The sequence below is a fragment of the Streptomyces mutabilis genome, assembly GCF_014649815.1.
Classification (GTDB): domain Bacteria; phylum Actinomycetota; class Actinomycetes; order Streptomycetales; family Streptomycetaceae; genus Streptomyces; species Streptomyces mutabilis.
Window position 1 is genome coordinate 1 of the sequence record NZ_BMTT01000028.1, and the last position, 56,948, is coordinate 56,948.

Annotated in this window: 39 protein-coding genes and 4 pseudogenes; 24 read left to right on the forward strand and 19 right to left on the reverse strand. The window is 69.8% G+C overall.

What is annotated here, in order from left to right; translation table 11 throughout:
- Positions 1-669: 669 nt before the first annotated feature.
- Positions 670-1,008 carry a DUF6233 domain-containing protein gene (locus IE142_RS31880; RefSeq protein ID WP_191888950.1) on the reverse strand — a complete coding sequence of 113 codons (339 nt, stop codon included), beginning with the start codon at positions 1,006-1,008 and terminating at the stop codon, positions 670-672.
- Positions 1,009-1,139: 131 nt separating this feature from the next.
- Between IE142_RS31880 and IE142_RS31885 the strand changes: the two genes are divergently transcribed.
- Both IE142_RS31885 and IE142_RS31890 read left to right on the forward strand, forming a co-directional pair.
- On the forward strand, positions 1,140-2,108 hold the full coding sequence (locus IE142_RS31885) for a DNA polymerase Y family protein (protein ID WP_191888982.1): 969 nt from the start codon (positions 1,140-1,142) through the stop codon (positions 2,106-2,108).
- 731 nt (positions 2,109-2,839) lie between these two features.
- Positions 2,840-3,823: an ATP-dependent DNA ligase gene (locus IE142_RS31890; RefSeq protein ID WP_191888951.1), complete on the forward strand. Its 984-nt coding sequence runs from the start codon at positions 2,840-2,842 to the stop codon at positions 3,821-3,823.
- A 395-nt stretch (positions 3,824-4,218) separates the two neighbouring features.
- Here the strand turns inward: IE142_RS31890 and IE142_RS31895 are convergent, their stop codons facing one another.
- The 4 genes from IE142_RS31895 to IE142_RS31910 form a co-directional block, all read right to left on the reverse strand.
- Positions 4,219-4,944: a DUF4241 domain-containing protein gene (locus tag IE142_RS31895; protein ID WP_191888952.1), complete on the reverse strand. Its 726-nt coding sequence runs from the start codon at positions 4,942-4,944 to the stop codon at positions 4,219-4,221.
- Between the two features lie 259 nt (positions 4,945-5,203).
- Positions 5,204-5,392 (reverse strand): hypothetical protein, encoded by a 189-nt coding sequence (locus IE142_RS31900; protein ID WP_191888953.1) that lies wholly within the window; start codon positions 5,390-5,392, stop codon positions 5,204-5,206.
- A gap of 270 nt (positions 5,393-5,662) precedes the next feature.
- Positions 5,663-5,854 carry a hypothetical protein gene (locus IE142_RS37105; RefSeq protein WP_229831064.1) on the reverse strand — a complete coding sequence of 64 codons (192 nt, stop codon included), beginning with the start codon at positions 5,852-5,854 and terminating at the stop codon, positions 5,663-5,665.
- Between the two features lie 707 nt (positions 5,855-6,561).
- Positions 6,562-7,335 carry a class I SAM-dependent methyltransferase gene (locus tag IE142_RS31910; protein WP_191888954.1) on the reverse strand — a complete coding sequence of 258 codons (774 nt, stop codon included), beginning with the start codon at positions 7,333-7,335 and terminating at the stop codon, positions 6,562-6,564.
- A 668-nt stretch (positions 7,336-8,003) separates the two neighbouring features.
- Between IE142_RS31910 and IE142_RS31915 the strand changes: the two genes are divergently transcribed.
- Positions 8,004-8,444: an OsmC family protein gene (locus tag IE142_RS31915; protein ID WP_191888955.1), complete on the forward strand. Its 441-nt coding sequence runs from the start codon at positions 8,004-8,006 to the stop codon at positions 8,442-8,444.
- Positions 8,445-9,270: 826 nt separating this feature from the next.
- On the opposite strand, the gene IE142_RS31925 is transcribed toward IE142_RS31915, so the two are convergent.
- On the reverse strand, positions 9,271-10,437 hold the full coding sequence (locus IE142_RS31925; protein WP_191888956.1) for an alanine--tRNA ligase-related protein: 1,167 nt from the start codon (positions 10,435-10,437) through the stop codon (positions 9,271-9,273).
- Positions 10,438-10,939: 502 nt separating this feature from the next.
- Here IE142_RS31925 and IE142_RS31930 point away from each other — a divergent pair.
- The 3 genes from IE142_RS31930 (at position 10,940) to IE142_RS38815 (ending at position 14,101) form a co-directional block, all read left to right on the forward strand.
- Positions 10,940-11,686, forward strand: coding sequence for a DUF1838 family protein (locus tag IE142_RS31930; protein WP_191888957.1), 747 nt, complete (start codon positions 10,940-10,942; stop codon positions 11,684-11,686).
- 177 nt (positions 11,687-11,863) lie between these two features.
- The gene (locus tag IE142_RS31935) at positions 11,864-12,763 is read left to right on the forward strand and encodes a choice-of-anchor I domain-containing protein (protein ID WP_229831066.1); all 900 of its coding nucleotides are present in this window, start codon (positions 11,864-11,866) and stop codon (positions 12,761-12,763) included.
- Positions 12,764-12,937: 174 nt separating this feature from the next.
- The gene (locus IE142_RS38815) at positions 12,938-14,101 is read left to right on the forward strand and encodes an ISL3 family transposase (RefSeq protein ID WP_229831079.1); all 1,164 of its coding nucleotides are present in this window, start codon (positions 12,938-12,940) and stop codon (positions 14,099-14,101) included.
- Here IE142_RS38815 and IE142_RS31945 read toward each other — a convergent pair.
- Positions 13,995-14,348: pseudogene (locus IE142_RS31945) on the reverse strand (SUKH-3 domain-containing protein); the annotation flags it as partial. The gene IE142_RS38815 and the pseudogene IE142_RS31945 overlap by 107 nt on opposite strands.
- 157 nt (positions 14,349-14,505) lie before the next feature.
- Positions 14,506-15,075 (reverse strand): DM13 domain-containing protein, encoded by a 570-nt coding sequence (locus IE142_RS31950; protein ID WP_191888959.1) that lies wholly within the window; start codon positions 15,073-15,075, stop codon positions 14,506-14,508.
- A gap of 294 nt (positions 15,076-15,369) precedes the next feature.
- On the opposite strand from IE142_RS31950, the gene IE142_RS31955 reads away from it, so the two are divergent.
- Complete coding sequence (locus tag IE142_RS31955; RefSeq protein ID WP_191888960.1) at positions 15,370-16,134, forward strand: response regulator transcription factor; 765 nt, start codon at positions 15,370-15,372, stop codon at positions 16,132-16,134.
- Position 16,135: 1 nt separating this feature from the next.
- A complete protein-coding gene (locus IE142_RS31960; protein ID WP_191888961.1) occupies positions 16,136-17,248 on the forward strand; it encodes a sensor histidine kinase in 1,113 nt (370 codons plus the stop codon).
- A 432-nt stretch (positions 17,249-17,680) separates the two neighbouring features.
- Here the strand turns inward: IE142_RS31960 and IE142_RS38820 are convergent, their stop codons facing one another.
- On the reverse strand, positions 17,681-17,938 hold the full coding sequence (locus tag IE142_RS38820) for an aromatic-ring hydroxylase C-terminal domain-containing protein (protein ID WP_229831069.1): 258 nt from the start codon (positions 17,936-17,938) through the stop codon (positions 17,681-17,683).
- Positions 17,939-18,716: 778 nt separating this feature from the next.
- Here IE142_RS38820 and IE142_RS31970 point away from each other — a divergent pair.
- The 9 genes from IE142_RS31970 to IE142_RS32010 all read left to right on the forward strand — a co-directional run bounded on the left by IE142_RS31970 (position 18,717) and on the right by IE142_RS32010 (position 31,533).
- Positions 18,717-19,322: a dihydrofolate reductase family protein gene (locus IE142_RS31970; protein ID WP_191888962.1), complete on the forward strand. Its 606-nt coding sequence runs from the start codon at positions 18,717-18,719 to the stop codon at positions 19,320-19,322.
- 136 nt (positions 19,323-19,458) lie between these two features.
- Positions 19,459-19,794, forward strand: coding sequence for an ArsR/SmtB family transcription factor (locus IE142_RS31975; RefSeq protein WP_191888963.1), 336 nt, complete (start codon positions 19,459-19,461; stop codon positions 19,792-19,794).
- The gene (locus IE142_RS31980; RefSeq protein ID WP_191888984.1) at positions 19,794-20,513 is read left to right on the forward strand and encodes a cation efflux transmembrane domain-containing protein; all 720 of its coding nucleotides are present in this window, start codon (positions 19,794-19,796) and stop codon (positions 20,511-20,513) included. Before IE142_RS31975 ends, IE142_RS31980 begins: the two co-directional genes overlap by 1 nt.
- A 199-nt stretch (positions 20,514-20,712) precedes the next feature.
- Entirely contained in the window at positions 20,713-22,167 is a 1,455-nt protein-coding gene (locus IE142_RS31985) for an amidase (protein ID WP_191888964.1), read from the forward strand.
- 758 nt (positions 22,168-22,925) lie between these two features.
- Positions 22,926-23,744 (forward strand): ABC transporter ATP-binding protein, encoded by an 819-nt coding sequence (locus IE142_RS31990; RefSeq protein ID WP_191888965.1) that lies wholly within the window; start codon positions 22,926-22,928, stop codon positions 23,742-23,744.
- Entirely contained in the window at positions 23,741-26,275 is a 2,535-nt protein-coding gene (locus tag IE142_RS31995; RefSeq protein WP_191888966.1) for an ABC transporter permease, read from the forward strand. The genes IE142_RS31990 and IE142_RS31995 overlap by 4 nt, the downstream gene beginning before the upstream one ends.
- Positions 26,276-26,629: 354 nt before the next feature.
- Positions 26,630-28,027, forward strand: coding sequence for an MFS transporter (locus tag IE142_RS32000; protein ID WP_191888967.1), 1,398 nt, complete (start codon positions 26,630-26,632; stop codon positions 28,025-28,027).
- Positions 28,024-29,241, forward strand: coding sequence for an FAD-dependent monooxygenase (locus IE142_RS32005; protein ID WP_191888968.1), 1,218 nt, complete (start codon positions 28,024-28,026; stop codon positions 29,239-29,241). Before IE142_RS32000 ends, IE142_RS32005 begins: the two co-directional genes overlap by 4 nt.
- Positions 29,242-29,472: 231 nt before the next feature.
- Entirely contained in the window at positions 29,473-31,533 is a 2,061-nt protein-coding gene (locus IE142_RS32010) for a flavin monoamine oxidase family protein (RefSeq protein ID WP_191888969.1), read from the forward strand.
- Positions 31,534-32,322: 789 nt separating this feature from the next.
- Here the strand turns inward: IE142_RS32010 and IE142_RS37120 are convergent.
- Positions 32,323-32,427 (reverse strand): annotated as a pseudogene (locus tag IE142_RS37120) (transposase); the annotation flags it as partial.
- A gap of 316 nt (positions 32,428-32,743) precedes the next feature.
- The gene (locus IE142_RS32020) at positions 32,744-33,337 is read right to left on the reverse strand and encodes a TetR/AcrR family transcriptional regulator (protein WP_191888970.1); all 594 of its coding nucleotides are present in this window, start codon (positions 33,335-33,337) and stop codon (positions 32,744-32,746) included.
- A gap of 112 nt (positions 33,338-33,449) precedes the next feature.
- Here IE142_RS32020 and IE142_RS32025 point away from each other — a divergent pair, with 112 nt between their 5' ends.
- Complete coding sequence (locus IE142_RS32025; protein WP_191888971.1) at positions 33,450-33,923, forward strand: nuclear transport factor 2 family protein; 474 nt, start codon at positions 33,450-33,452, stop codon at positions 33,921-33,923.
- A 659-nt stretch (positions 33,924-34,582) separates the two neighbouring features.
- Here IE142_RS32025 and IE142_RS32030 read toward each other — a convergent pair.
- The 3 genes from IE142_RS32030 to IE142_RS37125 form a co-directional block, all read right to left on the reverse strand.
- Positions 34,583-35,956 (reverse strand): DUF3500 domain-containing protein, encoded by a 1,374-nt coding sequence (locus IE142_RS32030; RefSeq protein WP_191888972.1) that lies wholly within the window; start codon positions 35,954-35,956, stop codon positions 34,583-34,585.
- Between the two features lie 15 nt (positions 35,957-35,971).
- The gene (locus tag IE142_RS32035) at positions 35,972-36,184 is read right to left on the reverse strand and encodes a hypothetical protein (RefSeq protein WP_191888973.1); all 213 of its coding nucleotides are present in this window, start codon (positions 36,182-36,184) and stop codon (positions 35,972-35,974) included.
- A gap of 298 nt (positions 36,185-36,482) precedes the next feature.
- Positions 36,483-37,334, reverse strand: coding sequence for a transposase (locus IE142_RS37125; protein ID WP_306432632.1), 852 nt, complete (start codon positions 37,332-37,334; stop codon positions 36,483-36,485).
- A gap of 434 nt (positions 37,335-37,768) precedes the next feature.
- Here IE142_RS37125 and IE142_RS32050 point away from each other — a divergent pair.
- A pseudogene (locus IE142_RS32050) lies at positions 37,769-37,915 on the forward strand (IS5/IS1182 family transposase); the annotation flags it as partial.
- A gap of 584 nt (positions 37,916-38,499) precedes the next feature.
- Here IE142_RS32050 and IE142_RS32055 read toward each other — a convergent pair.
- Complete coding sequence (locus IE142_RS32055) at positions 38,500-39,327, reverse strand: SDR family NAD(P)-dependent oxidoreductase (protein WP_191888974.1); 828 nt, start codon at positions 39,325-39,327, stop codon at positions 38,500-38,502.
- Positions 39,328-39,731: 404 nt separating this feature from the next.
- Here IE142_RS32055 and IE142_RS32060 point away from each other — a divergent pair, with 404 nt between their 5' ends.
- From IE142_RS32060 to IE142_RS32075, 4 genes are all read left to right on the forward strand, one after another.
- Positions 39,732-41,879, forward strand: a complete 2,148-nt coding sequence (locus tag IE142_RS32060; RefSeq protein WP_229831080.1) for an MMPL family transporter — start codon at positions 39,732-39,734, stop codon at positions 41,877-41,879.
- Positions 41,880-41,963: 84 nt separating this feature from the next.
- The gene (locus IE142_RS32065) at positions 41,964-49,328 is read left to right on the forward strand and encodes a type I polyketide synthase (RefSeq protein ID WP_191888976.1); all 7,365 of its coding nucleotides are present in this window, start codon (positions 41,964-41,966) and stop codon (positions 49,326-49,328) included.
- Positions 49,325-50,698 carry a hypothetical protein gene (locus tag IE142_RS32070; RefSeq protein ID WP_191888977.1) on the forward strand — a complete coding sequence of 458 codons (1,374 nt, stop codon included), beginning with the start codon at positions 49,325-49,327 and terminating at the stop codon, positions 50,696-50,698. Before IE142_RS32065 ends, IE142_RS32070 begins: the two co-directional genes overlap by 4 nt.
- A 14-nt stretch (positions 50,699-50,712) precedes the next feature.
- A complete protein-coding gene (locus IE142_RS32075) occupies positions 50,713-51,846 on the forward strand; it encodes a ferritin-like domain-containing protein (RefSeq protein ID WP_191888978.1) in 1,134 nt (377 codons plus the stop codon).
- A 17-nt stretch (positions 51,847-51,863) separates the two neighbouring features.
- Here IE142_RS32075 and IE142_RS39395 read toward each other — a convergent pair.
- Positions 51,864-52,317: pseudogene (locus IE142_RS39395) on the reverse strand (transposase); the annotation flags it as partial.
- 572 nt (positions 52,318-52,889) lie between these two features.
- Between IE142_RS39395 and IE142_RS32085 the strand changes: the two are divergent.
- A complete protein-coding gene (locus IE142_RS32085; RefSeq protein ID WP_229831076.1) occupies positions 52,890-53,975 on the forward strand; it encodes a cytochrome P450 in 1,086 nt (361 codons plus the stop codon).
- A gap of 401 nt (positions 53,976-54,376) precedes the next feature.
- Here IE142_RS32085 and IE142_RS32090 read toward each other — a convergent pair whose 3' ends face one another.
- The 3 genes from IE142_RS32090 to IE142_RS32100 all read right to left on the reverse strand — a co-directional run bounded on the left by IE142_RS32090 (position 54,377) and on the right by IE142_RS32100 (position 56,579).
- Positions 54,377-55,210, reverse strand: a complete 834-nt coding sequence (locus IE142_RS32090) for a hypothetical protein (RefSeq protein ID WP_191888980.1) — start codon at positions 55,208-55,210, stop codon at positions 54,377-54,379.
- A gap of 56 nt (positions 55,211-55,266) precedes the next feature.
- Positions 55,267-55,800: a SigE family RNA polymerase sigma factor gene (locus tag IE142_RS32095; protein ID WP_229831077.1), complete on the reverse strand. Its 534-nt coding sequence runs from the start codon at positions 55,798-55,800 to the stop codon at positions 55,267-55,269.
- Positions 55,801-55,889: 89 nt separating this feature from the next.
- A complete protein-coding gene (locus IE142_RS32100; protein ID WP_191888981.1) occupies positions 55,890-56,579 on the reverse strand; it encodes a hypothetical protein in 690 nt (229 codons plus the stop codon).
- Positions 56,580-56,948: the final 369 nt, after the last annotated feature.

Below are 56,948 nucleotides of genomic sequence, written 5' to 3' on the forward strand. Positions count from 1 at the left end.
GCCCGCCACTGCCACTACCGAAGAAGAACCAGCTCAGGCAACGATTTCTAACTGGAGTACTAGTTCGGCCGGATGCTGCATGGCGCGCTCCAGGAGTCGCCGGTGCTGGTGTGTGCCCTGGTAGGGGGTGGGCGCCTGGTGGACGGTCGGGCCGGTAGGTAGGCGACGGGCTGTCGGCCTGCGGCTCCTCACCGCCCGGCGCCTGGACGTGGTTCACGACCAGTATGTCGACCAGGAAGCGCAACGCCGTCCTCGTGTCGTCGTAGTGCAGGACCGGCCAGGCGGAGCAGGGAGGGCGTCGGGCGACATGCCGTTCTTCGTAGGCCTGAAGGCCTCTTCGCTCCGGGCCCCCGGCCCTGGCGGGGATGTGGCCCCTGGTGCCCCGCAGCTCTGATCATGGCACGTACAGGGGACCGAATAGCGCTGCGTGGAAACACTGCCTCTTCACCCTTGGAACGGGACTGACTGCCGCTGACGCGACCTGCCGCGCCCAAGGGCCGGCTTCGGACAGGCTGAGGGTGCATGTCGCACGTGAGAACGGCTGCTCGCCGGGGCCCTGGTGCATCACCGAAGCTGGGACGCACTGCCGGGGGAGGAGGGTCAGATCGCCCAGTTCTTCCGACGGGACGACGAGGGAGCAAGCACGCCTACTATCGGGCGGCTGTTGGATCAGTCGATGATGTGCAGCGCGACATCGGGCTGGCAGTGCCCGCAGGCCCTCAGGCCACCCGCGAGAAGGCGTCGCGCTTCGTCGCGGTCGACGGGACGTCGCCGGCTGCCTGCAAGGTAGCAGTCACCGGCGTGCACCTGTAGTGGTGGGCGGCGCGCGCCGATGCCGAGTTCGACGACCCACTCGGCAGGTGCCGGACGGTTGCGGCGCCCGTACTCCGCCTCGGCCTGCCGCTGCCGGACAGCGGCGATCTTGGTGTCGATGCGCTGCACCCACATGGCGTGCCAGACCCGAAGGGTCTGTAGACGCTCCAGGTCAGAGGGCAGATCATCGAACATAGTTTTGATTCTAGGCCCGGTGCTCCAGTTGTAACCGCTCTGGCGTGTTCGATTATATGTTCGATACGGTGGTGGGAGAGGTGAGGGTTGTGACGGACACGGACACGCGGGCTGGCAGGGTGCCGACGGTGATGCATGTGCGTTGCCCCGATCGTGTGCGGGAGGAGGTCTACCGGCAGTTTCTGGAGCTGCTGGCCGATCTCTCACCGGTGGTGCAGGCGCTGCCCCCCATCGCGGCCCTGGTGGAGCTGAAGGGCGCGCTGCGCTATCACGGGGCCGACACGCACCGGTTGGGCGAGATCGTGCGGGTGCGCACCCTGTCCCGCCTCGGGGTCGACGTGCGGGTCGGTATCGGTCCGTCGATCACCGTTGCGGCCACCGCGTCCGCGCAGGTCGCCGAGCCCGGGGGAGTCCTGACCGTCACCCCCGACCGGGTGACCGACTGGCTGGCCCCGCTGCCGGTCGAAGCTCTCCACGGCATCGGGCCCCGCCAGGCCGACGCGCTGCACGACTACGGCGTCCACACCGTGGGCCTGCTCGCCGCCGTCTCGCCTGAGACTACGCAACGCCTGCTCGGCGGGAGAGCCGGCCGCCTCGCCGCCGACCGGGCCCGCGGACTCGACCCCCGCCCCGTCGTGCCCCGCACCCTGCCCGCAGCCGCCACCGTCCGCCTGCGCTTCGACCGTCACGTCCTGGACGGCGCCGACGTCCGCGCGGCCCTGCTGCACCTGGTCGTGAAGCTGGCACGGCTGCTGCGCCGCCGCGGTCAGGCCGCCCGCGCACTGTCCTTGACGCTCCATTTCGCCGGCGGCGGCAGCTGGAACAAGACCCGCCGTCTGCCGGAAGCGTCCGCTCACGACGAGGACCTGCGGACCATGGCCTACCGGCTGATCGACTCCGCCGGTCTGCAGCGCGGCCGGATCACGGCCCTGGTCCTCAAGGGCGCCGACCTCGTCGACGCCGACCAGGTGGCCCAGCAGATCAGTCTGGACCGCACCCGTGAGGCCAGACTCGTCGCGGAGGCCGCCGTCGACCGTGTATGCGACAAGTACGGCCAGAGCATCATCGGCCCCGCCGCGGTCATCCGCCGCGCCTCCTGAAGCCCACCGTGCAGACCGCCGGCGGGAGACCCGAGTGCGGATACGGACGCGAAGCACCATGAAGCTCCCGGCGCTGCTTGCCGAGCACGGCGTTTCCCCCGGCCCGGGTCCAACACGCGTCTCCGATCTTGGGCCGGAGAGAAACCCTCGCCCGTGTACTGGCCACGCCGCCGCACCCCTGCTCTGTCTGCGCCGTGGACGCGGCCACCGTCCGGATCATGGGTCCCGGACGTTGCGCTGCGCTGGGTGGATCTGTGCTGGACCACGGGATGGCAGTCCGCCGGCGCCCGTCTCCCGCAGACGCTGGACGGTGTCGCCGACACCTGCAGGCGGCGGACCGGGAGGCCGACCTCCCGTTCTGTCCTTCGTTCGAAGCGGCCGCGGGGCCGCCGGGACGACGAGGAACCTCGATGACCGGCCCTGTACCGCCGCCAGTGAGCCGGACACATCAGCGCGCACGTGCCGAGGCGACCAGATCGGCCCCTGCTCCTCATGCCGGCGGCCGACCCACACGTACGGCGCCAGGGCTCGTTCGACACTCGGCAGCTTCGCCACGACGTGACTGTGATCCACTGGCTGCCGAGCCGGCTGCCCAAGCTGGGCCTCAGGCCCCGCGGATGGCTGCCGAGGGCAACGGAGCGGAGGGCGGGACGCGTCCGGAACGTCGGAGAGCACAGGGTCTGACCCGCTGCCGGGGTGGCGAATGCTGGTCACGGTGGAAGGCATCTGCCATGACGTGGACCCTGCCGGAACCGATGCTCACCACGCAGGTGGCGAGCCCTGACCTGCCACTCGGCGTCGCCGCAGAACCCAAGTGGGACGGCTACCGCGCCCAGCTGGCCCGCTACGCCGACGGGCGGGTGCTGCTGCGCTCACGGCAGGGCACTGACATGACCGCCGCGTTCCCGGAGATTCTCGACGCCGCGCTCGCGCAGCTGCCCGGCGACACCGGACTCGATGCGGAGTTAGTGGTGTGGGAGGGCGAACGGCTGGCGTTCGAGCGGTTGCAGCAGCGTCTTGCCCGCCGCCGCGGTGCCGGCGCCCTGGCGGCCGCGCGCGGCTGGCCCGCGCACCTCGTCGTGTTCGACGTTGTACGCCTGGAGGGCGCCGACCTCACCGCCTGGCCCTACGCCCGGCGCCGGTCCGCCCTGGAGAACCTGTTCGCGGACACGCCCCTGACCGCGCCGTTCACGCTGTGCCCGTCGACCACCGACCCCGCCACCGCGCGGGACTGGCTCACCTGGACATCCGCCGGTCTGGAAGGGCTGTGCTTCAAGAAGCTGACCCAGCCGTACCGCGCAGGGACCAGGGCGTGGGGCAAGTACAAGGTTCGCGCCACCACCGAGGCCGTCGTCGGCGCCGTCACCGGGCCGCCCGCCGTGCCCCGCACACTGCTGCTCGGCCGCTACGACGACACGGGCCGCCTGCGGTATACAGGCCGCACCGTCCCACTCGCCCGCACCGCGACGGCCGCTCTTGCGGCAGCACTGACCCCGGCCGTCGGCGGGCATCCGTGGTCGGGGCGCACGTTCACCGCCGGGTGGGGCAGCCGCGAGGTCCTGGACGTCACGCTCGTCGACCCGCGGCTGGTGGTGGAAGTCGACGTGGACGTCGCCCGCGACGCCGCCGGCCGCTGGCGCCACCCCGTACGTCTCCACCGGGTTCGAGCGGAGATGCATCCGATGCAAATTCCCGAGTTCGGTGGAGGGGACTGACCGTCGAGTGCTGCCGCTGTCACAAATCGACGCCCCCTCAGGTTTCTGCCTGCCGCTACGGCGGACCGTTGTGAGCGGTGATGGTGCTGGTCATGCAAGCTGACGCTACGCTCTGGGACCCGCTGGTACTCGAGGGGGTCGCCCCGGCCTCCGACGGTGCGCCAAGTGACCGGCTGGCTTACCGAGGCCCCACCGCGCTGAGCGAGGACGACCGCGCCGCCCTGAAGGATGTCCTGGCACGCTGCCCCGGACTGGACACGGCCCCGGGCATGTCCGCGACTTCGGCGAGGCCTCAGCGGCCGCCTGGGTGCCAGGCTCCCTGCCTATATCGACGCGGTCCATGCCAGCCAGCTGCCCGAACTCAACTTGTAGGACAGGGAGAGGCGGCAGCGACGTCATGCTTTGGCGCCGGCCATGCCACTGGTGACTACGATCGCGGCCACGTCGCCGGCCGCGGTACGGCCCAACCAGACGACGCCACCCGATTCGGCCCCGAACGTGACCAGATCGGCTTGTTGTGACTCGTCGCGTACCCGCTTGCAACCGTCGGCCAGCTGTTCGGTGTCACGTGGTACCGGAATGCCGTCTACGAACGTGCGAAACGGCGCGGACAAGGTGGTCCACGCGCCTGCGTCGGCGAAGCAGCCAACATTCGCGTCGGAGAAGAAGCGGGGCTCATCGCCCGGCTGAAGCTGGTCGGCGTCCTCGTTGACGCCCAGGCCGATTTCCCACCCGACCACAGGGTCGTCGCTGATGCACAGGCGAGTCGCGGCACACTCAACGCCATCGAATCGCTCGCCAAAAAACTCGTACGGGCCCGCCGCCCACGCGATCTCCACTCGGTACACGCCCGGGGGGATGCTCACCGCCAGCTCGCGCGGGGGCCTCGTCGGTAGTCCATTTTCGTATCTCCAGACGTCGTCGTCGTCCCACGGCGCATCGACGACGAGCCGACCGCTGGGAACGCGGACGGTGGTCAGCTCCTCGACGCCTGTCACGACTATCGGCGTTGTCGGATCGTCGTACACCGCCCCCAGACGCGCACCGGGCGTGAAAGCCGCCTCCAGGTACCAGGTGGCCTCAGGCCCGGCTGCCAGTCGAGCGTCCCCGATCCATTCCATGTCTCACCCCTCCTCACCGCCCGGCCGGGCGGTCAACCGAAAGCTACGTGGGCCCGCTGACATCGGCACTTCTGCAACGTCACGATCCGTGATCGCTCCCCGAAATCCGTGCCAGAACCCAGTAGTGAAATCGGTTGTCGATGGGTTGGGGAGGCACCCCGTTCTGCGGGAAGGCGGTGTCGACGAGCTCTGGAGGCACCGAGCCTTGGCCAGGACGCCGTGGGACGCTCCCGGCGAAGAACGCTGGGCACAGCAGATGTCACAGGTCGAGCTGTCCGCGGCAATCCGGCGTGACCATCGCGACGGGCCGCCGATGCGCAGTCATGCACGGCTCCACCGAACTGACCGGGGACCTCGACTGCTCCGGGACGGCGCCCCTGACGAGGCGCGCGCGTTGCGCGACGCCCTCGCGCAGTGCGGCTGCGGCGTCCTGCTCGATCTCGACCACGAACAGGTGGGGTACCGGGTCACCGGTGCCGGCGGAGACTTGTGCACCCCGCCCTTCGCTGGGGCACGATGGATGTCACCCCCTGTCTGAGCAGGGCCGAGACCACTCGTGACCCCCGCGGGCTTCACCATCCGCCAGGCCGGACCTGTGATGGTCTGATTCGCATGCGGCGAGCCCTCGGCCGCCCAAGACCCACCGTCGCGCGGACGAACTCGAACGACTACGCAACTGACCGGGGAATGACAGCTTTCTCCGTCGCCTCTCGCAGTTTCAGTCCAGGCCGCGACGGGCGACGGCGAGGAACTCCGCCTTGAACGACTCCAGGCGCTCGGCCACGCTGGTCCCGTCGCCCTCCTGCCAGATCACCTGATTCGAAGCGCGCGTGTAGGCGGTCGCCGGTGCGTGAAGGTCGGGGGAAGACAGCAGTTGGACGCCGTTCTCGGCTATGCGCAGGCCGTCCATTGCCGGCCTCCGGTACCACTCATCACCGACCTCCCACTGGAGCGGTCGCGCATGTGCGACGCCCTCAGCCTCCAGGGCAACCGGACGAATTCCAGCACAGTCCTGATGCGCTCGGCACGTCGCTCCTCCGCAGCGCCGCAGCCCGTCTTTGTTCCTCAGCCCGGTCAGCCGCCCGTTGTGTCGTGCGCTGGGTCAGATATGTCAGCCCACCTCCCACCGCCACACCGACCGTCGAAGCCACCGGCGTCCACAGATCTCCTGCCATGGCCGATTACTACCAGCACCTGTCCACCGCCCGCTGCCGATCGTGTGATGCGGACAGGTCCGCCCTTTGGGTCGGGCCTCTCCGAGGTCCGTTCCCGAAGCCGGCCGGCGCTGTCCGTCGCGCGGTTGCCTGGCGCCTGGCGCTGTCGTGGAAGGCCTCAACCGTGATCGCGACGCCGCCCAGCCTGACGCGACGGTGAACCGGGTCACGACCGGCCGGGCGGCTCTGGAGGCAACCACCACGTTCCACCATCTAGTGGTCACAGCCACTCGTTGAGGACTGCAACCAGCACGGTCGCCTCGTCTCGGACGGCGACTCCGTCGTGTCCCGCGGCCCTCGTGCGGTGCCGTTGCAGCCGGTTGAGCCCGCACTCCACCGCGTGGCGTTCCTTGTGGTCGTCCTTGTCGAAGCCGGTGGCCGACCGCCCAGGGGACCCGAGGCCCTAGTCCGTCGAACCGGTGGCCGACGGCAGCGCCTCGACGACGAAGAACAGGAAACAGGGCTTGGTCGACAGGCCGTGGAAGCCGTCGGGGAACAGTTCACGGGCGGCTGGGTCGGGCTGCGGCTCACTGATGACGGAGAGGCGGAAACCCGCGGTGGCGAAGGCATCGATCATCGCGTGCAACGGCTTGCGCCAAAGTCGCATCGGGGTGGACTGCCCGCCGAGCATCCAGTCGAACGTGTAGCTGGTGGTCGCGAAGTAGTCAGGCCGGCAGTCCCGGTTCGTGTAAGCCGTAATGGGGTGGTCCACGGACACGATCAGCCGACCGCCGGGCCTGAGCACTCGCCGCAATTCGGTCAGCGTCGGCCCCCAGTCCTCCAGGTAGTGCAGGACCAGCGACGCGACCACGTCATCGAAGGCACCGTCATCGATCGGCAATCGGTCGCTCAGGTCGGCCACGTGCAGCGCTACGTCGTCACCGAGCCTCCGCCTGGCCAGTGCCAGCATCCCGGCGCTGGCGTCGATGCCGGTGACGGTGGCACCGCGGTCGCGAAGTGCGGCGGTAAGGGGGCCCGAGCCGCAGCCGGCGTCCAGGACCCGACGGCCGGCCACGTCTCCGGCGAGGGCCAGCATCGCGGGCCGTTCGTAGTACGCGTTCACGAGGTTGTTCTCGTTCTCCGCCGCGTAGACCTCGGCGAAACTGTCGTAGTCGTTCACCCGGCCCGGATCGCCACACTGGACCGAGCTGTCGGGTACGGCGGTTGCGCGTTCCATCGTCGCAGCCTAGTAGTCACATGATCCGCCGGATAGGTCCTGCACGCGGTACGTCGGGTTCTGGAGACGGCTCCTGAGACACATCCTGGCGGCCCCGCACGGTCTGCCGCCCAGCGCTCCGGAAGGAGCGAAGGCGGCGGACGGAGTCGAGTGAAGCCGACACCGAAACACGGTCGAGCCCGTGCCACCCCTCACTACCGTTGCCGAGCTCACCGCTTGACCCGTCGCAGGGTGAGCTGGCGGGGTCGAACTCGCCTTCGGTGCCCTGGTGACGCAACCGGGCGTGGAAGGTGCTGGGCGTGGGCGGCGCCGTCCGCGGGGCTGATCTTCCACGGATCGTTGGTGTTCCTGCTCCTCGGCATGGTCGCCGCCACCGCACCCCGCGCGCGGCGATCGCGGCCTTCGTGCGCCTGGCGAACGTCAGGTGAGCCTTCTGACCTCAGCACCCGTCTTCCCGTCGGCATCATGGTGATACTGGTCGTCTCCTGCCTGCAGGACCGCCGGTGCCGAGCATTTTCGGCGGCACCGCCGCCCCCGTGATCCTGGCTCAGGCTCAGGCTCCGGCTTCGCTGAGTCCGCTTGCCCGCAGCGCCCAGGGGCCTGTGTCCTCGACGGTGAGCCGGAACGGCGGCGTGGCCTCGTGCGTCGACGCGGCTAATGTCGGTGACATGAGCGAACACTCGGAACGTTCCGTCGTCGTCGAACGCACCAGCAGCGGGCAGTTCGTAGCGACCAATGCCCGCGGAGGATCGATCAGTTTCGGTACGTCGTCGGCAAGCGACCAGAACATCGGATTCACCCCTGTCGAGCTGTTCCTGGCCGCGATCGGCGGCTGCACGGCCGTGGACGTCGATGTAGCCACCGGCCGTCACGCAGAGCCCACTCGGTTCTCCGTGACCGTCACCGGAGACAAGGTCAGCGACGACCTGGGCAACCACATGACGAACCTCAAGGCCGCCTTCACCGTGCAATTCCCGGACGACGAGGGCGCGGAGCGCGCCCGCGCGATCCTGCCCCGGGCAGTCCAGGCATCCCATGACCGTCTCTGCACCGTGAGCAGAACCGTCGAGATCGGCACACCCGTGACCACGACCGTCAACAACACCTGACCACCGGGCCCCGTCCGCTCGACGGGGCACCGGTGAAGCATTGTGCCCCCGCGCGAGCGCCTGCGGCACCGAGGTCGCCGCGTGCATTCGTCCTGTCGGCCCAGCGTGCCGAACAACATGTTCCTGCGGCCTCGGCCGGACAAGTAGTCGACGTGTTCGCGCGGGTAGCGGCGGGCGGTGTAGGCGCTGGTGTCGATGTAGACGTTCGTGTGCTTGTCGGCCACCGCGACCATTCCCGTGGTCCACGGGTAGCCGATGTGACCACACACGTTGGTCAAGTCGGGAAGGTCGAGCGCCACCTGGTCGAGGTAGGGGAGCGGACGGCGGGTCTCCGACGGGCGCAGCGGGCCGGTGTGCCCGCCCTGAGTGCAGAAGGGACTACCGAGGTCGACGCATGCGGCGTACAGCGGGCAGTACAGCCGGTCAGTGGGCGGAAGCTGCCACAGCCGGGCACGATCCGCAGAGCCACGAATCCGCGTTCCTCCACTGCCCGGCACAGCTCTCTCACCACCCGGGCCGGACGGGTCAGGTCTGCGCCGGCCAGATCCCCCGATCGATCGCCACGGACGGGTCCTCATCGACTCGCCCGGATCGGCTACGGCGGCGTGGGCGTGGACCATGACGCTTTGATGCCTGCCGTGGCACGCCGAAGCGCGCCAGGGCTGACCTGGCTGCAGGCCGACCTCGCGGACTTCGAGCAGGCCTCTGCGGGCCGTCGGCTCCGGCTTCGACCTCGTCGTCGCGGAAGCCGACGTCTCCCGCACCTCGCACCGTCCGCTTCGCCTCCCAGCGCCGCTGGTTCCTTCCCGCGGTCCCGCCCGAGCCGTCACTCCTCGCGCAGGCTCGTCACCAGTTCGCGCGGCAGGCCATGGGTGTCGTGGAGGTAGCGGAAGTCCTCTTCTCCCAGCGGGCCCCGGAAACGGGGCCGGGCGAGTACCTTCCGGCCGCGTTCCAGGAGCCGGCGGAACCGACGCTCTTCCTCCAGGAGCAGTCGGCGTACGGGTTCGGTGCCGCCCTCCTGCCGGAAGTGCCCCAGCGTGTGCGAGACGAGTTCGCCGGGGAGATCGCCGAGTCCGCGTGAGGGGTCGTCCCGCCACAGAACGGTGAGTACCCGGCGCAGGAGGCGCCGCAGCACATAGCCTTGCCCGGTGTTGGCCGGGCGGACCCCGTCGCCGACGACCACGACGGCCGAACGCAGGTGGTCGCAGACCAGCCGCAACGACGGCTCGTCCAGCGGCCACAGGGCGAGGACGAGACGCCGCCATGGTTCGAAGACATCGCACTCGAACACCGACGGCCTGCCCTGCAACAGCGAGGCCAGGCGTTCCAGACCCAAGCCGGTGTCGACGTTGCGCTGCGGAAGCGGCACGAGGCTGCCGTCGTCGAGGCGACGATGGCGCATCATGACGTGGTTCCACACCTCCACCCAGCGGTCGTCGCGGGTGGGCGTCGAGCGGGGCGGGGCGTCGCCGGTCCACAGGAAGATCTCCGAGTCGGGTCCGCACGGGCCGACCGGCCCGTTGGACCACCAGTTGTCCTCCACCGTCTCCTCCACGGGCACACCGCGCTCCTGCCACAGCCGGAGAGAGGAGACGTCGGGCCCGACCTGGTCGTCGCCGCCGAACACGGTGGTGTGCAGCAGGCCCGGATCGACGCCCAGCCCTTCGGTGAGCAGCCGGTAACCCCAGTCGAGGCTCTGCGGTCCCTCGTAGTCGCCCAGCGACCAGGTGCCGAGCATCTCGAAGACCGTCAGGTGGGTGCTGTCGCCGACCTCGTCCAGGTCGGTGGTGCGCAGGCACCGCTGCACGTTGACCAGCCGCCGGCCCAGCGGATGGGGGCGGCCCTCCAGATACGGGGTGAGCGGATGCATGCCGGAGGTGGTGAACAGCACGGGGTCGCCGGGCGGCGGCAGCAGCGTCGAGCCGGTGATCCGGCGATGGCCGTGATCCTCGTAGTACTCGACGAACGTACGGATCAGCTGCTCGGTGTTCATGAGGTGACTCCTTCGCGTCGCGGCAAGAGAGGCACCGGAGAACGGGACCGCGCGATCGTCGCAGCGAGGCGAAGGGTGACAGAGCACCACGTGGCCATCGGCGGGCCGTTTCCGGTCGCCGATGGGGGGAGGGAGGAAGGTCAGGCGGCGGCAACCGGCGAGCTGGTCGCTCGCGCGGTCATGAAGACGCTTCGCCCGATGATGTGCATGGCCCCAAGGTAACGCACCCTGTCGCACGAGGCACGTGCTTAATTCAGGACTGCGGGACCTTCCTACGTCGACGCCCGTGCTCGCCGCGGCCCACGGAACCGCGGCTCCCACTGCGGTGCGCTCGCGGCCAAACCCCGCAGCAGGACGGGTTCGCCGGCGAACGGTGCGCTCGCACCGCCGACGGGCGGACGGCCGGGGGTCGTACCGGACGGCGGCCCCGGCCGGCGACCCGCGTCGGCCAAAAGGGTCCGGGACCACATCACGTCCCCGGCGGCACTGAGAAGGTACGTCCATGACGACACCCGCAGAACTGGTCCGTTCCCTCGTCCGCACCCGGGCCTCGCTCGACGGGGAGGAAGTCACGTACTGGTGGACCGGCGACGTGTACTCGTGGGCCCCGGACGAGCCCCACGAGCGCCTCTTCGGCTTCGAAGGGCTCAACGTCGCACGTCTCGTCCAGGACACCGAGGACGGCCCGGACGCCTACCGGCTGCTCACCCGTGAGGCCGCCTTGTACCTGGACCCCAACACCCGCGAGATTCTGGAGACCTGGCGGGACCTGCCGGTGGTACACGTATGGAACGACCCGGCCAATCAGAAGTGGCGCCCCTTCCCGGTCCCGGTCACCGAACTCGGTGAACTGGTCTGTTTCAGCCTGGAGATCCCACTCGCCTACCCCTCGCCCCTGCCGGTCGCCGAGTATCCCGTCCACTCGGCCGGCGACACGTACAAGGCGCTGGAGTGCTTCCAGTTCTTCGCCCGCCGCTCCGACCTGGCGGGACGGGCACCCAGCGTCCCGGCCACCATGTCGTGGACCCGGATGTCCCCGTGGCTGCCGTGGATGGCGCGCGGGCAGCGACCCGGCGGCCTCACGTTCCACTGCCGAGGCCGCAAGCTCGGCTCGTACGCCGAAGTCCCCGAACGCACCCGCGCGTACGTCGCCGACCACCACCCCGAGTTCGCCCACGCCCCGAAGATCTGGACCGAGCCGAACGAAACCAGTTGGACCTACTTCCGCAGGCTGCACCCGCCGAAGTAGCCGCGAAGCCGCCGGCCGCGGATTCCTCCCGGCGAGACGGCTGTGCCCGCGGCGCCCCCAACCGTACGACCCGGAGCCCGGACCTCCCGGACTTCGTCCGCCAATCATCCACCGTCCTCTCGGCACTCACCTCGGCCGCGAGGGTTCGGCGACGGAGTGGACCGGACCGGAGGAAAGATGTCCCCGAAGAGCAAGAGAACCCGCGCCGCGCTGGCTGCCCTGGTCGTAGCCGCCGGCACCCTGGGGACGGCGGGAGCTGCGCAGGTGGAGCAGTCGCATCGCGGGCAACAGCAGCACCAGCAGCGGCCGAGCCTGTTCGAGCGCACCGCCACCTACCTGGTCCTCCAGAACCGTCCGGCCGATGAGGACGCGGAGGCCGGGTCCGTCGCGGAGATGTCCTCGGTCAGCGAGGACGGCCGCACCCTCGTCTACAACGACGCGGTGGCCCGCCGGATCGGCTTCCTGGACATCGCCGACCCCGACCGCCCGCGCGGCTTGGGCACCCTGTCACTGGATCAGCTCGGCGACGCCGAGGACGAGCCGACCTCGGTGACCGTGGTCGGCCAGTACGTCCTGGTGGTCGTCGACACCAGCGCCGGCCATGCCCAGCCCTCCGGACGGCTCGACGTCGTCTCGCTGCGCGACCGCAAGCGGGTGGCGAGCTTCGACCTCGGCGGGCAGCCCGACTCCATCGCCCTCAGCAAGGACAAGCGGTACGCCGCGATCGCGATCGAGAACGAGCGGGACGAGGAGGCGACCCCGCCCGGCCGCGACGAGGGCGACCTGCCGCAGACACCGGCCGGCTTCGTGCAGATCCTCGACCTGGGCCGAGGCGCAACTCCCGCGCAACGGCGGACCCGGAAGGTCCCGCTGACCATGGCCGACGGCCGGGCGCTGCCCGTGCTCGCCAAGGCGTCCATCAGCGAACCGACGGACCCTGAGCCGGAGTACGCCTCGATCAACAGCCGCAACCAGCTCGCGGTGACGCTGCAGAGAACAACGGTGTCGCTCTCATCGACCTGCGGCACACTGACAGCTCTGTCTCTTCCAGTTCGGGTTCTGGCTCGCTTCCCGTGAAGCGCGCACGCTGAGTGACGATTGACGCTCGGATCGACCTTCGGGAACTTGCCTGAAAATGACCAGTGCCGATCTTGGTGTGGCCGACAGTGCGGCGTCGTGGATGAGACGTTGCTCCGGCTGGAGGAGCTGTTGTTCCCGTCCATCGCGGACGTGGCGGTGCTGTCGGTGGACGTGAACGACGAGGCGATAAGCATCGGGGCCCGAAGTACGGCGGCTGGGGCAGCGTGTCCTGACTGCGGGAGCCGATCGAGTCGAGTACACAGCTCCTACCTGCGGATTCCCGCCGACGTGCCCAGTGCGGGACGGCGGGTGGTCCTCTGCCTTCGGGTCCGCAGGTTCTTCTGTCCGGACGATTCATGCGGACGGCGGACGTTCGTCGAGCAGATGTCAGGGCTGACCCGGCGGCACAGCAGGTGGACGGAGCGGTTGCGTTCGACGCTTGTTGCGATCGGGCTCGCCCTCGCTGGCCGGGCCGGTGCCCGGATGGCACGGGTCTTCGGGGTGTCCGTCAGCCGCAGCGCGGTGTTGCGGTTGCTCGACGCGTTGCCTGACCCGGAGACGCCGGCCCCACGGGTGGTCGGCGTTGATGAGTACGCCATGCGCAAAGGCCGCGTCTACGGGACTGTTCTGGTCGATGTCGAGACCCGACGGCCGGTTGATCTGTTGCCCGATCGGGAGGCGTCGACCCTGGCCAAGTGGCTGGCGAAGCGCCCCGGAATCGAGGTCGTGTGCCGGGATCGAGCTCCGTTCTTCGCAGAAGGTGCCACAGCTGGGGCGCCTCAGGCGGTCCAAGTTGCTGATCGGTGGCACCTTTGGCACAACCTCTGGGAGGCCGCTGAACGGTGCGTCGCCGATCACCGAGCTTGCCTACGGGGCACGGCGCCCGAGCCACCCCGCCCGGTTGAGCCCGATGCCCCCACGGACAGCTCTGGCTCGCCGTGGCCCACCGGCCACCGGTTCGCCAACCGGACTCGGGCCAACCACGCGGCCGTCCACGCGCTGCTCGCCGCCGGGGGCATGTCAACCGGATCAAGATGCTCAAACGGCAGATGTTCGGCCGAGCCGGATTCCTGCTCCTCCGAAAGCGAGTACTGCTCTACAGGTGACCGACGCGTCAGGACGGATGTCCCGCTGGCTCGTACCGCTCATCGATTCGGCGAGGAGCCACGCCGAGAACCAAGTTCTCCATGGCGTGAGGCACCGGTCCGAAACTGCCAATCCAGGTTTCGACGAGATAGATCACGCCCTCTTCGTCGATACCCAGGAAGAACCGGCCGTGGTCCAGCTCACCGAGCGGGTAGAGATGGCGCCCGATCGCTTCGCCCCACTCCGTGAATCGATCATCCTCGCCCCAGGCCAGCTCGGGGTCCAGCTCGAACGGCGTGCGTGCACAGCTGATCCCTGGTCCGCTGACGTTCACAGTCAAACCGCCGAACTCTTGCAGGAAGGCTTCCGCAGCGTCGTGCATGGCGAGGCCGACTCCTTCGAACATGGATCGCCAGCGGGCCGTGTCTACCTTCCGTCTAGGCGTCCAGCCCGACGCCTCCAACACCTCATCTACCTCTGGCGACCAGCTACTCATCTGGGGCCCCGACTCCTCAGCTAGGGGTGAGCAGTGATCATCTCAGCAGCCGACGTCACTGAACAGCGTGTGACCGGTTCACGGAAAGCGAGCCAGAACCCAGTTCCGACAGCTCTTGTCGCGGTCAGCCCAGGGGGACGAGTTCGCAGGCCCGCCCTCAGACCCGGGTGAGCTCGGCGGCACCGAAGGAGACGTCGAAACGGTCGCACCAGACACTCACACTGGTGTAGCGGGACGGGTCGACGCCGGCCGGTACCGTGTAGTTCTGGTTGCCCTTGTTCCCCTTGAGCTTCCCGAGACTGACGTAGTTGCCGTCGTCGAACACGTGCCAGCCGGCCGTCCCTCGCTTCACCGGCGCGTCGGTCAACCACACCCGCAGGTCCGGACCGTTGCTCGTATCGAGGTTCTCGACACGCACGATGTGGGAGCCGTCGGTGAGCCGCACCAGTTTCACCGTTCCCGAGGTCGCGTGCTCGTGGCTGATCAGCCCGCCGCTCGCCAGGGTCACCGGTCCGGCCGAGGCCGGCGTGGAAGGCGTGGCAGCGGACGGCTCCCCAGCGGACGGCCGCAGTGGAGAAGCGGTCCCGGGCAGTGCCTCGTCGACGGTCTTTTCTTGCCACAGCTTCCACGGCTGAAACCAGTAGGATCCGAAACCGCCCACGGCGACAGCCACGGTCAGCGCCCCGATCACCCATGGTCTGACCAGCACCCCACGAAGACGTCCCATTGCGCCCCTCCCGACCGAAAGTCGTTGACTCGGGACCATTCAATGCGAGAACCGGCCGGCACGGGCCATCCGGCAGATGACGAAAGTCTTACGCTCCCAACGACACCGATTGGGGACACTGGCCGGGAGCGGTGGTGCGCGCGGGACGACGCGGTCGACCTGGAGGTGCTGCGGCCCGACCCTACGAGCGCAAATCTCGCAAGCAGGACTTCTGCTCCTTACGAAACGAGGACGTCACGGCGCGGGCAGCCCTCGGCGACGACACCCGCATGCGTGCGGTGCGAGGCTGGGCTCATGCAGCAGCCCCACGAGTCCGCCTCCGCGGATGTGTACCCCGGTCGGTCCCCGGATGTGCCGCCCTCGACCGGTCCTGCCCGGATCCTGGTCGTCGACGACGACCCCACGGTCGCGGAGGTCGTCGCCGGATACCTGGTACGCGCGGGTCACGTCGTCGACCGGGCCGACGACGGCCCCGCCGCGCTCGGCCGAGCCGCCGCGCACTGGCCGGACCTGGTGGTCCTGGACCTCATGCTGCCCGGCATGGACGGTCTCGAGGTGTGTCGGCGGATACGCGGCGCGGGACCCGTGCCGGTCATCATGTTGACTGCTCGTGGTGAGGAGGACGACCGGATCCTGGGCCTGGAGGTCGGTGCCGACGACTACGTGACCAAGCCGTTCAGTCCGCGTGAGCTGGTGCTGAGGGTCGAGTCGGTCCTGCGCCGTACCCGGCCGGCCGCGGCGCCGCGCCCGCCGTCCGCGGCCGGCCTGACCGTCGACCCCACTGCCCGCAGGGCCACCAAGGACGGCGCCGAACTGGCCCTGACCCTGCGCGAGTTCGACCTGCTCGCCTTCTTCCTCCGGCACCCGGGGCGGGCCTTCGCCAGGGAGGAGTTGATGCGCGAGGTGTGGGGCTGGGACTTCGGCGACCTGTCCACCGTCACCGTCCACGTACGGCGGTTGCGCGGCAAGGTCGAGGAGGACCCGGCCCGGCCCCGGCTGATACAGACGGTGTGGGGCGTGGGCTACCGCTTCGACCCTGCCGGGCGGGAGGCGAACTGACGTGCACGACATCCTTCTCATCGCCGTCTACGCCTTCACCGGCGCCGCCGCCACCGGTCTGGTCGGCGCGGGCGTGCTGCGGCTGATCCGGCGGCGTTCGCTGACGGCGTCGCTCGCCGTGGTGGCGGCCGTAGCCGTACTCGCGATGCTCGCGGGCACCCTCGTGGTCGCCTGGGCGATGTTCCTGTCCCCGCACGACCTGTCCGTCGTGACTACCGTCGTGGCGATGGCCGCCGTCGTCTCCCTGGCCACCGCGCTGCTGCTGGGCCGCTGGGTGGTCGCCCGGAGCCGTGAACTCGCCGTGGCGGCGCGCTCGTTCGGCGACAGCGGCGACTATGCGGCCCCCGCCACACCGGCGACCGCCGAACTCGACGCGCTCAGCCGGGAACTGGCGGCCACGAGCGCCCGGCTCACCGAGTCCCGTGAACGGGAGCGAGCCCTGGAGACCTCCCGGCGCGAACTCGTCGCCTGGATCTCGCACGACCTGCGTACCCCGCTGGCCGGTCTGCGCGCCATGTCCGAGGCCCTGGAGGACGGCGTCGCCGCGGACCCCGACCGCTATCTGCGGCAGATCCGCACCGAGGTGGAACGCCTCAACGACATGGTCGGTGACCTCTTCGAACTCTCCCGCATCCAGGCCGGCGCCCTCCTCCTCGCCCCGTCCCGGATCTCCCTCTACGACCTGGTGGGCGACGCCCTCGCGGGTGCGGACCCGCTCGCCCGCGAGCACGGTGTGCGGCTGGTCGGCGACGCCGTGGCCGCCGTACCGGTAGAGGTGGACGGCAAGGAGATGAGCCGGGTCCTCGGCAACCTCCTCGTCAACGCGATCCGCCGCACCCCCGCCGACGGCACGGTCGCGGTCGCCGCCGAGCGCTCGTCCGAGGGCGTGGTGGTCTCGGTGACCGACGGCTGCGGCGGCATCCCGGAGGAGGACCTGCCGCGCGTCTTCGACACCGGCTGGCGCGGCACCCACGCCCGTACGCCCCCGGCCGGCGCGGGCCTGGGCCTGGCCATCGTGCGCGGCATCGTCGAGGCCCACCGCGGCCGCGCCACGGTCCGCAACATACCGGGCGGCTGCCGCTTCGAGGTCCTTCTGCCGTCGGCGGAGCGGTGAGGCCCAGAGGCCTGGCGGCCCAGCTCCGCCGGCGCGAACCGCCGCATGCCCTCGGCGACCCCGACGTGCGGCCGCCGCCCCGTCCCGTTCCGCAGTCGTGCGCAGCCGACGGTGATGCGGCGTACGTCGCCCATCCGGTACTCGCCCCGTTTCGCGGGCGCGCGCAGCCTTGCTCTCCGTGGACGAGCATCGACCCGGCGCGCACGAGCCGTCGGACGCTCGCCTAGGCATGGCGGCCCTCGTCGCCGGGACTGTCGCGGACGTCGAAGCAGACGGCCTCGTGCCCGTGCTCCCGCGGGGTGTTCCGACGGCGTGCCGCCGGGCGGGTGGGGATACAGTCGGCCGGACTGATGGGACGGCAGCTTGCTGGTGCCCTTGCGCCGTTCATCCGGCCGAAGCAGTGAGGGCCGCCGAGTGCTCGGCGCGGCGCGTCTACGGGTCGGTGGTCCGGGTGACCCAGGCGACGTGGCCGTCGGGCCGTACGAGGACCTCAGCCGCGTCGCGCAGGTCGGGGTGATCGTCGTGCGCGGTGACCAGTGCGGTGGTCACACGCGTCCTGTGTTCGCGGTCGGTGTTCGTTGCCGTGCCGGGCGCGGGTGCCAGGTCGTAGTGGACGAACCGGGCCGTGTGCAGAAGGTCGTAGACCCGGGTGACGGGCGAGTCCGCGGCCGTCAGCGTGATGTCCGGCATCCAGTGTCCCACCAGCGGATCGGCGTCCAGGGCCCGTGGGCCGGTAGGCGGTGCCCAGCGCGGAGACCCGGGCGGCGAGCGTGCGATTGACCTCGTCCTGGCCCAGGAGCTCGTCCATCAGGGCGCGCGGGGCGGTGGCGGGGCGTCGGTACCGGGGGACGAGGGCGAGTGCCATGAGCAGGGTCTGGATCTCCGCGTTCTCCGTGACTTGCGCCACCGGGCGGTGCTCGGCCTCGTAGCTGTCCAGCAGGCCCGGTGGTGCCCAGCCCTCGATATCGGCGGCCAGCTTCCAGCCGAGGTTCGACGTCGTCCTTCACGGGAGTCACCCTTTCTCGCCCACGCCATCAGTGACCGGGCGCCCACCCCGTCGATGCTGGTCACCCCGCCCCCTCATGTGTCGACGCGTGCGGGCCCCGAGGTCGGGAGCCGTTCTCGCGCAGCCACGTTGTGCAGACCTGCCGCCCGCGGGTGGTCCGGCCTTGCGCCGGACCGGACGGCGGTCGGTCCTCTGATCAGCGTCTTGACGGCACCCCTCGAGCCCGGTGACGCCACCCCCCGAGGTCATCCGATCGACAGGGGGCAACAGTCATGCCGGGCCCGGAGGCCGGCGGCCCTCTTGCAGGACCGCGAAGAAGATTCGGGGGAGACCGTGGCCCCGCCCCCTCCGCCGCGTGCCGCAGCCCGCATCAACCAGTGCCCAGCGCTGCGCGCCCCCGGAAGTTCCTGCGATGAGTTTCCAGCGGTTGCGCGGTCTACCCGTCGAGGAAGGGAGCGCACCATGCGCAAGATCATCGTTTGCACGTTCCTGACGCTGGACGGCGTCATGCAGGCACCGGGCGGTCCGGACGAGGACGCGGAGAGCGGCTTCGAGCACGGCGGCTGGCAGAAGCCGGTGGACGACGACGAGGTCGGCACGGCCATCGCCGGCTGGTACGAGAACGCCGACGCGATGCTGCTCGGACGCAAGACGTACGACATCTTCGCGTCGTACTGGCCGACCGCCGATCCCGGCAACCCGTTCACCCGTCGGATGAACAGCATGCACAAGTACGTGGCGTCCCGGACCCTCACGTCCGTCGAGTGGCGGAACTCCACGCTGCTGGAGGGCGACGTCGCCGACGCCGTACGCGAACTGAAGGCGGCCGACGGCGGCGACATCAACGTCGTCGGCAGCGGCGACCTCGCCCAGACCCTCATGCGGCACGGCCTCGTGGACGAGTTCCGGCTGACCATCCATCCGGTGATCATCGGTACCGGCAAGCGGCTGTTCGCCGGCGGAACGATCCCCACTGCGCTGGAGCCGGTCAACGTCTCGACGACGAAGGGCGGCACCGTCGTAGGCGTGTACCGGCCGAACGGCAAGCCGAGCTACGACAGCTACTGAAGGGCGCGGGTGCGGCGCTCACGCCCGCCGCCGGACCGTCGCGCCGGCGGCCGAGCGTCGAGGGCCGGCCTCCGGTAGCACCCATTCCGGGAATCCACGACTTCCTGAATTCAGTCAGCCATGTACTATCGTGTCCGTGCTGATCGCTGCCCCCGACATCGAAATGCTGACCCGATTCGGCCGAGCCCTCGCCGACCCGATCCGCTGCCGGATCCTGCTCGCCCTGCGCGAGGCTCCCGCCTACCCGGCCGACCTCGCCGATGCGCTCGACATCTCCCGTACGCGACTGTCGAACCACCTGGCGTGCCTGCGTGACTGCGGCTTGGTCGTCACCGTGCCCGACGGGCGCCGCACCCGCTACGAACTCGCCGACGAACGCCTCGGCCACGCCCTGGACGACCTGCGCACCGTTGTGGTGGCCGTCGAGACCGACCGCACCTGCCCGGACGCAGATGAGAGGGCGTGCTGCTGATGGCTGCCGGGACACCGATATCCCTCGCGCCGTCACCGGCCCGGCGCGAGGCTCTCGCCAGGCGCATACGCTTGCTGGTCGCCGCCACCATCTCCTACAACCTCATCGAGGCCATCGTCGCGATCACCGCCGGGACGATCGCCTCCTCGACTGCCCTGATCGGCTTCGGTCTCGACTCGGTCATCGAAATCTCCTCCGCGGCCGCGGTCGCATGGCAGTTCTCCGCCCGCGAGCAGACCGAGCGCGAGACCCGGGAGAAGACCACCCTGCGGATCATCTCCGTTTCGTTCCTCGCCCTCGCTGCCTACGTCACCTTTGACGCCGTCCGGGCGCTCACCGGCACAGCCGAGGCAGAACGCTCCCTGCTCGGCGTCGCCATCGCCGCCCTGTCGCTGGCGGTCATGCCGCTTCTGTCCACCGCGCAGCGCAAGGCCGGTCGTGAACTCGGCTCGGCCTCCGCGGTCGCCGACTCCAAGCAGACCCTCCTGTGCACGTACCTGTCCGCCGTGCTACTGGTCGGCCTGGGCCTCAACGCCGCCCTGGGCTGGTCATGGGCCGACCCCGTCGCCGCCCTCGCCATCGCCGCCATCGCCGTCAAGGAAGGCCGCGATGCCTGGCAGGGCAAGGGCTGCTGCGCTCCGGCGGTGGCGACGGCCACCGGCGACACCGGGGCAGAAACGTGCGGTAGCTGCCGTCCGGGCTGCGCCTGCTGCGACTGACCGTTCACTGTGTGGAGCGTCCCCAGCGGTACGCCGAGGCCGCAGGCCAGGCGCCGCTCCTCCCGCCCGGCGAACGGTGCCGCTGCCACTGGTCAACGCCGGCCCTCAAAAGGCAAGCACCCTTGCAGTACGAGAGCACCGAATCCGTTGTGCGAAGCGACATTTCGTGCCCTCTCCCACAGGCCCATACGGTCGGATCATGGACTGGAATTTCCCGACGGCCGAACAACTCACCGCTGCCCTGCGAGCTGGTGAAGTGACTTCGGCGGAACTGACCGACGAGGCGATCGCCCGTATCGAACGGGACGACGATGCGATCAACGCGATCTGTGTGCCGGACTTCGACCGTGCACGGGCCGCCGCGCACGGTGCCGACCGGGCGCGCGCCCGAGGTGAGGACCGGCCGCTGCTGGGCATTCCGGTGACGGTCAAGGAGTCGTACGACATCGCTGGGCTGCCCACGACCTGGGGTATGCCGCCGCAGCACCGGACCTTCGTGCCGACCGAGGACGCGGTGCAGGTGTCGTGGCTCAAGGCCGCCGGCGCGGTGGTGCTCGGCAAGACCAACGTGCCCGTGGGGTTGCAGGACGTGCAGACCTTCAACGAGATCTACGGCACCACCAACAACCCGTGGAATCACCGTCGTACGTCGGGCGGATCCTCCGGCGGCTCGGCGGCGGCCCTGGCGTCCGGGTTCGGCGCGCTGTCCATCGGCTCCGACCTAGCCGGTTCGTTGCGCACCCCCGCGCACTTCTGCGGCATTTACGCGCACAAGCCGACGCTCGGGCTGGCGGCGAGCCGCGGCATGGTCCCGCCGCCGGGGCCGGCCCTGCCGGTCGAGCACGACCTTGCCGTCGTCGGTCCGATGGCGCGCAGCGCTCGCGACCTCACCCTCCTGCTCGACGTCATGGCCGGACCGGACCCGCTGACGCTGGGCATGGCGTACCACCTGAGCCTGCCACCCGCGCGCCACGAACGGCTCTGTGACTTCCGGGTCCTGATCCTCGACGAGCATCCGCTCATTCCGACCGGATCCGCTGTCCGGGCTGGCGTGGGCCGGGTGGCCGACGCGCTCGTCGCCGGCGGTGCCCGCGTCGAGCGGGACAGTCCGCTGCTGCCCGACCTGACCGAAGCCGCGGTGCTCTACACGAAGTTCCTGTTCTCGGGCTCCGTCGCACGCTTTCCCATCGAATCGTACGAGCAGCTGCAGGCCCGTGCCGCCGAATTGAGCGCAGACGACGAGAGCCTCGATGCGGCGCGGCTGCGCGGCATGGTGTTCAGCCACCGCGACTGGATCGAGGCGAACAGCTTGCGCGAGCTCCACCGCCATGGCTGGCGGCGGTTCTTCGCCGAGTTCGACGCCGTGGTGTGTCCCATCACGCCCACTCCCGCCTTCCCGCACGACCAGAACCCCGACCTGATGAAACGTCGGATCGACATCGACGGCGTCGACTGTCCGTACTTCGACCAGCTCGTCTGGGCGGGTCTGGCCACCCTGCCCGGTCTGCCCGCCACCGCTGTACCAACGGGCCGGTCGCCTGAGGGTCTGCCGGTGGGAGTGCAGCTCATCGGTCCGATGCTCGAGGACCGCACCCCGCTGCGGCTGGCCGAATTGCTCGAGCAGGAGATCGGCGGCTTCCAGGCACCGAAGTAGGGCGTACTGCTTGGGTGTCCGTCGACGGCGAGGCACGGACCACGAAGCGATCCTCGGTATGCGGAGTCGACCACTCCGAGCACAGCTTCTGGTGGTCGGTCCGTCTCGGGGTCGGCCGAGGGCGTGATCATCCGGTTCGTCCTGCCGATGCCGCCCCCTCTCGGTGCGCTCTGGCCGCGGTCGGGCACGATCACCGGTCTGACCGCGGCTATGAAGCCGATCCGCTCCTATGGCCGCGGTGTGCTGTCCGAGCGCCAGGTGGTGAGGCGAGGATGCCCCGGGAATGCGGCGCGGCCGGTGGCCCACAACAGGGTGAGCCAAGGGTCCGCGCCGCCCGGGAGCTTCTGGAAACAGACGGACGAGCACCCGCGAGCGCAGTGTGATCCTCTCCGGAACCTCGGTCCAGTCGCACATGACACCGCTCGGCGGAAGTCACCGCCGATGTCCGAGACGGAGACCGCGCAGACGCCGATCCCGGCCGAACAGACGCTGAAGACACACGTGAGCCGCGTCCTGAGCGACCGAACTCGACCTCCGCGACGGTGCTCAGGCAGTCGTCTTCGCCTCGGATCAAGCCTGGTCACCCCAGGGAGTCAGACGAGCAGGACCGCATGCCTCGAGTGGCGTCAAGGGCGACCTGCCCGCCACCCCCTACCGGGGTAGCACCTCCAGCTTGGCTCCCGGGTATGACGCCCGGCGCGCAGCCGTCCCCGCACTGTGTAGCCCGTCGGAACGAAAAGATCGCGAAAGGGCGGAACATGAGGCTACGCAAGGGCAAGCGGCAGACGGTGGACGAGCGGCCGACGGCCCCTGCCGCCACCCCCGGTCTCGCCGTCGAACTGCGCAATGTGCAGCGGCAGTACGGCCGTGGCACGGGTACGGTGCACGCCCTCGCGGGTGTCGACCTAGGCCTTCCTCGGGGTACGTTCACCGCGGTCATGGGCCCGTCCGGGTCCGGCAAGTCCACCTTCATGCAGTGTGCCGCCGGGCTCGACAGGCCCACCTCCGGGTCGGTGTTCCTGGGCGGTACGGAGATCACCGGTATGAGCGAGGACGAGCTCACCGAGCTGCGCCGCAGCCGCCTGGGCTTCGTCTTCCAGGCGTTCAACCTGCTGCCCTCACTCACCGTGGAGCAGAACGTACTGCTGCCGATGCGGCTGGCCGGGGAGCGCCAGGACCGCCGGCGGGCGACCGAGGTGCTCGCGCAGGTCGGGCTCGGCGACAAGGCGCGCCGCCGCCCCGGAGAGCTCTCCGGCGGCCAGCAGCAGCGCGTGGCCGTCGCCCGTGCCCTGGCCACCAGCCCGGACGTGATCTTCGCCGACGAGCCCACCGGCGCCCTCGACACCGGCACCGCGGCCGAGGTCCTCGGCCTGCTGCGGAACGCGGTGGACACCCTGGCCGCCACCGTCGTCATGGTCACCCACGACCCGGCCGCGGCAGCCTGGGCGGACCGTGTGCTGTTCCTCGCCGACGGCGCCTTCGCCGACCACGTCGAACGGGGTTCGGCTGAACAGATCGCGGCGCGGATGGCCCAGCTCACCTCCCGTACGGGCGCGATGGCAGGTGCGGTGGCATGAAGCGTCCCAATGGACTCGCCCGTGAGGCCGTCCGCTTCAAGCCCGCGTCCTTCGCGGGGACATTCCTGGCGCTTGTGATGTCCGCGCTGATCGTTTCGGCCTGCGGAATCCTGCTGGAGACCAGCCTGCGCGCGTCGGTGCCGGCACAGCGGTATGCACAGGCGCCGGTCGTCGCTGCGGCGGACCAGTACGAGTACGTCGTCACGGGCAGTGGCGAGGACCGGGAGAAGGAGGCCACCCCGCTGCCGGACACCGCGCGGCTGGACGCCGGGCTGGTGGCCGAGGTCGCCAAGGCGCCGGGCGCGGCCACCGCCGTCGCGGACTTCACCTTCCCGGTGCGCGTGGCGCACGAAGGTCCAGTTCCCGGTACACGCGAACTGCCCGTCGAGACCGGTGTGCTCACCGCTCACGGATGGGGCGCGCACGCCTTCACCGGTACCGCGCTGACGGCCGGCTCCGCGCCCGGCGCGGGCGAGGTCGTGCTCGACGCGGGTACGGCCCGCGCCGCGAAGGCCGCTGTCGGTGACACGGTCGTGCTGCAGACCGCCTCCGGCCAGCAGGACTTCCGCGTCGCCGGTGTCGCCAAGGCCGGAGCCGCGGACACCGCCCGCGACGCCGGAGCCCTGGTCTGGTTCGCCGACTCCCACGCGCCCGTGCTGGCCGGGCATCCCGGCAAGGCCGACGCCATCGCCGTGCTGGCGGAGGACGGCACCGATGCCGACGCACTCGCCGACTCGGTGAAGAAGGCTCTCGCCGGTTCCGGTGCCAAGGTGCACGCCGGCGACGACCGCGGCGCCGTCGAGGACCCCGGCCTGGGCTACGCCAAGGTCACACTGTTCGGCATCGGCGGCTCCTTCGGCGGCATCGCCGCCATCGTGGCGGTCTTCACCGCGGCCGGGACCGTGGCCCTGTCCGTGTCCCAGCGGGCCCGCGAGTTCGCGTTGCTGCGTGCCGTCGGCGCCACCCCGCGGCAGGTCCGCCGGGCGGTCGCCTCCGAGGCACTGCTCATCGCGCCACTCGCCGGGATCCTCGGCTGCCTGCCCGGCATCGGGCTCGCGCACTGGTGGTTCGGGGAGCTGAAGGACCGCGGTGCCGTCCCACAGGCCGTGGACCTGCACGTGTCCGCGCTGCCTCTGCTCGCTGCCGTCGTCATCGGACTGCTCACCGCGCTCGGTGCCGGTTGGGCGGCCGGTCGGCGGCCCGCCGGGATCAAGCCGGGACAGGCGCTCGCCGAGGCATCGGTGGAGCGGCTGCGGCCCGGTTCGATCCGTACGATGCTGGGCATCGGCGCCCTCGTCGGAGGTGGCGTCCTGTCCGGTGTCTCGGCCAGTTCCGCGGGAGACGACGCGGCCGGCGCCGCTCTCGGCGTCGTCATGCTCTTCATGCTCGCCGTCGCGCTGCTCGGCCCGCTGGTGGCGCGGCTGTGCGCGGCCCTCTTCGGCCTCCCGCTGCGCGGGGCGGGCCCGGCGGCCCAGCTCGCGGCCGCCAACTCCCGTACCAACGCGCGCCGCCTGGCTTCCGCGATCACCCCGATCGTGCTCGCCATGGCCTTCGGCTCGACCCTCGTGTTCATGCACACGAGCGAGAGCCGGGCCGCCGACAAGCAGCTGCGCGCGGGCATCACCGCGGACCACGTGGTGACGGACCCGGCAGGGCTTCCCGTGGACGCGGCGGCGAAGGCCGCCCGGGCGCCGGGCGTGGACGCGGCCGTCGGCCTGCTGTTCACCCAGGTGCTGGTGCCGACCGGCTCCGGCGAGTTCAAGTCGCTCCTAGGCGCGGCGACCCAGGGTGTGAGCGGTTCCGGAGCCGAACTCGCGAAGGTGCAGGACCTGGACGTACGCGAGGGCAGTCTCGAACGGCTCGGCCAGGGCCGTATCGCCATCGACAAGACGCTGGCCGATTCGGCGGACGTCGGCGTCGGAGACAGGCTTCCGCTCTACCTGCCCGACGGCACCAAGGCCCGTCCCGAGGTCGTCGCGGTATACGGCCGCGGACTCGGCCTGGCCACGGTGACCATGGACCGGGCGTCCCTCGCCGGCCATGTCACCTCGGGCTTCGACAGCACGCTGCTGGTACGCGGTGGCTCGGAGAAGTCACTCACCGCCCTGGGCAAGGTCACCGACGCCTCCCGCTATGCCACCGAGAAGAGCCTCGACGCGAAGCTGGGCGTCTGGATGAACAACACCATGGCAGCGGTCCTCGGCGGATTCGCCGCCACAGCCGCCGTCAACACACTGGTGATGACGGTCCTGGACCGCCGTGGCGAACTGGGCACCCTGCGCCTGGTGGGCTCCACCCGACGCCAGGTGTTGACGATGCTCACCTGGGAGAGCCTGCTGGTCTCCGCGGCGGGCGTGGTCATCGGCTCCGCGATCGCCGCGGCAACGCTGATCCCGATGATGCGCGGTGTGACCGGCGAGGCGCCCTATGCTCCGCCACTGCTGTACGCCTCCTTCGCGGCCACCGGTGTGGGCCTGGCCCTCCTCGCGGTGACGCTTCCGGCCCGGGTGGCGCTGCGCCGCCGGTCGTAGGGCGCGCACAGGGGCGACAGCCGGCACATGCCGACCCCGGCTGAGCCGTCCGCGCCCAGAGGGCACCGCGGCCAATCGCGGCCGTCGCGCTCATCGTCGCCGGAGCGATCACCGGCGACGCGCCGTGCCGGGTGCACGAAGGTCCTGCGGTACTCGCGGCAGCGCTCGTCGCGCCGGCCGTGCGCGTCCACGCGTCCATCCACTCCGCCGTCCACGCAGCCCCCGGCCACGACCAGCACCGGCCACGCCCTCGACGCACGGCTCCCCTCCGGCGCGATCGCCCGTCGGCGAGGCCGGCAGCGCCACGCGTGCGGCCGTCCCCCTACTCGCCCGGCAACAACGGAAAGGATGCTCATGACCACAGCCCTCGCTCCTTCGGTCCGCATGGGGAAGGCCGCCGTCGCGGCTCTCGGCATGCTGGCGATCTCCACCGGCGCCCTGGAGTCGGTCGTGGCGCCGACGCTCCCGCTCCTGCAACGCGAACTGGACATGAGTCCGGCCGAAGGGGCGCTCCTCAACGTCGTGCTCGCCATCACCGGCACCCTCGTCACACCGTTCGCGGGCAAGCTCGGGGACCGCTACGGCGGAAAGCGCGTCATGATCCGGCTGATGGCGGTGGTCTCGGCCGGCGGCCTGGTGTCCGCCCTGGCGCCCAACCTGCCGGTGCTGCTGCTCGGTCAGGTCCTGCAGGGGGCCATGGTGGGCGCACTGCCTCTGTCGTTCATCGTGGTGCGCAAACACCTCACCGCGGGAGAGTCCAAGGCGGCCATCGGGCTGGTCAGCGGGATGTTCGTGGGCGGCTCGATGGTGGGACTGCTGTCGGCCGGGCCGGTGGCGGAGGCGTTCTCCCGGCACTGGATGTTCGCGGTGCCGACCTTCGCGGTCATCGGGTTCACCCTGCTGGTGAACCGGCTGCTGCCGTCCGATCCCCCGGGACGGTCGGACAACGCCGGCATCGACTGGCCCGGCCTGCTTCTCCTGAGCGGGATCCTGGTCACCCTCATGCTCGTGTTCGCGCTGGCGCCCGAGGCGGGCTCCCAGCCACTCGTGTTCGTCGCCCTCATCGTGCTGCTGGCCGCCTTCGTGGCCGGATGGACGGCCGTGGAGCGCCGCGCGGCCGTGCCGATGGTCGATCTGCGCATGCTGGCACGGCCCGTGATCTGGAAGTCGTGTGTGGTGACGTTCGTGATATGCCTCGGCACCGCGATGGGGGTCTATCTCGTTCCACAGCTGCTCGACGTGTCCGGCGACGGATACGGTTTCGGGTTCGGCGCCACCGAGATCGGCTTCGTCCTCCTGCCCGGCGCCGTGGCCGCGACGCTGGCCGGGCCGATGGGCGGTATCGGGGAGCGGCGCTTCGGCTCGCGTGCCGTGGTCACCGCCGCGGCCGTCCTCATGGCTGCCGCCCTGCTCGCCCTGTCGGTCGCACACTCCGAGGTCTGGCAGATCGCCGTCGGCAAGGCGCTGATCGCGCTGGCCAACGGCCTGTGTGTCACGGCCATGGTGACCAGCATCGCCTCTTCCGTCGACGAAGGCGACACCGGCATCGCCACCAGCCTGGTCCTGGTGACCCGCGTGCTGGGCTCCGCCGTGGGCGGGATGCTCGGAGGCGCGCTCCTCACTGCGGGGACGTCCTCGGGATCGGGCATCCCGGCCGAATCAACCTTCACCAGCGGCTTCCTCATCGCCGGAGTCGTCGCGGTGTTGTCCCTGCTTGTCGTCCGTACCATGAGCAAAGGAGTCAAGGAATGACCCTGACCGACCAGCTGACGGTTACCCGTACCACGCCGAGGCGCAAGGTCCTGATCTCCGGGGCCGGCATCGCCGGTCCCGCCCTCGCGTACTGGCTGAACCGCTACGGATACGCGGTGACAGTGGTGGAGAAGGCGGGTGCGCCGCGCAGCGGTGGTTACCCCGTCGACGTGCGCGGCACCGCACTGGAAGTCGTCCGAAGGATGGGGATCCTGCCCCGACTGCGGGAATCCCACATCGACTTGCGCCGGCTGACCTTCCTCGAAGGGGACGGTCGCGAAGTGGCCCTGCTCCACCCGCACACCGTCACCGGCGGTGTCGCGGGACGGGACCTGGAGGTGCGGCGCGGCGATCTCACCGATGCCCTCTGCACGGCGGTCCGTGACGACGTGGAGTTCCTGTTCAACGACTCCATCGACACCTTCGACCAGTCGGGCCATGGAGTCGACGTCACCTTCCGCGGGGGCAGCAGGCGCACCTTCGACATGGTCTTCGGCGCGGACGGCATGCACTCACGTACCCGGGACATGCTGTTCGGTCCCGAGGAGCAGTTCCACCACTACCTCGGCTACTGCTTCGCCGTGTTCACCATGCGCAACACCTTCGGCCTCTCCCACGAGACCGTGATGTGGAACGCGCCGGGCAGGGCCGCGGCCCTCTACGCCGTGGGCGACGACGAAGTGCACGCCTTCCTGAACTTCGCCCAGCCGGAACCGCCGTTCGGAGCGATCCCTGACCTGCGGGCCCAACGCGACCTGGTCGCCACGGTCTTCGAGGATGCCGGATGGGAGGTGCCGGGGATGCTGGCCGCCCTGCGCGACGCGGACGACGTGTTCTTCGACGCGGTCAGCCAGATCCGCATGCCCCGCTGGTCCAGCGGCAGGGTCGCGCTGGTGGGCGACGCCGCGTGGGCTCCCTCGTTCCTCACCGGACAGGGCACCAGCCTCGCCCTCGTCGGCGCCTACATGCTCGCCGGTTCTCTGGCCGACCGGGACCACGCCACTGGCTTCGCGGCCTACGAACACTCCACCCGCGAATTCGTGACCATGAACCAGGCGCTGATCGGCAACGGCGGTGCCACCCTCTTCCCGACCACGCCCCAGTCCCTGAAGGAACGCAACGACAGGCTGCGCAATCTCAGCGCCATGCCCGCCGAGGAGGGACGCCCGGCCCACTCGGCCCTCACCCTGCCCGAATTCACGCCCATGTCGTGAACCTGCCCTCACGCGGTCAGTGTCACTTCCCGAAACAGCCGGCGGGCCACTGACCGGCATGAGCTCCGCTCGGTTTCGAAGCGCCGTTGCCCGCCGTGAGGCGCAGGCGGGTTGACGACGACGGCCCGAGTGAACCCCGGTACGTCCCGTGAACCGCATCGAGTGGTTTACGCCTCCCGTCCGTGTGAGGGCACCGCCACCGCGTCGCTCCTGCATCAAGGGTGGGACGTGATGAACACTCAGAACGCGAACACCTCAGGTACCAGTACGTCAACCGGCACGCAGTCCCGAACGGCCGGGGAGGAGCAGCGCGCGTCGGGCGCTCACGGCGCACCGCCTCGGCCACCGGCACCCCGCCGGACCGCGCCCTCGCGGCGCTCCGTGGTCACGGCGACCGGAGTATCCGTGCTCGCCGGCGGGCTCACCGCCGCCTCCGCCACCCCCGCGACCGCGCTCAGCCCCGCGACCGCGCCCGCGGTCACGCCGGCCGCGGCGCCACCCGGCACCGACCCCGAGGCGTACCGGACGGTCGCCCGTGCGGTCGTCGTCCACGACGAGAACGACAAGCCCCTGGTCCCGGCCTACGTGAAGGCGGTCAACGACGGCCTGCCCGCCAGCCGGGGGAAGGCCACCAAGCGGGTCCTGATCGTCGGGGCCGGCCCGGCCGGACTGCTCGCCGCCGACCTGCTCAACCGGGCAGGCCACGACGTCGTCGTGATCGAAGCCAACGGCAACCGGGTCGGCGGCCGCATCAAAACGTTCCGCAAGGGCGGTCACGAGAAGGGCAGGCAGCCCTTCGCCGACCCCAGGCAGTACGCCGAGGGCGGAGCCATGCGGCTGCCGGAGAGCCATCCGATCCTCATGGCCCTGCTCAAGAAGTTCGACCTCCCCCGCCAGGAGTTCTACCTGGTCGACGTCGACCCCGACGACCCGACGAAGAAGACCAACCGCACCTGGATCCACGTCAACGGCATCCACGAGCGCCGGGCCGACTACGAGAAGAACCCGGAACGGATCAACGACACCTTCGAAGTCACCGGCGCCAACCGCACGAAGACCGCAGCCGCCATCCTCGCCGACGCCCTCGAACCCGCGCACCTGCTCATCCGCGGCAAGGAGGGAAAGGCACTCGTCGACGGGTGGACCGAGGTCCTCAAGAAGTACGGACACTGGTCCATGTACCACTACCTCACCGAAGCCGCCGGACTGGACACGCGGACCATCGACCTGGTCGGAACCATTCAGAACCTGACCTCGCGGCTGCACCTCTCCTTCCTCCACAGCTTCCTGTCCAGCGCGCTCATCGACCCCAGGACCAAGTTCTGGGAGATCAAGGGCGGCACCGCGCTGCTCGCCGACGCGATGTACGCGCCGGTGAAGGGGAAGGTGCGGCTCGACCGTCGCGCCGTTCGCATCGAACGCACCGGCGGCAAGGTACGGGTGCACACCGTCTCGGAGGACTGTCAGACGGGCAAGGGAGGCACCACAGAGGTCTTCGAGGGGGACGAGGCGATCATCACCGTGCCCTTCTCCGGGCTGCGGCACGTCACCTTCGACCCCCCGCTGTCCTACGGCAAGCGCCGGGCCGTCACGGAGCTGCACTACGACGCCGCGACCAAGGTGCTGCTGGAATTCTCCCGGCGCTGGTGGGAGCTGACCGAGGAGCAGTGGAAGCAGGCCCTCGACACCATCGAGGACGGCCTGTACGAGAAGTACCGGGCGGGCAAGGTCACGGACGCCAGGTACCTCGGCGCGCACAAGTCCGTGAAGGCCCTGGGCGTGACGGTCCCCGACGCCTACAAGCACTGCTTCGCCGCCTTCCGGCCCGCCGGGGAGGGCGAGGTCGAGGCCGCGCACGTCCGTGGTGGCGGATCCGTCAGCGACAACGCCAACCGCTTCATGTACTTCGAGCACGCCCACCCCATGGAAGGCAGCGACGGCGGCATCGTGCTGGCCTCCTACAGCTGGTCCGACGACGCCCTCAAGTGGGACGCCTACGCCGACGAAGAGCGCTGTCTGCGCGCCCTCGCCGGAGTGCAGGCCGTCTTCGGCCGACGCTGCGAGGTCTTCGTCACCACCAAGTGCCAGACCCAGTCGTGGATGCGCGACCACTACGCCTACGGCGAGGCGTCCGTGCTCTTCCCCGGCCAGCACACGGAGCTGTTCCCGGACATCCCCACGTCGGAAGGGCCTCTGCACTTCGCGGGGGACCACACATCGATCAAACCCGCCTGGATCGAGGGCGCCCTCGAGTCGGCCGTGCGAACCGCCCTGAAGGTACACACGGGCTGACGCCTTCCTTGCCCGTCCGGGGGCCCTCACCACCGGCCCCCGGGACGACATGACCGCCGGAGCGATCCTCGCCTGGCACTCCAGGCCGCACAGCACGAACGCCCCCTCACCGCCACACTCGGCTTCGTGCTGAACGCCCAGCGTCCCGACTGGACGATCCAGCGGAGCTGGGCGGTCAGCGCGTCCACCGCCATCCTGCGCGCAGTGGACGCGCTGCACGCGGTCCCTGCAGCCGACCCTGCTTTCTCCGCCCGGAACGCCGCCACCCCCCGGTCGGTGACACGCCTCGTGGAGAACACAGCACCTCGACGGCGGCTGGGGACAGCCCCCCGACGATCCCAGCGACGTGCCCTCCACCGCCCAGGCCGTCCCCGTCCAGGAGCGGCGCCCCGCTCTCCGGGAGCGGGGCGCTGCCCTAGCTGCTGACCCAGCAGGGCCCCGATGGCGGCTGTACCGCGCCACCCGACCAGGTCGGACGCCGGCCGCTGCCGTTCGGCTGTCCCGTGCTCACCGACATCCACACCCTGACCCCCCTGCGCAGCACGCACGAGCCGGTCTCCTCCGCGCCGGACGGTGCCGTGGCTGCGACCACCGCCCGACCCGGAGTTTCAGTGCCCCGTCATCGTGTGAGGGGAGTGTCAAACGAGCGGTGTAACCAGGGTGGTTGGGTTACTGGCGGGCCGCCGTCAGGCGGCCGTCGAAGGTGATGTCGAGGGCGTGAAATGCGTCTACATGGCGATTTCGACCTCACCGGCAAGGGACAGGCCCGCTGGACGATGCGCTGGAAGATCGGATGCGGGCGTTGACCGACTCGATCGCGTTGGTGGTGCAGACGATGCGGCGGATCTGGGTGTCGAACCGCAGGAAGGGGGTGAACTCCTCCCAGGCGGATTCCCGGGCTCCGACCCCGCGCTCGCCGTAGAGCCTCGCCGACGGGCGCTTCGTCACCGCGGGCGACTCCGACCACGTACAGGTCTGGGAGCACGACGGCAGGTCCGCCGTGTTGTACGCCGTGGGCTCGGTCCGAGCACTGGCCACCGCACCGGCCGCGGGCGGCCACCACGTGCTTCTCGCGAGCGAACTCGGCGGACTGCCCGCGTGATGGGTCGCCCCTGGTCCTGGGCGAACCGAGGCCGGTCATCCCCTTCGGCCCCGTCGCACCGCTCGACCTGCCCGCCTGGCGCCACACGACCCACGTGACCGGTCACACCTACCTCGGCCCGACGGCGGGGTCGGCCCGGTGGTTCCGCGCCTGGGCCCGCAGGAGGGCGAGTGCGGCGGTGCGGGCGTGTACGGCGGGAACGGCCGTTCCGGTGATCGCGGCTGTGGTGATGGCGCCCTCGGCCAGCAGGAGGAACTGGTCGGCCAGGTCTGAGGGCAGCCCGGACGCTGCGACGAGGTCGGCGAGGTAGTCGCGGAAGGCCTGTTTGTGGTGGCGGGCCTGTTCGGCCACGTCGGCGGAGACGCCGCCCAGCTCGCCGAAGGAGTTGATGAAGGCACACCCGCGGAAGCCCGGCTCGCGAAACCATGCGTGCAGCCAGTCGAACACCGCGAGAAGCCGTTCGTCCGGGGAGGTGCGCGTGTCCACATGGCGGGCGAGGGCCTGTCGCCACCTTTCGTCGCGGCGGCGCAGGAACTGGAGCACGAGTGCTTCTTTGGAGGGGAACAGCTGGTAGAGGCGCTTGAGTGACAGACCCGAGGCATTGCGTACCGCATCCATCCCCACGGCCTGGACACCCCGGGCGTAGAAGAGTTCTTCGGCCGCATCGAGTGCCCGTGCTCGCGCTGCTTCGTCGTCCGTCATCTTTTCTCCTTGCAGTGAGAATCGCCGTTCTCTAGTCTACAGAGCGAAGGAGAACGACCGTTCTCAACTGGGTGGAGCCGTGCTCACGAGAAGCCCGGAACAAGGAGCTGACATGACGGAAGCGATACGCCCCCCGGTACCGCCGTTCACGCGCGAGACCGCCATCGAGAAGGTCCGTCTGGCCGAGGACGCCTGGAACTCCCGCGATCCGCGGAGGGTGTCGCTGGGCTACACGGTGGACTCCCGCTGGCGCAACCGTGCGGAGTTCGCCGACGGCCGGGAGGCGATCGTCGCGCTGCTGACCCGCAAGTGGAACACCGAACTCGACTACCGGCTGATCAAGGAGCTGTGGGCCTTCGGCGACGACCGCGTCGCGGTGCGTTTCGCCTACGAGTACCGCGACGACGCCAACAACTGGTACCGCTGCTACGGAAACGAGAACTGGGAATTCGACCAGCACGGACTGATGCGCACCCGCCACGCCTCCATCAACACATTGCCGATAGCCGCGTCCGACCGCGCATTCCTTTGGCCGCTGGGCCGCCGCCCCGACAGTCACCCCGACCTCAGCGACCTCGGCTTCTGACAGGAGGACGTGGTCCCGCGCGAGCGCGGCCACGGAGCCCGGCGTGCGCGTGAGCCGGGGCCGTGGCGGCTCGCGGCGGCGACGCAGGGGGGAGACCGCACCGTGGCCCGGACCGGCAACGATGCGCTCTCCCGTCTGCGGCAGGTCCCGTCAGGCGTGGGTCCAGCGTTGGTTGCTGCCGTTCGAGCAGGAGTGGACCCCCAACCGGCAACCGGTTCACCGGCCAGCGCTTCGAAGGGCGCGGAACGTCACCCGTCGTCCGCTCCTCCGGCCAGGGCCTGACCACTGCCGACACCTATGTCCAGAATGGCCTCCCGATCGACGAGTCGCAGCCGTCTGTGCCCAACGACATCTCCGGCGGTGACCTCATGGTCGGCGAGGTGCACCTTGACGGAGCCATGCCCCTGTTCGAGCCCCGTCGATCACGCAGCCGGATAGAGAACGGCCAGTAACTCATCCCATCGCGTCCTGGTGTGCCTGAGGACGGGCGTGGCCCTGCTGTCGTGGCTGTCCTTGACCACTAACTCCGTGGGTGACTGGGCCGGGCCGTACGGGGTCGGCAAGGTCGTCGTCGGGTGCGCGGTGGGCGGCACGGCACTGCTGGCCCGGCGCCGGGGAGGCGACTCGGGCCAGCAGCAAGGCGTGGTGCATGTCGGACGTCAGTGGTCGGTCTCCAGGTGGAGCTTGAGGAGGTCCACGCCGTAGTCGTTACCGTTGGGCGTGCGGATGATGGTGTGGATGTGCTGTTGCGTGGGGGTACCGCCCATGCCACCCATGCCGCCTCCCGGACCGCCGCTGGGCGTACCGGTGGGCTGGTCGCTCGGCATGCCGGACGGCCGGCCGCTGGGGGCACCGCCGCCGCCCGTCTGGGCGTTCTCGCCGTAGGCCAGCGGGGACTGGGCGTCGTACTCGATGAGCACGACCGGGCTGTGTACCCGGTAGTAGAACGCGGAGGAGTCCTTGGTCTGGCCGATCCAGTAGAAGTACGTGTCGTCGAGGTGCTCCTCCACCTCCTTCATCTTCACCGCGGCGTGCCCGTCGTCCATGTAACCGACGTAGACGCCGACCAGGTCGAGCAGCTTCTGTCGCTGGGCGGAGGTGAACTCCCTGGCGGCAAGGCCCTGATAGGCCAGTTCCAGGTTGTCCTGGCCGGCTCCGGCCACCATGTCGGTGCCGCCCTTCTCATCGGCGGAGATCACCTTCTTCTGCTGCGCCGAGGTCAGGGACCGCAGCATGGCCAGGCCGGCCTTGGTCTCCGGCTCGAAGAGGGTGATCTTCTCGCCGTTGTAGGTGGCCGAGGTCGGTTCCGAGCCCATGAAGGTCGGCGTCATGACGACCTGGTCGCCGAGGACGAAGTAGTTGATGGCCAGATGGTGGCCCTCGTACTGGAAGCCCCAGGGCTTGGTCGTGGACGGAGTGCCCATGAAGGTGAAGTAGTAGTGCCCCTCGGTCAGCGTCTCCTTGCCGCCGCCGCTGTAGTCGCCGAGGAAGGCGTTGAGCTTCATGATGTTGCGGGTCTGGGTGAGGCCGTCGGCGGAGAGCGCCGTGCCGAGCAGGGCGTAGCCGAGGTTGCGCTGCTTCTCGGTCAGGTCGCCCATACGGGCGCCCTTACGCTCGTAGCCGTCGACGTTGCTCCAGGCCAGCCATTCGTCGTCGTCCACCTCGAAGACGGACGCCTTGCGCTCCTTGGACGTCAGCCCGTCCAGGAACGCCTGCGCGGCCTGGACCACCTTGTCGGTGGAAACGTCGGTGGAGTGGATGGAGAACAGGTCGTCGACGACCTCGCCGTCCGTGGTGACCCCGACGAAGTCGGCGTACTTCACCTCGGTGGCGCCCGGCCCCATGCCTCCCGGGCCGCCGGAGGGCATCCCGCTGGGCGCTCCGCTGGACGCGGTACCCGTCGTCTCCGAGGAACCGGTGGAGCAGCCCGTCATGGTTGCCACGGCGGCGGCACCGCCGAGCAGCAGCGACCGGTTCATGAACCAGCGGCGAGTGCGCTCGGTCTCAGGGGTGCGTGGTCTGTGTGCGTACATGCGCGACACACTCCCTCAGGACCCTAATTTTTCGGTGAGATGCTCCTGTGAGCCACCCGTGAAACGCGCGCCACGGACGGCAGTTGTCATGCCCGGGCAGCTGTCGACGCTGCCCCCCTTTCGGCCGGTGGCGGCGGCGTGCTGGTGGGCGCGGACGATGGTGGAATCGATCTGTACCAGCCAGTCGATGTCGCCGGCCGCGTCGGCGTGGACCTGGATCTGCTGCAAGGCTCGGGTGAACACTCCGTCGAGGGCGTAGCGGCGGAAGCGGGTGCACGCGGTCTTCCACGGCCGTAGCGTTCCGGCAGGTCACATCAGGAGACCCTCGGTGCGGATCTTGTAGACCCTCCCGTTGATGACCTGCCGGTCTTCCGCGCGAGGCCGCCCGGTCGCGGCCCGGGGTATCAGCGGAGCGAGTAACTCCCACTCCGGTCAGTGAGCTCATGACGTCGTACCACGAAATCATGATTTACCACCCCGGATGATCTCTGAAGACGGACCCTAGGCGATCCACCATCGGTGGATGTCAACGCGGAGGGCTCGGACGTCGTCCGTAATAGGGCCTCACGGTGCTGGCAAGCTTGCGCTGGATGGACCGCAGCGTCCTGATCGTGGCCTCGTCGGTGAACCCCGTGGTCGTTGACCATTCGACGCCCGAGCCAGCGAGATCGCTGACAAAGACGATCTCTGCTGTCAGGAGAGTTCGTGCCCAGTCCACTGCCTTGAGCGGAGCATCCTCACCGAGTGCAAGATTCAGCATGCAGCACTGGTCGAGCAGATCCTGAGCGTCCGCGAACCCCATGCCGACGGCGAGGGGGTCACTGCACCGAGCTGGCCCGCCCCATTCGAGGAGGGAACGCCGAAGCAGTTCGACCTCGTGCTCGGTCAGGAGCTCGCTCGCTCGCACCATGTGTTCTGGCAACAGCTCCACCCACTCCTCTGAGCCGAAGAGGAACACGCTACCCGTTCTTGGGCCGTCTCCAGCAGATGAGGTCGCAGGCAAGTGATACGCGGGCGTCGTGCAGGTCGAGATGTTCGGGGCGCCCTTGCGGGAGATCACCGGCGAAATGCGCCGCCTGCGCAACTCGCACCGGTTGTGGTTGCTGTCGTGACCCTTGTCGCCCAGAAAGGCGTCGGGGCGCCTGCGCGGACGGCCCGGCTTTCCGGCGACGGACGGGATGCCGTTGACAAGGGCCAGGGTCTGAGTGACGTCGTTGACGTTGGCTGCGGTGGTGAGGACCTGCAACGGGGTCCCGTTACCGTCGCAGATCAGGTGTTGTTCACTGCCCGTCTTCCCACGGTCGACCGGTGACGGCCCGGTGGCCTCGCCCCCCTTGTCGCGCGGATGTGAGAGGCCTCCACGCAGGCCCGAGTCCAGTCCAGGGCGTCAGCCGCGTGCAACTCGGCGAGCAGGATGTGATGCAGCTCCTCGATGACGCCGACCCTGTGCCATCGACCCAGGCGGCGCCAGCAGGTCTGCTCGGATCCGAACCCGTACTCCAGGGGCAACAGTTGCCAGCCGATGTGTTGTAAAGCACGTACAGGACGCCCTGCAGGCACAGCCGGTCATCCACAGGCCCCGGGCCGGGCGCCTTCTGCGGCCATAAGGCGGCGGCTCGATCAGTGCTCACACGTTGTCTTCCACGATCCACGGCCGGTTTCCCCACGCCTCACAACGGCGGAATCGTCGTACTGGTCACGGTCGGCCAGCACACATCCACAAGATCGTGTTACGAGCTCTTCAGCCGTGTCCTATGTGTGGTGAGGCGTCGTTGATATCGGCATGGGGCGGGGCGGGGTACGTGAAGTTGGATTGTTCCGGACGGTCCCTGTGAGATCGCGAAGCCGCTGATCCCGCCGTCGAAGGTGCGGCCGCAGGGCGGTGGAACGCAGGACAGCCCTGATGAGACGCTGTTCGCCGCGTTCGAGGTATCGGAGTCGACCGCCCATCGGCGGTTCTAGTCCAGAGCCGGTGTCTGCCCTGGACCTTCTTCGGCCCCGGCACGGGCAGCAACGGCTCGATCGGCGACCACAGTTCGTCCGTCACGATCCACGGCCGCGACTGACGGTTTCCCATAGCCAGACATACGAGCAGAGAGGCCAACAGCCTCGTGATCAAAGCAGCGTTTGTCGGAGCCCGTAAGCGGCCGGCGCCCCGTCTCGGTCCGGCTGCTCCTCAGCGCCCGGCGCAGCCGCGTGAGCGGCCTCGCTCGACGGTGCAGCGTCGTGTCTGTCAGATGCCGCCGGCCGGGTCACAGCCGCCTGAGCAGATGCGGGAGCTGTGCGCCCGTGCGGACGGGGTCGCCTCGCGGACGTGGTGGGTACCTGCCACCAGGCCTGGGGGTAGCACGGCGACGTACAGCGACGGGAATACGGAGCCGTGGGTGGGCACTCGCGGCACGGCTGGCGGTGCGACCCTCAACAGGCCCCGTCAGACGCCGGGAGCCGCAGCTTCAGACAACAGGCTGCGGTGCCCGTTTCTCGACCCCGATCAGGCCCACCGCATCCCGATCGCGGACAGCTGCTCCATGCGAATGCGACCCTCAGCGCTCGGTGGGTGAGTGTCGTTCGTCGGCCAGGGCCCGGTCATCCGATCCTGTAGCGTCGCTGGGGTCCCAGCACCATGGCAGTACCGCGGGACGTGGCAGATGTTTCAAGGCCCAGCAGAGGAGCCGGTACCGGGTGCCGGGGATGCTCACTGTCCGGCCGCGTTCCAGGTCGCGCAGTGCCGTCTCGGCTACCCGGCTGGGGGAGAGCCACATCCAGGCGGGGAAGTTGCCGGTGGAGATGCGGGCGCGGGAGTGGAACTCCGTCCTCGTGTAACCCGGCAGCACGGCGGTCATCCGTACACCGGCTCGCCGAACCTGCCGTGACCGGCCAACAGACTCTGTGAAGGCCAGTAGCCATGATTTGCTCGGAGGGTAGGTGCTTGCCAGCCAGCCCGGCCCGAGTGCAGCCACGGACGCCACGTTCAGCACACCCCCCGAGTGCCTGGCGAGCATGCCGGGAAGCGCGGCGTGGGTGAGGCGCAGCACGGCCCGCACATTGAGATCGAGAACCGTTTCCTCAGTCTCTACCGGGTTGCGCGGGAAGGGCTGTGGCGGGGCGATTCCCGCGTTGTTGACCAGCAGTTCGACTGGATGTGCGTCGTCCTGCAGTCGTCGTTCGACCCTTCGGCAGCCGTCCATTGTCGTGAGATCGGCGGCCAGTACCTGATGCGGGAGACCGGATGAGGGCAGGGCGGCTGCCAGTGCTTCAAGTCGACCGGCGTCCCGGGAAACGAGGACCAGCCGATAGCCGCGGTCGGCGAGAGCATGGGCCAGCGCCCGGCCGATTCCGGCGCTGGCACCTGTGACGAGGGCAGTGGACATGGTGCTCTTTTCTGAAGTGCGGCAGGAGGTAGTCCCGCGCCCTCGCCAACCATCCCTGTCGCGGACGGACTCGATGTCGGGCGGCACAGGGTGCCCGTCACGACACACGCCCGGGTGAGGGAACGTATCCGTCGCCGCGGCCGGACGTTGGGCAGGGGCGTCGGGGGCGCAGCCGGCGAGCCCCGGCCACGTACTGGCCACCTGAAGGGACAGTATTCCCGATGTCCGACAGATTGACACAAGCTGCCCCTCCTCAGGAGATCAACCCACGAACCGGTACTGCTGGTGTCGGGAGGCGGGCCAGCTGGCTCGACGCAATGGCACGGTGGTCGTACCGGCATTGCTGGTGGGTGCTCGGTTCGACAACCTGTCTGCTCACGCTGTGCGCCGTAGTGGGCTTGAGCATGGGCAGCCGGTGGTCCAACGGCGGCTACATCGCGGAAGACACGGCCGCCTGGCGAGCCGAGGCCGCGGCCCGGCCGTTCTCCGCGAGCACGCCCGACCTTGTGATGTATGCCCGGCCCGGACGATCGGTTGACGAGCCAGACGTGGCGGAGCAGGGTCAGCGGGTGACCGAACTGGCAGCCCGGTCACCTGGTGTCGGTGCCGCACTGTCGTACTGGACTACCGGGCTGGGGCCGTTGCGTACGGCCGACGGGCGCGGCGCGTTGCTGCGGATCGACCTCAAGGGCGACGACTCCCAAGCGGCCCGCACGGCCCGCGACCTGGTGCCGTCCCTGCAAGCCGCCGCCCCCGGGCTCAAACTTGCGGCGAGCGGCCCGGCCTGGGTCAACGTCACCGCCACCGACCAGGCACAACGGGACCTGCTGCACTCGGAGCTGTTCAACCTTCCCTTGGTCCTCGTGGTCCTGGTGCTGGCTTTCAGCTCCCTGGGCGCCACGCTGGTGCCCGTGGCGATCGGGGCGACTGCCGCGTCGGGAGCCCTGGCCGTGCTGGCGGTGGTGACCAGGCTGACGCCGGTGTCGGTCTTCGCCGTCAACCTTGGCTGCGCCCTGGGATTCGGTCTGGCCGTTGACTACGCCTTGTTCACTCTTTCCCGATACCGGGAGGAGCGCGCTCGTGGACTGGAAGCCGAGGAAGCGGTGGGGCGGGCGATGTCCACCACCGGTCGGGCGGTGGTCTGCTGCGCCTTGACCATGGCGTGGTGCATGGCAGCGTTGCTGGTCTTCCCGTTGGGGCTGATCCGCTCGCTGGCGATCGCGTCGCTCATCGTCGTCGCTCTCTGTGCCGTGGGCACGCTGTTCTTGCTGCCCGCCCTGGTGGCTGCCCTGGGCACCCGCATCGACGCACGGACTACGTCCCGTCGTCCAGGCCGTGGTCGGCCCGCCGCCGACTTGTCCGTCAGTCCGGCCTGGCGACGTGTCGCCACCACCGTGACCAAGCGGCCGTTGCTGTGGGTACTGGCCGGTTGCGCCCTGCTCGTCGGGCTGACGGCGCCCGTCACCGGGCTGCGCCCGGCTTTGGTGGACGAGACGATCCTGCCGCCCCGTGCCGAGGCGCGCACCGTTGCGGAAGCCGTCCGCCGCGACTTCCCCTACCCGCCCGACCGGCAGCTGACGGTAGTGCTGCCACGCACGGACCCTGTGGCCCGGGCAGCCGAAGTGGATGCCTACGCCCGGCACGTGTCGGCGCTGCCCGGGACGGCCCGGGTGAGCACCGCCGCAGGGGACTACGCCGGCGGAAGGCTCGTCGAGGCCAGGCGTGCCGAAGCGACCGGCAAGCGCGGAACGCTCGTGGTGGTGTTCGCACAAGGACCCGTCCAGTCTCGCGTAACCGCCGGGCTGGTCGAAGCCGTACGCGGCGCTCCGGCCCCGGGGCCGGCCCAGGTGGCGGGGACCGCTGTGCATCTCGCCGACACCAAGAGGGCTGTGACAGCCGCGTCGGGCTGGTGGGCCGCGCTGATGCTAAGCGGCGTGTTCGTCATGCTGCTGCTCTACACCAGGAGCCTGCTGGTCGCGCTGAAGGCCGCGGTCCTCGGCGGCCTCAGCATCGGGGCGGCGCTCGGGTTGATGGTGCTGCTCTTCCAACGGTGGCAGCTCCTTGGACCCCCCGCCGGCGGGGAAGAGGGCGCGCTGGAGATCACTATGCCGCTGCTGGCTGCTGCCCTGGCGTTCGGGCTCTGTGTGGACTATGAGGTCTTCCTCATCTCCCGCATGGTGGAGGAGTGGCGGCGCACGGGGCAGAACACCGGCTCCATCGTGTTCGGCATCGAACACACCGGCCGGTTGTTCACCGCCGCTGCGCTGGTGGTGGCCGTCAGCATGGGCGCGCTGATGGCTTCTGAGGTCAGCCTCCTGGTGGTACTCGGCGCGACCATGGCCGCCATCGTCCTCCTCGATGCCACCATCGTTCGCGGTGTCCTCGTTCCTGCGGTGATGCAACTGGCAGGTCGGGCGAACTGGTGGACCCTGCCGCCACTCAGCGGACGCAGCCCCTCCGCCGGGCTGCCCACGCGGAGACCGGGAGATGACCGGCCGGTGACAAGGCAGAGAGGTCACACGAAGAGGTGGCGCGGCGGGCCATTGGAGTGAACGTGGCCGTGAGGTGTCCCGCAGTTGATGAAGACTCCCAGTGATCTTCTTCCGACCTCCGGACCAGTCATCACGAGGAGCCCCATGGCCGAGCTGGACCAAGCCGTCGCCGTGATCGGTACCGCCTGCCGGCTGCCGGGTGGCATCAGCGACCTGGACGGGCTGTGGACCGCACTCGTCAAAGGTGAGGACTTGGTCGGTGAGGTTCCACCGGACCGGTTCGACAGGGTGGACTTCCTGGACGGCGGCCGGCGCCGACCTGGCCGGTCCTACACCGTGGCCGGCGGCTTCCTCCCGGACATCCACGGCTTCGACCGCGAGTTCTTCCGCGGTATCTCCCCACGGGAAGCACTGCACATGGATCCGCAGCAGAGGTTGCTGCTGGAGCTTGCGGTCGAGGCGCTCGACGACGCGGGTGTGGATCCGGCGGCCTGCGCCGGGTCTGACGGCGCGGTCTTTGTCGGCTGCTCCAGCCACGACTTCGGCCGCCTGGCTCAGGGCAGGCCCGACGTGGGCGACGTCTACTCGATGTCCGGCACGGCCCTTGCCAACACGGCCAACCGCGTCTCACACCTGCTCGATTGGCACGGGGAGAGCTTCGCTCTCGACACCGCCTGCTCCTCGGCACTGACCGCGGTCCACCAGGCCTACGAACACCTGTGCGCGGGCCGCACCGGGCTGGCGCTGGCCGGCGGTGTCAACATGCTCCTCGACCCGCGCGTGTTCGCCGGGTTCTCCGCCGCGTCGATGCTCTCGCCCACAGGCCGCTGCCGTGCCTTCTCGGCCGACGCGGACGGCTACGTCCGCTCCGAGGGCGGCGGCCTGCTGCTGTTGAAGCGACTGCCCGACGCCCTGGCCGACGGCGATCGTGTGCACGCGGTCATCCTCGGCAGCGGTGCCAACAACGACGGACGCACCTCGGGCATCGCCCTGCCGAACGGGCAGGCTCAGGAGAACCTGCTGACGTCCACCTATACCGAGGCGTCCGTGCATCCGGACCGCCTCGTCTACATGGAGGCCCACGGGACGGGCACCGCGATCGGTGACCCGATCGAGTGCGAGGCCATCGGCCGTGCACTGGGAACGCGGCGCTCGGTCGGCCCATTGCCCGTGGGCTCGGTGAAGAGCAACCTCGGGCATCTGGAGCCGGCCTCGGGAGTCCCCGGACTGCTCAAGGCGATCCTGGTGCTGCGGCACGGCATGGTGCCGCCCACGCTGCACGCGGAGCCGCTGAACCCGCGCATCGGCTTCCAGGATCTCAACCTCAGCCCTACCGTCCGGCCGCAGCACGTCGAAATCTCACCCAACGCCGTGGTCGGGATCAACTCCTTCGGCTTCGGAGGTGCCAACGCCCATGTGCTGCTCGGACCGGCTCCCTGCGACTCCACCCCGCAGCCGACCGCCAAGGGACCACTGCCCGTGATGGTCACCGCCCGTGGCCAGGAGGCTCTGGCCGAGGCGTGTAGCCGACTGGCCGAGAAGCTCGAACACGCCGATTCGGCCGCCTTCTACGGTATCGCGCACACCACCGTCCACCGCAGGGCCCGGCACGACCACCGCACCGTGGTCGTGGCTGAAACCGCACAGGAAGCGGCATCCGCTCTGCTGGGAGCCGCCCGCGGCGAGCGTCCGGCCCCGGGCTCGGCCACGGCCAGGGCCGTAGCGAGCGGCCGGGTGGCGTTCGCCTTCTCCGGCAACGGGTCGCAATGGCCGGGCATGGGTGCGGAGCTGCTCCGTACGGAGCCGGTTTTCCGGAGGGCCGTGCAGAGGGTCGCCGCCGTCCTGGACCCGCTGCTGGGTTGGTCGGTGACCGACGCGATGGCGTCGGGCGACGCAGAACGTCTGACATCGACTCAGGTCGCTCAACCCCTGCTGTTCGCGTACCAGCTCGGTGTCGTCGAGGTGCTGCGTGCCCATGGAGTGCGGCCGGAGGGCGTCGTCGGCCACAGTGTCGGGGAGATCGCCGCAGCCTGCGTGGCCGGAGCGCTCGATCTGGCGGCCGCCGCGCGGGTGGTCGCCGCACGAAGCCGGGAGCAGGAGGCAACGGCCGGCACCGGACGCATGGCAGCCGTCGGGCTGTCCGAACAGCAGCTGCGCGCCGAACTCGCGCAGTGCGGCACGCGGGTGGAACTGGCCGGCGTCAACAGCCGTACGGACACCACGGTTGCCGGACCGGCCGCCGAAGTAGCCTCCCTGAGGGAACGGCTGCAGGAGCGTGGCGTGTTCGCACGCGAACTCGACCTCGACTACGCCTTCCACAGCTCCGCCATGGACCCGATCGAAAAGCCCCTGCTGACCGGTCTGCGCGGTCTTACGTCCGCAGAGCCGTCGCTGCGGTTCGCCTCCACCGTGACAGGGGACATCCTGACCGGCGCCGGGCAGCTGGACGCCGAGTACTGGTGGCGCAACGTCCGCGAACCCGTACGGTTCGCCCAGGCCGTCGAGACACTGGCCACCGAGGGCTTCGACGTCTTCGTGGAGATCGGCCCGCATGCCGTGCTCGGACCCTACCTGCGCCGTCTGACGCATGACGGCCCCTCGCCTTGCGAGGTGGTGAAAACCGGCTCCCGGCGTGCCGACGGACCGGCCGCCCTCAGGAGCACGGCAGCCCACCTGCTGGCCGCCGGCGCCACGGTCGACACCGGCGGGCACTTCCCCGACTCCACCGCGCCCGTGGAACTCCCCGCCTACCCGTGGCAGCGGGAGCGGCACTGGCTCGCGGAGCCCAGCTGGTGGTCGGGCATCGTCAGCGACGGCATGACCCTGCACCCGCTTCTCGGCCAGCGAGCCGTCACGGCCGAGCCCGCCTGGCACGGCGTACTGAGCACCGTGCGCGCCCCGTGGCTGTCCGAGCACCGGGTCGGCCCCACCACGGTGCTCCCGGCCACCGGCTACCTCGAAACCGTGCTCGCGGCCGGCCGGCAACTGCTCGACACGACCGAGCTGGAGATCACCGACCTCACCGTCACCAGCGCCTGTGTGCTGCCGGGACAGGACAGCACGGACGATCTGCTCCTCCAGACCTCTGTCGAACCGCGGACCGGCGCCGCGACCATCTCCAGCCGCACCGGACCGGACGGGGCCTGGCAGCACCATGCGCAGGGGCGAGTACGCCGCCTCCTGCGTCCGGCGCCCGCCCCGCTCGACCTGAGTGCGCTGCTTGCCCGGCTTCACCCCGACGCACTGCCCGCCGCCGCGCACTACCGCGGGCTGAGGGCCAGCGGCATCACGCACGGCCCGGCCTTCCAGGTGCTGACCGAGTTCCGGCTCGGTGAGGGGGAACTGCTCGCCTCCTACCGCACGGACCAGAACACGGACGGCTACCTCGCCCATCCGGTGGTGACCGACGGCGCCCTGCAGGCCGGAGCCCCGCTCCTCGCCGCACTCACCGGCGCCGCGCTCTTCCTGCCCGCCCAGCTGACCGCCGTACGCCTGTGGCACCCGCCGGCTTCCGAGGGCTACCTGCATCTGCGGCTCACCAGGGCGACCAGCCGGGAAGCCGTCTGGGACGTCGCCCTGACCGATCGGGATGGCCGGGTCTGCCTGGAGCTGGAAGGGTGCCGACTGCGCCGCTTCGACCAGCACGCCGGTGACCCGGCGGCATTGCAGGAACTCGTACTGCGCGCCGCCCCGCGGGACGCCGCGGAGCCTGTGCGACTGCCTTCCCCCACCGAACTACTGACGGCCACCGCCCCCGCACGAGCACGCCTGCAAAACCGTAGCGACGACCGCTACGAGCAGGTGACGGCCCGCACCGGCGAGGTAGCGGCACTCTATGCCCGGCAGGCCGTCGAAGAGCTCCTCCCGGGCCGCACCGAGTTTTCGGTCGACGACCTGTGCACGGCCGGCGCACTGGCGAAATACCGGCCCTACCTCAACCTACTGGCCCGCACCATGGGCGCGTACGGTCTGGCCCAACCCCTGCCCGAGGGACGCTGGCGCCTCACCGAGGCCGCCGCGGACCCCCGGGAACGCGTCCGCACCCTGATCGCCGACCTGCCGGAAGCACTCACGCTGACGCTGCCGGGGCTGCGTTGCGGACTGTACCTGTCCACATTGCTGCGAGGGCGAATCGATCCCCGCGAGATCCTCTTCGGTGAGGCAGATCAGCACTTCCTCACCCAGCTCTACGGCAACGCGCCTCATCTGCGCCTGCACAACGCCTATGCCGGGCAGCTGCTCGGCGCGATGGTCGACCACTGGCCCGCAGACCGGCCACTGCGCGTCCTCGAAGTAGGCGCGGGGACCGGCGGTATGACCGCCGCGCTGCTTCCCGTCCTGCCCCCCGAACGCACCCGCTACCTGTTTACCGACCGTTCGGCCGGCTTCCTGGCCAAGGCCAAGACCCGGTTCGCCGCATACGACTTCGTCGAGTACAGCACCTTCGACATCGACGGCGATCCGGACGACCAGGGGGTACGGGCGGGGCACTTCGACCTGGTGGTCGCCGCCAACGCGCTGCACACCGCGAAGGACGTGGGCGCGGCCGTCGACCGGCTCGGGACGCTCCTCACCGACGGGGGAATGCTGCTCGCACTGGAAAGCCACGACAGCGACTGGGTGTCCACCTTCTTCGGCGCGCTGGACGACTACTGGGACTACACGGACACCGACCTCCGCAAGGACTCCCCTCTCCTCCAGCGGGAGCAGTGGAAGAGCCTGCTCAACGCACACGGATTCGACGCCGTGGCCTGCACCGGCGAGGCACCCGACACGGCACGTGCGAGCGACTCGGTGATCCTGGCCCGCCGCGCGGCGACCGCCCTCCCCTCCCGCGTCCCGTCCGCCACCGCGTCGGTTCCGGCCGGTAGGTGGCTGGTGGCGGCGGACACAGCCGGCGACCTGCCCGACCGGCTCGCCAACGACCTCGGTACCCGTCCGCTGCCGCTGAAGGAGCGGGACTGGATGGCGAAGATGCCGTCCGATCCGGACTGCACCGTGCGCATGGCTCTGCTCCTGGACGGGCCCGATCCGGCGACCGACCCGGCCACCGCCATCGCGCACGCGGCCGGCCGCGTCCGGGACGTGATGACCGGGCTGAGCACCCGCCAGGACGCCGAGCTGTGGCTGATCCTGCCACCGACCGGGATTTTCCCGGCTCCGGAACGACCGCGGACGCCCGAGGCGGCAGCCCTGTGGGCCCTCGGCCGCACCGTTGCCAGCGAGTACCCGGCCGTCCAGGTCCGGCTGGTTTCACTGGAGCGGTCCGGCGACGCCGGCAGGGACGCGGCGCGACTGCTCGCCGAACTGAGCGAACCCGGATCCGAACGAGAGATCGTGCTGACGGGCGCTGGCCGGTTCGTCCCCCGTTTCACCACGGCGACGCCACCGCTTCGCCGGCAGACTGAGGGATGCCGTCTGAACCTGCGTGATCCCGGCATGTCCCACCGGCTCGTCTGGGAACCGCAGACCACCTTGAGTCCGGGGGCGGGCGAGGTACTGGTCGCGGTGAAGGCCGCCGCCCTGAACTACCGTGACGTGATGCTGGCCACCGGCCTGATCCCGGACGACCAGCCGGTTCCCGGCCGCGAGCAGCCTTCCTTGGGCCTGGAGGGGGCCGGCGAGGTGATCGCCGTCGGAGCGGAAGTCGCCGGAATCGAACCCGGGGACCGGGTCTTCGGTACCGGCGCCGGCTGGTTCGCCTCCCACGTCGTCGTGCGAGCCGAACAACTGGGCCGCGTGCCGCAGCGCATGTCCTTCACCGAGGCGGCCACGCTGCCCGCGGTCTTCCTCACCGTTCAGTACGGGTTGGAACGCCTGGCTCGCCTGCGGGCGGGGGAGCGGGTACTGGTCCACGGAGCTGCCGGCGGTGTGGGGCTGGCCGCCCTGCAGTACGCCAGGTCCGTCGGCGCCGAGGTCATCGCGACCGCCGGCACCCCCGGCAAGCGCGACCTGCTGCGGATGCTCGATGTCCGGCACGTCATGAACTCGCGGGACCTTCGCTTCGCCGAAGAGGTCCGGGAGCTGACCGACGGCCAAGGCGTGGACGTCGTGCTGAACTCACTGGCCGGCGAGGCCATCGCCCGCGGCCTGGAGTGCCTGCGCCCCGGCGGCCGGTTCGTCGAACTCGGCAAACGCGACCTCTATGCCAACACCCCCGTGCTCCTCGGACCGTTCCGGCGTAACATCGCCTACTTCGGGGTCGACGTGGCCACTCTCCCCGAACAGCTACCTGAGGTCGCGGCCGGTGAGTTCACCGAGCTGTGCCACCGCGTGACCGACGGACGCTACCGTCCACTGCCGCACCAGGTGTACTCCGCCGACGCAGTGACCGACGCGTTCCGTTCCCTGCGCCACTCCAAGCACCTCGGCAAGATCGTCATCGATCTGAGCGAGCCGGTCGCCGTCGAACAGCCGGTGCCGCCCATGGAAGTCGACCCCGCCGGAAGCTACCTGGTCACCGGAGGCCTGGGCGGACTGGGCGCGGCGCTGGCGGGGAACATGGTGCAGCGGGGTGCCCGACACCTCATTCTGGTCGGCCGGCGCGGCGCGGATTCACCCGAGGCACCGGCCTTGCTGGAACGGCTCGCCCAGGTCGGGGCACAGGTCACCGTGGTCGCCGCGGACGTTGCCGACCACAAGGCGATGCGAAAGGCGATCACCGACGCGGACGAGGCGGGGCATCCGGTACGAGGGGTCCTGCACGCCGCCATGGTTCTCGACGACGCCCCGATGGCACAGCTGACGGCTGAGCGCTTCGAGGCCGTCCTGCATCCGAAGGTTCGGGGGGCCGTCGTGCTGTCCGAACTGACCTCGGACCGCGAGCTGGACTTCTTCCAGGTGTGCTCCTCGGTGACCACTCTGGGCGGCAACCAGCTGCAGAGCGCCTACGTTGCCGCCAACGCCTACCTCGAAGCCCTGGTGCGCCAGCGACGCTCCCAGGGCCGGGCCGGGACCGCCCAGGTGCTGGGAGGCGTGGCCGAGACCGGCTTCGTCGTGCGGACCGGCTTCGAGCAGACCCTGCACCGCATGGGTTTCGGTTCGGTCGCCCCAGCGGAGATTTGGCAGGCGTTCGAGCGCCAACTCACCCACGGCCCGGACGTAGCGGTATTCGGTCGGATCGACTGGGAACGGATGGGACAACTGCTCTCCGGGCTGAACCGGCCCGCCTTCGCCGCTTGCGTCCAGGCCACCGGCCGGGCGCGCATCAGCCATGGCGAGGCCCTGCGGTCCAGGCTCGCCGCGATGACCGACGACGAGGCGGTGGAGACCATCTCCGCGGAGCTGGCGACACTGGTCGCCGGGGTCCTGCAGACCGCACCCGAGCGAGTCGACCGCACCCGCAAGCTGGACCAGCTGGGACTCGACTCACTCATGGTCGTCGAACTGTCCGCCCACGTGAACCGCATGCTGGGATGCAACATCCCCGCCCTGGAGCTGATCGCGGCGAGCTGTCTCGACGATCTCGCACGCCGCGTCCTGCCCATGGTCACCGGAGGCACCCGATGACCGGCGTAGCGGACCGCCCAGCAGGGAAACTCGACGAACTGCCCTGGTGGCGCCCCCTGGTAGTACAGCTAGCCGGACAGGCACACCCCGATGACACCACCCTGGGCCTCTTCGTCCGGCAGCTCACCGCCGCTTTCGAGGAACAGGGCCACACCGTGGTCGAGTCCTCGCACGGAGACGTCGACCTGCTGCTGATCGTCACACACATCCCCACCGGATCTGAGCCGCTGCGCGAGCGCGTCCAGGAACAGAGCCCTCCGCTGAGCGCCCGTACGTGCACCGAACTGGGACTGCGCGTGGGCTCGCGCCAGACCGTGGTGCTCGCCCAGATCCCCGAGCACCTAGCCGACCGGCGGCACACCGAGGTGGTCGACATCGGGCGCACCGTCATGGCACGGACCGCCGCCCCCCGCGTGGTCCTGGTCAACCGGGACGGGCAGGAGGCCACCCTGTTCACCATGGAAGGGGGGCACCCCACCGAAACCCAGGACCTGGCTGACCGGATCCGCGACCGGCTGGTCACCGCCGCCTGCGCACGGGACGTCGGTGACCGCTACGACGTGGTCACCGACGCCCTGTCCTCCACCACCTGGACCCACTCCCCGGCCCCGGACCACCTGGCCGCAGCGGGGCGGCGGATGGGTGCACTCGGTCTTCTCCCCGAGCCGGTGCACATCGACCGGTACGTCTCCGAAGCCCTCGCCTCGCTATACCGCGAGTACCTCGGCTGGAAGCGTCTCAGCGAGGGCATGCTGTTCCTCTACGACCCCGACCTCGACGCCGTCGTGGTCACCGCCTCCGGAAGCTGGGACGTCGACAAGCGCGCACTGCGAAGGGACGAAGTCACCGTCCTCCACCCCCACCCCCACGGCAGCCGCCTGCGCGTCCTCGCCCCAGAGGGAGTCGACCCCAAAGGACCCTCGGTGGAGGCATGGGAAGTGTGCGCCCTCCTCTCCGCCGTTCCCACCGTCCGACTCAGCCGGTCGGCAGCCGGCCACTGGACGCTGGATCCCGACGGCGAACGCACCGCCCCCATCATCCGCGGCGGCGTACACGCCCACGTGGGAGTCAGCCGGGCCGACGACACGGTGATCGAGTCTGTGCCCCCGAACCGGGATCTGTATCCGTACGGCTTCGGCTGCGGCACCGATCTGGTGGCCGACGTGGCAACCGACACCGTAGCCCGCTCACACGCGGTCAACGATGCAACGGACCCCCGGCGTTACGTGCGCTGGCCGATGCTCTACCACGGCGAAATGGCCGTCGAACTGTGGAAACCCGGCTTGCCCGAACAACCGCTGCAGGGGCTGCTGGACGCCTACGCCGCTTCCGTCCGGTATACCCCCGACCACGTCGACCAGCCGCTCTGACGCCCAGGAGGGCAGTGCCCGTGACGACCTCTGCCAGCCCCGAGTCCGCGGCCGGCCACTGGACGGTACCCGCCGGTGCGGCGAGTACGTTCTCCTGGGCATACGACGACGGACGCGAGCGCCTGCTCGCGCTCTACCAGCGTGGCAAGGACCGGCAGTGGGACGCCGTGCGCCGGATCGACTGGGACCTCGACGTGGATCCAACCGATCCGCTGGGCACTCCGGACGAGGCGCTGCCCCTGCACGGCACCCCTTACTGGGACCGCCTGAGTACCGGGCGACGGAGCGAACTGCGCCAGCACTTTGCCGCCTGGCAGTTCAGCCAGTTCCTGCACGGCGAGCAGGGCGCCATGGTCTGCTCAGCCCGCATTGTTGAGAGCGCTCCTGACCTCGATGCCAAGTTCTTCGCGGCGACGCAGACCGTGGACGAGGCCCGGCACGTGGAGATCTTCTCCCGCTTCCTGCGGGAGAAGATCGAGCTCAGTTACCCGATCAACGACAGTCTGCGAACTTTGCTGGACGATACACTGCGCGACTCCCGCTGGGACATGCCGTACCTGGGCATGCAGGTTCTCGTTGAGGGACTGGCACTGGCCTCGTTCGGACTGCTCAGGGACACCACCAGCAAGCCTCTTCCCCGGCACCTGTTGGCCTACGTCATGCAGGACGAGGCCCGCCACGTGGCCTTTGGCCGCATGGCCCTGCGCGACCACTACCGCGAACTGAGCGCCACCGAACTGGCCGATCGCGAGGAGTTCGTCATCGAAGGCTGCCACCTGATGCGAAACCGCCTGCGCGGCACCGAAGTCCTGGAGAACTTCGGGGTGCCGCGTGCAGCAGCTGTCCGCATCGCTGAGGAGAGCGGCTACCTCAGAGCCTTCCGCCGGACGCTCTTCTCCCGCATCGCTCCCTGCGTGAAGGACATCGGGCTGTGGAGCCCGGAGGTCCGGGAGGCGTTCACCGGCCTGTGCGACGGAGACGCACGAGGGAGCGACCTGGACCATCTGATGCGACAGGACGACGAGATCGCCGAAGCGCTGGATGCGGAACGGTTCGCAGCCGAGGAAACGGCGCGTGCCGCGGAGATCAGCGAGATGGTCACTCTGGGAGGGGAGAGGGGCTCCGGTGCCGCCGACGTATCCGCGTGACGCACGCGGCCGCCACCGTCGGTCAGGATGCCGTCCCACCAGCCCTGTTCGGCCGAAGCAGCGGCCCGGATCGGACGCTCGACGGCCTTGCCCGCGGGGCGGACACGCACGGCGGCGAGCCGGGACCGTAACTGGCCGCGCGAGCCCTGCCATCAGGTCAACCAATGCTTCCTGTCCGAGGCCGGCGGACCGGGCTGCCACCGAGGGTGCGGGCCGACGGTAGCGGGGCTGGGGCCAGCACCCGATGGGACCGTTGCGGCCGGGGGCCACAGGCTCCGCGTCGAACGGGTGGGCACTCACGTCCGCGCGGACGGCGAGCACGTAGTCGATTCCCCGCTCGGCCAGGCCGGCCCGCAGGTGGGCGTCGGTGCCGTAGGCGGCGTCGGCCACGACAACCGGCGGGCGCATGCCCCAGCCGGCCAGCGTGTCGAGCGTGTCCAGAGCCAGCCGCCACTTATCGCGGTGGGTGACCTACGGCCCTGACCGAGGTGGACGGCGGGTAGGCCATCGTGGGCAGGTGATCGATCGGGCCGTCCCGTTGCACCGGTGACTGTCCGCGTCCGCGACAGCGGGGCGGTTGTGGTCATGTGCGAATTCTGCGACGCAACCTGCGGAAGGAACTGCGGTTACAGCCCCCTTGGCTGGTTTGGCCTGTTCACCCGTATCTGCCACTCAGGTAACGTCATGGTTCAGCGGACCGGAATGCCTTTAGCAGGCGCGTACAACGAAGGAACCGTCCAACGAGGAGGATCACGATGTCGTGGATCACCAGTGGCCTTCGGGCGCTCAGCGGTGAGATGCGTGCACGCTTGCACGGGTACTTCGTCGAGTATGGGCAGCGCGACTGACACTGTGGCTGTGACGCGGGACGCGCAGCTGAAATGCCGAACCGCGCCATCGTCATCCGGCAATGACACGCTGGGGTCCCGAAGCGCTCGGGCGGGCCTCGATCGGATCGCCTCCCACCCCCTGCCAGACGGGCATGACACCTCGTGTTCCTGAATAGACGTGGTCTGTGGTCTCACCTGCGGCGGTGGGAGCAGTTGGCGGCGGACACCGACGGGCCGTTCAGGCTGCGCTTCGGGACCCTCTTCATCGCCGACGCCGATGCGGCCAGGGAGGTTCTGGTCGGCTCGGCTGAGAACTACCTGTCGCAGTCCGGGTTCTTCCGGCTCGGGGCGACGCCCGTTCCCCATCTGATTCGGACGGAGGCGTCACGCGAGCTGATCGCAGTCCTGGCCCGACACGATTTCGAGTCGGCCTTCGACGTTGACGCCGCCATCCGTGAGCTGAGTGACCATCGTAGCCGTCTGCGGCATCAGCGGTGGGGAGTCGGACTGATCCGGCGGTACTTCGCTCCCGCCATAGCGGATCAGCGCCATACCGAGATCAACGCGCTTGTCGATGACTACGTGACATCGAGCGTAATCGCAGACGACATCGTCGGTCGCATGGTGCGAAGACCCCACCGTTCGGTGCCCCTCATCCGGGCCGGATTCGCAGAGCAGTTGAGACAACTGCCGGTGCGCTCGGCGGACGCGGAGGACCTGGTCGATCTGGTTCTGGGTCTGCCTGGGGAACTGTCTCCGGCGGATCGCGCGCAGTTACTGCAGCGGCTCGTCCTTTCCACGGTCGGCTTCACCGGCGTAACTCTCGAATGGGTAGTGCTTCTCGGCATTCAGTACGGCTACAACCGCCCAACAGTACGACCCGAAGAGATCCGTTCCCTGGTCAGGGAGACACTGCGCCTCTACCCAACAGCATGGCGCCTGGTCAGGGTGGCCGCCACCGATCACCGAATAGCCGGAGTTCCGGTCCACGAGGGTGAGCATGTTCTGATCGGCACGCACGCGATCCATCGGTCAGAGGCCGTATGGGACAGGCCGCTGGAGGTGTGTCCCTCGCGCTGGGAGGAACCGACCGATGACCAGAGGCGGTCTTACCTCCCTTTCGGGAAGGGGGAGGGGATGTGTCCGGCGAACGGCTTCGCTCTCGCGGCCCTGCAACATCTCGGCTGTCTCATTCTTCGCGACTACCGGGGAGAGGTGCGGCTCCGAAGGCGCAAGCCCCATGTCCGCACACTCCTCGCCCCACCGACAGGCTGGACCCGCCTCACCAGAACAGGGTGACCCCGCACCGCCCTTGAGCAGCGCCATGCACGGAGAGGCCCGTCCACGAGTCACCATCGTTCTCAAGAGGCCCGACATCGCACCTGGCACAGCCTTTCGGTAGCCCGCCCGAGCGGGAGAGCTCGGGCGGGCTCCGCGCACAGTGCCGTCGCCGCTTCTAGCCGCCGGCCAAGGGCCCCAGGACCGGCCCCGCGAACCCCGTGTGACCCGTCGCCACCCGTACCGACGTCCGACCCCGCCAGCCTGCCGCACATGATCCTGCCTGGTCCTGTGCGGCTGCCCGCGGCGTTCTGACGCCACCCGCCGGGCACCTGGGCGACGATCAAGGAACATAGAAAATGCTCCAAGCGGCGTACAGCGATTCGAGCGGCAGCGGGGCGCCCCGATCCTCGGCAACGGCTTCAGTCCCAGTACGTCTCGTGGGTCAGCCGGTTGCCCTGTCCGTCGAAGGTGTCGACGGACGCGATGGTCTCCCCGTCGGCGACGGGCAGGGCGAACGCACGGTAGGAAGTGCCGGGCAGCGTCACCACCTGCGCCATACGCACAGCACCGCCGTCCAGGGTGAGCCGGGCCGTGACCGTTCCCGGGGCCGGGTTGCCGACGAAGATCCGAGTCCCGGACAACCCCTTCTCGGACAGGCTGTGCAGCCCGGCGCCCTGGTCGGAGTCGGCCTCACCGTCCACGACGGAGCAGCCCGCCCAAGGGCCCGCCTGGTGGTCGACCTGGACGCCACCGATGAAGACCCGCTGGCAGAGCAGCGAGAGGTCTCCCGGCCGGGAAGCGCCACCGAAGCCTTCGTCGGCGTCACGGTCGGCCGTGTCGCCGACGGCAGTGTCAGCGGACGGAAAGTCGTCCGGCACGTCGGGATGGAACGTCAGCGTCACCGACCACTCCTTGCCGTCGATGTCGCCGGAGCGGACCACCTGGCTGCGTTCCGTGGTTTCCGGCGCGTCGGGAACCGGTGGGACGGAGGGGGAGGAGGCCGCAGGGCGCGGGCCGTCGTCCTGGGGCGGCCCGTTCAGCAGCGGCAGGACGACGGCTGCCGTGACCCCGGCCACCAGCACCCCGGCCGCCGCGGTCACGGCGGTGCGGCGCGACCTCCGGGCACGGGCACCGTCCAGGATGGCCTGGACAGGCGCTGGCCCGGGCGCCTTGCGCCCGGCCGCCCGGGCCAGCGCCTGCCGTACGTCCGGTGCGCAATCGCCGGTGTGCTGGGGGCCGATCCGGTCCGGCACGCAAGCGCCCGAAGCGCCTGACGTATCTGGTTGCCCGCCGGGTGTGCGGGGGGCTGTCATGCGGCACCTCCGAGATCCGCGCGGTCGTGCGCCGCCAGCGCGGGGTGTGCCCGCAGCTTGGCGAGAGCGCGGAAAGCCTGGCTCTTGACCGTGCCGGGCGTGCAGCCGAGCGTCCGTGCCACCTCGCCCACCTCGAGGTCCTCCCAGTAGCGGAGGACGACCACCGCACGTTGCCGTTCGGGGAGTTCGGCCAGAGCTTCCATCAGCACGTCGCGCTGCTCCAGACGTTCGGTGTCGCCGGACCGCTGCGGACGGTCCGGAAGCAGAGGGGTGAGCCAGTGGACGACTCGTCTGCGGCGGTGACGGCTGCGGTTGTTGTTCACCAGCGCGCGCCGCACATAGGCGTCGGCGTCCTCCCGCCGCACCCGGTCCCACCGCGCGTGCACTTTGATCAGCGTCGTTTGCACCAGGTCTTCCGCCTCATGGAAATCGCCGGTCAGCATGTAGGCGGTCCTGACCAGGCGGCTCCAGTAGGCCGAGACGAACGCCGTGAAGTCGCCTTCGGCATCGCGGGCCGGTCCGATGTGCACGAAGAGTTGTCCCTGCGGGTGTGTGGGTGGGTGGGCAGTACGGTCCGGCCCCCGGATGCGTGCGGCACCCGGGGACCGGGGACCGGCGGTCAGTCCCAGTACGTCTCGTGAGTCAGCCGGTTGCCCTGTCCGTCGAAGGTGTCGACGGACGCGATGGTCTCCCCGTCGGCGATGGGCAGGGCGAACGCACGGTACGAGGTCCCAGGCAGCGTCGCCACCTCAGCGGTACGGACCGTACCGCCGTCGAGCGTCAGACGGGCCGAGGCCGTGCCCGAAGCGGGGTTGCCGACGAAGATCCGAGTCCCGGACGTGCCCTTGTCGGTCAGACCGTGCAGCCCGGCACCTTCGACGAAGTCGTCCCGACCGTCCACGACGGAGCAACCCGCCCACGGCCCCGCCTGGTGATCGACCTGGACCCCGCCGATGAACACCCGCTGACAGAGCAAAGCGGGATCCTGGGGCCGGGAGTCACCGAAGCCGGACGTCCCATCGGTGGAGGGGAAGTCCTCCGGAACCTCCGGATGGAACGTCAGCGTCACCGACCACTCCTTGCCGTCGACGATTCCGGAGCCGACGGTACGGGCCACGGTCCGCTGCTCCTCGTCCTGCGCGTGCCGAGGCGGGTGCTGCTCGCCCGTTGCGACTGACTGGGTCCGCGGCCCCTTTCCGGACGTGTCACCGGACACTCCGCCGGCCGCCCAGGCACCGGCTACCGGTGTGCTGACCACGATGGCGGCCGTGCCGACGGCGACGGCGAGCTTCTTGATGCTGCTGGACACGTTGCTCCTACGGGAAGTGGGGTGAATGGACCGGAGGGCGCCTCTCCACGCCCTTCTACTCCCGTTGGTCGACCGCGGGTTGCACGCGACCGCAGATTTTTTGGCAAGTGCCTGGCCGGAGGCCTCAGTCCTCGAACACGAACGCCGACGTCTCCTGCGTCAGGACCTCGTCCCGGACGAAGCCCGGCATGGTGGCGGCGATGGCGCGGGAGCGGGTGGGTTCCGTGGCCCTTCACCGCGGACGCGCTGAACACGAGGTGGTGCGGCGACATCACTTACATAGCCGTCGGCACTCCTCGTTGGGCTGCGAGTGGTTGTCGGAGTTGTCGAACGGGGCGGCGGTTTTGGGGGGTGGCCGGTTGTGTGTGT

What these genes read in the sequence shown, in the direction of transcription:
- IE142_RS31880 (WP_191888950.1), bottom strand. Translation starts at nt 1,008, where the DNA reads ATGTTCGATGATCTGCCCTCTGACCTGGAGCGTCTACAGACCCTTCGG.
- IE142_RS31885 (WP_191888982.1), top strand. Translation starts at nt 1,140, where the DNA reads ATGCATGTGCGTTGCCCCGATCGTGTGCGGGAGGAGGTCTACCGGCAG.
- IE142_RS31890 (WP_191888951.1), top strand. Translation starts at nt 2,840, where the DNA reads ATGACGTGGACCCTGCCGGAACCGATGCTCACCACGCAGGTGGCGAGC.
- IE142_RS31895 (WP_191888952.1), bottom strand. Translation starts at nt 4,944, where the DNA reads ATGGAATGGATCGGGGACGCTCGACTGGCAGCCGGGCCTGAGGCCACC.
- IE142_RS37105 (WP_229831064.1), bottom strand. Translation starts at nt 5,854, where the DNA reads ATGGACGGCCTGCGCATAGCCGAGAACGGCGTCCAACTGCTGTCTTCC.
- IE142_RS31910 (WP_191888954.1), bottom strand. Translation starts at nt 7,335, where the DNA reads ATGGAACGCGCAACCGCCGTACCCGACAGCTCGGTCCAGTGTGGCGAT.
- IE142_RS31915 (WP_191888955.1), top strand. Translation starts at nt 8,004, where the DNA reads ATGAGCGAACACTCGGAACGTTCCGTCGTCGTCGAACGCACCAGCAGC.
- IE142_RS31925 (WP_191888956.1), bottom strand. Translation starts at nt 10,437, where the DNA reads ATGAACACCGAGCAGCTGATCCGTACGTTCGTCGAGTACTACGAGGAT.
- IE142_RS31930 (WP_191888957.1), top strand. Translation starts at nt 10,940, where the DNA reads ATGACGACACCCGCAGAACTGGTCCGTTCCCTCGTCCGCACCCGGGCC.
- IE142_RS31935 (WP_229831066.1), top strand. Translation starts at nt 11,864, where the DNA reads ATGTCCCCGAAGAGCAAGAGAACCCGCGCCGCGCTGGCTGCCCTGGTC.
- IE142_RS31950 (WP_191888959.1), bottom strand. Translation starts at nt 15,075, where the DNA reads ATGGGACGTCTTCGTGGGGTGCTGGTCAGACCATGGGTGATCGGGGCG.
- IE142_RS31955 (WP_191888960.1), top strand. Translation starts at nt 15,370, where the DNA reads ATGCAGCAGCCCCACGAGTCCGCCTCCGCGGATGTGTACCCCGGTCGG.
- IE142_RS38820 (WP_229831069.1), bottom strand. Translation starts at nt 17,938, where the DNA reads ATGCCGGACATCACGCTGACGGCCGCGGACTCGCCCGTCACCCGGGTC.
- IE142_RS31970 (WP_191888962.1), top strand. Translation starts at nt 18,717, where the DNA reads ATGCGCAAGATCATCGTTTGCACGTTCCTGACGCTGGACGGCGTCATG.
- IE142_RS31980 (WP_191888984.1), top strand. Translation starts at nt 19,794, where the DNA reads ATGGCTGCCGGGACACCGATATCCCTCGCGCCGTCACCGGCCCGGCGC.
- IE142_RS31985 (WP_191888964.1), top strand. Translation starts at nt 20,713, where the DNA reads ATGGACTGGAATTTCCCGACGGCCGAACAACTCACCGCTGCCCTGCGA.
- IE142_RS31990 (WP_191888965.1), top strand. Translation starts at nt 22,926, where the DNA reads ATGAGGCTACGCAAGGGCAAGCGGCAGACGGTGGACGAGCGGCCGACG.
- IE142_RS31995 (WP_191888966.1), top strand. Translation starts at nt 23,741, where the DNA reads ATGAAGCGTCCCAATGGACTCGCCCGTGAGGCCGTCCGCTTCAAGCCC.
- IE142_RS32000 (WP_191888967.1), top strand. Translation starts at nt 26,630, where the DNA reads ATGACCACAGCCCTCGCTCCTTCGGTCCGCATGGGGAAGGCCGCCGTC.
- IE142_RS32005 (WP_191888968.1), top strand. Translation starts at nt 28,024, where the DNA reads ATGACCCTGACCGACCAGCTGACGGTTACCCGTACCACGCCGAGGCGC.
- IE142_RS32010 (WP_191888969.1), top strand. Translation starts at nt 29,473, where the DNA reads ATGAACACTCAGAACGCGAACACCTCAGGTACCAGTACGTCAACCGGC.
- IE142_RS32020 (WP_191888970.1), bottom strand. Translation starts at nt 33,337, where the DNA reads ATGACGGACGACGAAGCAGCGCGAGCACGGGCACTCGATGCGGCCGAA.
- IE142_RS32025 (WP_191888971.1), top strand. Translation starts at nt 33,450, where the DNA reads ATGACGGAAGCGATACGCCCCCCGGTACCGCCGTTCACGCGCGAGACC.
- IE142_RS32030 (WP_191888972.1), bottom strand. Translation starts at nt 35,956, where the DNA reads ATGTACGCACACAGACCACGCACCCCTGAGACCGAGCGCACTCGCCGC.
- IE142_RS32055 (WP_191888974.1), bottom strand. Translation starts at nt 39,327, where the DNA reads ATGTCCACTGCCCTCGTCACAGGTGCCAGCGCCGGAATCGGCCGGGCG.
- IE142_RS32060 (WP_229831080.1), top strand. Translation starts at nt 39,732, where the DNA reads ATGGGCAGCCGGTGGTCCAACGGCGGCTACATCGCGGAAGACACGGCC.
- IE142_RS32065 (WP_191888976.1), top strand. Translation starts at nt 41,964, where the DNA reads ATGGCCGAGCTGGACCAAGCCGTCGCCGTGATCGGTACCGCCTGCCGG.
- IE142_RS32070 (WP_191888977.1), top strand. Translation starts at nt 49,325, where the DNA reads ATGACCGGCGTAGCGGACCGCCCAGCAGGGAAACTCGACGAACTGCCC.